At 40.7% G+C, this 57671-nt stretch carries 52 protein-coding genes, 1 rRNA gene and 4 pseudogenes; 30 read left to right on the top strand and 27 right to left on the bottom strand.

Annotated elements, in window-relative coordinates:
• Window positions 1-616 precede the first annotated feature (616 nt).
• The 5 genes from FTU36_RS08490 to FTU36_RS08470 all read left to right on the top strand — a co-directional run bounded on the left by FTU36_RS08490 (window position 617) and on the right by FTU36_RS08470 (window position 5940).
• Window positions 617-3328, top strand: coding sequence for a TonB-dependent receptor (locus tag FTU36_RS08490; RefSeq protein WP_180117453.1), 2712 nt, complete (start codon window positions 617-619; stop codon window positions 3326-3328).
• A 149-nt stretch (window positions 3329-3477) separates the two neighbouring features.
• Window positions 3478-4176: an energy transducer TonB gene (locus tag FTU36_RS08485; RefSeq protein WP_180055273.1), complete on the top strand. Its 699-nt coding sequence runs from the start codon at window positions 3478-3480 to the stop codon at window positions 4174-4176.
• 28 nt (window positions 4177-4204) lie between these two features.
• Entirely contained in the window at window positions 4205-5068 is an 864-nt protein-coding gene (locus tag FTU36_RS08480; protein WP_180117450.1) for a MotA/TolQ/ExbB proton channel family protein, read from the top strand.
• A 14-nt stretch (window positions 5069-5082) separates the two neighbouring features.
• The gene (locus tag FTU36_RS08475; RefSeq protein ID WP_078190074.1) at window positions 5083-5508 is read left to right on the top strand and encodes a biopolymer transporter ExbD; all 426 of its coding nucleotides are present in this window, start codon (window positions 5083-5085) and stop codon (window positions 5506-5508) included.
• Window positions 5509-5526: 18 nt separating this feature from the next.
• Window positions 5527-5940, top strand: coding sequence for a biopolymer transporter ExbD (locus FTU36_RS08470; protein WP_078190075.1), 414 nt, complete (start codon window positions 5527-5529; stop codon window positions 5938-5940).
• A 104-nt stretch (window positions 5941-6044) separates the two neighbouring features.
• On the opposite strand, the pseudogene FTU36_RS08465 reads toward FTU36_RS08470, so the two are convergent.
• The 6 genes and pseudogenes from FTU36_RS08465 to FTU36_RS08440 all read right to left on the bottom strand — a co-directional run bounded on the left by FTU36_RS08465 (window position 6045) and on the right by FTU36_RS08440 (window position 11243).
• Window positions 6045-6502: pseudogene (locus tag FTU36_RS08465) on the bottom strand (nucleoside deaminase).
• A 39-nt stretch (window positions 6503-6541) separates the two neighbouring features.
• Window positions 6542-7186: a dethiobiotin synthase gene (gene bioD, locus FTU36_RS08460; RefSeq protein ID WP_180117448.1), complete on the bottom strand. Its 645-nt coding sequence runs from the start codon at window positions 7184-7186 to the stop codon at window positions 6542-6544.
• Window positions 7183-7971 carry a malonyl-ACP O-methyltransferase BioC gene (bioC, locus tag FTU36_RS08455; RefSeq protein WP_180117446.1) on the bottom strand — a complete coding sequence of 263 codons (789 nt, stop codon included), beginning with the start codon at window positions 7969-7971 and terminating at the stop codon, window positions 7183-7185. The genes bioD and bioC overlap by 4 nt, the downstream gene beginning before the upstream one ends.
• Before the next feature lie 7 nt (window positions 7972-7978).
• Window positions 7979-9136 (bottom strand): 8-amino-7-oxononanoate synthase, encoded by a 1158-nt coding sequence (locus tag FTU36_RS08450; RefSeq protein WP_180117444.1) that lies wholly within the window; start codon window positions 9134-9136, stop codon window positions 7979-7981.
• Window positions 9133-10425 carry an adenosylmethionine--8-amino-7-oxononanoate transaminase gene (gene bioA / locus FTU36_RS08445; protein ID WP_180117442.1) on the bottom strand — a complete coding sequence of 431 codons (1293 nt, stop codon included), beginning with the start codon at window positions 10423-10425 and terminating at the stop codon, window positions 9133-9135. Before bioA ends, FTU36_RS08450 begins: the two co-directional genes overlap by 4 nt.
• Window positions 10426-10511: 86 nt before the next feature.
• Complete coding sequence (locus tag FTU36_RS08440; protein WP_180117439.1) at window positions 10512-11243, bottom strand: hydrolase; 732 nt, start codon at window positions 11241-11243, stop codon at window positions 10512-10514.
• 222 nt (window positions 11244-11465) lie between these two features.
• On the opposite strand from FTU36_RS08440, the gene FTU36_RS08435 reads away from it, so the two are divergent.
• A complete protein-coding gene (locus FTU36_RS08435) occupies window positions 11466-11999 on the top strand; it encodes a peroxiredoxin (RefSeq protein ID WP_257224813.1) in 534 nt (177 codons plus the stop codon).
• A gap of 57 nt (window positions 12000-12056) precedes the next feature.
• Here the strand turns inward: FTU36_RS08435 and bfr are convergent, their stop codons facing one another.
• From bfr to FTU36_RS08420, 3 genes are all read right to left on the bottom strand, one after another.
• Complete coding sequence (bfr, locus tag FTU36_RS08430) at window positions 12057-12521, bottom strand: bacterioferritin (RefSeq protein ID WP_067762676.1); 465 nt, start codon at window positions 12519-12521, stop codon at window positions 12057-12059.
• Window positions 12522-12867: 346 nt separating this feature from the next.
• Window positions 12868-13842: a 23S rRNA (adenine(1618)-N(6))-methyltransferase RlmF gene (gene rlmF / locus FTU36_RS08425; RefSeq protein WP_180073180.1), complete on the bottom strand. Its 975-nt coding sequence runs from the start codon at window positions 13840-13842 to the stop codon at window positions 12868-12870.
• 353 nt (window positions 13843-14195) lie between these two features.
• The gene (locus tag FTU36_RS08420; protein ID WP_180011991.1) at window positions 14196-14984 is read right to left on the bottom strand and encodes a hypothetical protein; all 789 of its coding nucleotides are present in this window, start codon (window positions 14982-14984) and stop codon (window positions 14196-14198) included.
• Window positions 14985-15174: 190 nt separating this feature from the next.
• Here FTU36_RS08420 and FTU36_RS08415 point away from each other — a divergent pair, with 190 nt between their 5' ends.
• Together FTU36_RS08415 and FTU36_RS08410 are read left to right on the top strand one after the other, a co-directional pair.
• On the top strand, window positions 15175-16497 hold the full coding sequence (locus tag FTU36_RS08415) for an ISNCY family transposase (RefSeq protein ID WP_180117435.1): 1323 nt from the start codon (window positions 15175-15177) through the stop codon (window positions 16495-16497).
• Between the two features lie 357 nt (window positions 16498-16854).
• The gene (locus tag FTU36_RS08410) at window positions 16855-17916 is read left to right on the top strand and encodes an SDR family oxidoreductase (RefSeq protein WP_373683069.1); all 1062 of its coding nucleotides are present in this window, start codon (window positions 16855-16857) and stop codon (window positions 17914-17916) included.
• A 93-nt stretch (window positions 17917-18009) separates the two neighbouring features.
• Here FTU36_RS08410 and FTU36_RS08405 read toward each other — a convergent pair whose 3' ends face one another.
• The gene (locus FTU36_RS08405) at window positions 18010-20187 is read right to left on the bottom strand and encodes a TonB-dependent siderophore receptor (RefSeq protein WP_180117469.1); all 2178 of its coding nucleotides are present in this window, start codon (window positions 20185-20187) and stop codon (window positions 18010-18012) included.
• A gap of 431 nt (window positions 20188-20618) precedes the next feature.
• Entirely contained in the window at window positions 20619-21668 is a 1050-nt protein-coding gene (gene omp38, locus FTU36_RS08400) for an outer membrane protein Omp38 (RefSeq protein WP_180009167.1), read from the bottom strand.
• A 377-nt stretch (window positions 21669-22045) separates the two neighbouring features.
• Between omp38 and FTU36_RS08395 the strand changes: the two genes are divergently transcribed.
• The 3 genes from FTU36_RS08395 (at window position 22046) to FTU36_RS08385 (ending at window position 24513) form a co-directional block, all read left to right on the top strand.
• Window positions 22046-22567 (top strand): GspH/FimT family pseudopilin, encoded by a 522-nt coding sequence (locus tag FTU36_RS08395; protein WP_180009169.1) that lies wholly within the window; start codon window positions 22046-22048, stop codon window positions 22565-22567.
• A gap of 113 nt (window positions 22568-22680) precedes the next feature.
• Entirely contained in the window at window positions 22681-23856 is a 1176-nt protein-coding gene (locus FTU36_RS08390) for a thiolase family protein (protein ID WP_180114308.1), read from the top strand.
• Window positions 23857-24063: 207 nt separating this feature from the next.
• On the top strand, window positions 24064-24513 hold the full coding sequence (locus FTU36_RS08385; protein WP_180117433.1) for a VOC family protein: 450 nt from the start codon (window positions 24064-24066) through the stop codon (window positions 24511-24513).
• Between the two features lie 69 nt (window positions 24514-24582).
• On the opposite strand, the gene FTU36_RS08380 is transcribed toward FTU36_RS08385, so the two are convergent.
• The 5 genes from FTU36_RS08380 to FTU36_RS08360 all read right to left on the bottom strand — a co-directional run bounded on the left by FTU36_RS08380 (window position 24583) and on the right by FTU36_RS08360 (window position 32122).
• Complete coding sequence (locus FTU36_RS08380) at window positions 24583-25068, bottom strand: DUF934 domain-containing protein (RefSeq protein WP_168379542.1); 486 nt, start codon at window positions 25066-25068, stop codon at window positions 24583-24585.
• Complete coding sequence (locus FTU36_RS08375) at window positions 25061-26704, bottom strand: nitrite/sulfite reductase (RefSeq protein ID WP_078194255.1); 1644 nt, start codon at window positions 26702-26704, stop codon at window positions 25061-25063. Before FTU36_RS08375 ends, FTU36_RS08380 begins: the two co-directional genes overlap by 8 nt.
• A 265-nt stretch (window positions 26705-26969) precedes the next feature.
• A complete protein-coding gene (locus FTU36_RS08370) occupies window positions 26970-29375 on the bottom strand; it encodes a glucose/quinate/shikimate family membrane-bound PQQ-dependent dehydrogenase (RefSeq protein WP_180005117.1) in 2406 nt (801 codons plus the stop codon).
• 170 nt (window positions 29376-29545) lie between these two features.
• Complete coding sequence (locus FTU36_RS08365; protein ID WP_257223104.1) at window positions 29546-30784, bottom strand: carbohydrate porin; 1239 nt, start codon at window positions 30782-30784, stop codon at window positions 29546-29548.
• Between the two features lie 216 nt (window positions 30785-31000).
• Entirely contained in the window at window positions 31001-32122 is a 1122-nt protein-coding gene (locus FTU36_RS08360) for a CaiB/BaiF CoA-transferase family protein (protein ID WP_180005119.1), read from the bottom strand.
• Between the two features lie 210 nt (window positions 32123-32332).
• Between FTU36_RS08360 and FTU36_RS08355 the strand changes: the two genes are divergently transcribed.
• A complete protein-coding gene (locus tag FTU36_RS08355; protein WP_180005120.1) occupies window positions 32333-33343 on the top strand; it encodes an AraC family transcriptional regulator in 1011 nt (336 codons plus the stop codon).
• A gap of 50 nt (window positions 33344-33393) precedes the next feature.
• On the opposite strand, the gene FTU36_RS08350 is transcribed toward FTU36_RS08355, so the two are convergent.
• Window positions 33394-33663, bottom strand: a complete 270-nt coding sequence (locus tag FTU36_RS08350; RefSeq protein ID WP_180005121.1) for a hypothetical protein — start codon at window positions 33661-33663, stop codon at window positions 33394-33396.
• A 204-nt stretch (window positions 33664-33867) separates the two neighbouring features.
• Here FTU36_RS08350 and FTU36_RS08345 point away from each other — a divergent pair, with 204 nt between their 5' ends.
• The 3 genes from FTU36_RS08345 (at window position 33868) to FTU36_RS08335 (ending at window position 37740) form a co-directional block, all read left to right on the top strand.
• Window positions 33868-35073, top strand: coding sequence for an acetyl-CoA C-acetyltransferase (locus FTU36_RS08345; RefSeq protein ID WP_180117431.1), 1206 nt, complete (start codon window positions 33868-33870; stop codon window positions 35071-35073).
• An 11-nt stretch (window positions 35074-35084) separates the two neighbouring features.
• The gene (locus FTU36_RS08340) at window positions 35085-37217 is read left to right on the top strand and encodes a 3-hydroxyacyl-CoA dehydrogenase NAD-binding domain-containing protein (RefSeq protein ID WP_180117428.1); all 2133 of its coding nucleotides are present in this window, start codon (window positions 35085-35087) and stop codon (window positions 37215-37217) included.
• A gap of 184 nt (window positions 37218-37401) precedes the next feature.
• Entirely contained in the window at window positions 37402-37740 is a 339-nt protein-coding gene (locus tag FTU36_RS08335; RefSeq protein WP_078190097.1) for a hypothetical protein, read from the top strand.
• 79 nt (window positions 37741-37819) lie between these two features.
• Here the strand turns inward: FTU36_RS08335 and FTU36_RS08330 are convergent, their stop codons facing one another.
• On the bottom strand, window positions 37820-38245 hold the full coding sequence (locus tag FTU36_RS08330; RefSeq protein ID WP_252725871.1) for a GNAT family N-acetyltransferase: 426 nt from the start codon (window positions 38243-38245) through the stop codon (window positions 37820-37822).
• A gap of 11 nt (window positions 38246-38256) precedes the next feature.
• Window positions 38257-39481 (bottom strand): annotated as a pseudogene (locus FTU36_RS08325) (SAM-dependent methyltransferase).
• 107 nt (window positions 39482-39588) lie between these two features.
• Between FTU36_RS08325 and FTU36_RS08320 the strand changes: the two are divergent.
• Both FTU36_RS08320 and FTU36_RS08315 read left to right on the top strand, forming a co-directional pair.
• Complete coding sequence (locus FTU36_RS08320) at window positions 39589-40221, top strand: hemolysin III family protein (protein WP_180117426.1); 633 nt, start codon at window positions 39589-39591, stop codon at window positions 40219-40221.
• Window positions 40222-40375: 154 nt separating this feature from the next.
• A complete protein-coding gene (locus FTU36_RS08315; RefSeq protein WP_111885003.1) occupies window positions 40376-41689 on the top strand; it encodes an MFS transporter in 1314 nt (437 codons plus the stop codon).
• A 293-nt stretch (window positions 41690-41982) separates the two neighbouring features.
• Here FTU36_RS08315 and FTU36_RS08310 read toward each other — a convergent pair whose 3' ends face one another.
• Window positions 41983-42993: a metallophosphoesterase gene (locus FTU36_RS08310; RefSeq protein ID WP_180022878.1), complete on the bottom strand. Its 1011-nt coding sequence runs from the start codon at window positions 42991-42993 to the stop codon at window positions 41983-41985.
• Between the two features lie 104 nt (window positions 42994-43097).
• Here FTU36_RS08310 and FTU36_RS08305 point away from each other — a divergent pair, with 104 nt between their 5' ends.
• The gene (locus FTU36_RS08305; protein WP_257224812.1) at window positions 43098-44717 is read left to right on the top strand and encodes a phospholipase D family protein; all 1620 of its coding nucleotides are present in this window, start codon (window positions 43098-43100) and stop codon (window positions 44715-44717) included.
• Between the two features lie 42 nt (window positions 44718-44759).
• Here FTU36_RS08305 and FTU36_RS08300 read toward each other — a convergent pair whose 3' ends face one another.
• Window positions 44760-45584, bottom strand: a complete 825-nt coding sequence (locus FTU36_RS08300; protein ID WP_180117467.1) for a 1-acyl-sn-glycerol-3-phosphate acyltransferase — start codon at window positions 45582-45584, stop codon at window positions 44760-44762.
• Between the two features lie 410 nt (window positions 45585-45994).
• Here FTU36_RS08300 and hflX point away from each other — a divergent pair, with 410 nt between their 5' ends.
• From hflX to FTU36_RS08270, 6 genes are all read left to right on the top strand, one after another.
• Window positions 45995-47329, top strand: a complete 1335-nt coding sequence (gene hflX, locus FTU36_RS08295) for a ribosome rescue GTPase HflX (protein ID WP_168379555.1) — start codon at window positions 45995-45997, stop codon at window positions 47327-47329.
• A 43-nt stretch (window positions 47330-47372) separates the two neighbouring features.
• Complete coding sequence (locus tag FTU36_RS08290; protein ID WP_168379556.1) at window positions 47373-47744, top strand: hypothetical protein; 372 nt, start codon at window positions 47373-47375, stop codon at window positions 47742-47744.
• 11 nt (window positions 47745-47755) lie between these two features.
• Window positions 47756-48430 carry an LrgB family protein gene (locus tag FTU36_RS08285; RefSeq protein WP_180111379.1) on the top strand — a complete coding sequence of 225 codons (675 nt, stop codon included), beginning with the start codon at window positions 47756-47758 and terminating at the stop codon, window positions 48428-48430.
• A gap of 248 nt (window positions 48431-48678) precedes the next feature.
• The gene (locus tag FTU36_RS08280; RefSeq protein ID WP_111884999.1) at window positions 48679-49131 is read left to right on the top strand and encodes a DUF2147 domain-containing protein; all 453 of its coding nucleotides are present in this window, start codon (window positions 48679-48681) and stop codon (window positions 49129-49131) included.
• 60 nt (window positions 49132-49191) lie between these two features.
• Window positions 49192-49641 carry a DUF2147 domain-containing protein gene (locus FTU36_RS08275; RefSeq protein WP_168379558.1) on the top strand — a complete coding sequence of 150 codons (450 nt, stop codon included), beginning with the start codon at window positions 49192-49194 and terminating at the stop codon, window positions 49639-49641.
• A 143-nt stretch (window positions 49642-49784) separates the two neighbouring features.
• On the top strand, window positions 49785-50231 hold the full coding sequence (locus FTU36_RS08270; protein WP_180117421.1) for a DUF2147 domain-containing protein: 447 nt from the start codon (window positions 49785-49787) through the stop codon (window positions 50229-50231).
• Between the two features lie 52 nt (window positions 50232-50283).
• On the opposite strand, the gene FTU36_RS08265 is transcribed toward FTU36_RS08270, so the two are convergent.
• Genes FTU36_RS08265 through pdxA form a run of 3 tightly spaced genes read right to left on the bottom strand, consistent with a single transcriptional unit; the run spans window position 50284 to window position 52947 of the window.
• A complete protein-coding gene (locus FTU36_RS08265) occupies window positions 50284-51129 on the bottom strand; it encodes a symmetrical bis(5'-nucleosyl)-tetraphosphatase (RefSeq protein ID WP_180065347.1) in 846 nt (281 codons plus the stop codon).
• Window positions 51130-51135: 6 nt separating this feature from the next.
• The gene (rsmA, locus tag FTU36_RS08260) at window positions 51136-51948 is read right to left on the bottom strand and encodes a 16S rRNA (adenine(1518)-N(6)/adenine(1519)-N(6))-dimethyltransferase RsmA (RefSeq protein ID WP_168379561.1); all 813 of its coding nucleotides are present in this window, start codon (window positions 51946-51948) and stop codon (window positions 51136-51138) included.
• Window positions 51949-51978: 30 nt separating this feature from the next.
• Window positions 51979-52947, bottom strand: coding sequence for a 4-hydroxythreonine-4-phosphate dehydrogenase PdxA (pdxA, locus tag FTU36_RS08255; protein WP_168379562.1), 969 nt, complete (start codon window positions 52945-52947; stop codon window positions 51979-51981).
• Between the two features lie 781 nt (window positions 52948-53728).
• Here pdxA and rplM point away from each other — a divergent pair.
• Together rplM and rpsI are read left to right on the top strand one after the other, a co-directional pair.
• The gene (gene rplM, locus FTU36_RS08250) at window positions 53729-54157 is read left to right on the top strand and encodes a 50S ribosomal protein L13 (RefSeq protein WP_004722943.1); all 429 of its coding nucleotides are present in this window, start codon (window positions 53729-53731) and stop codon (window positions 54155-54157) included.
• A gap of 12 nt (window positions 54158-54169) precedes the next feature.
• Window positions 54170-54556 carry a 30S ribosomal protein S9 gene (gene rpsI / locus FTU36_RS08245; RefSeq protein ID WP_078190115.1) on the top strand — a complete coding sequence of 129 codons (387 nt, stop codon included), beginning with the start codon at window positions 54170-54172 and terminating at the stop codon, window positions 54554-54556.
• 62 nt (window positions 54557-54618) lie between these two features.
• Here rpsI and FTU36_RS08240 read toward each other — a convergent pair whose 3' ends face one another.
• On the bottom strand, window positions 54619-54864 hold the full coding sequence (locus tag FTU36_RS08240; RefSeq protein WP_180005134.1) for a hypothetical protein: 246 nt from the start codon (window positions 54862-54864) through the stop codon (window positions 54619-54621).
• Between the two features lie 164 nt (window positions 54865-55028).
• Between FTU36_RS08240 and FTU36_RS08235 the strand changes: the two genes are divergently transcribed.
• From FTU36_RS08235 to FTU36_RS08225, 3 genes are read left to right on the top strand one after another with little or no spacing between them, the layout of a single operon-like run.
• A complete protein-coding gene (locus FTU36_RS08235) occupies window positions 55029-55682 on the top strand; it encodes a glutathione S-transferase N-terminal domain-containing protein (RefSeq protein ID WP_180005135.1) in 654 nt (217 codons plus the stop codon).
• A gap of 27 nt (window positions 55683-55709) precedes the next feature.
• Window positions 55710-56138, top strand: coding sequence for a ClpXP protease specificity-enhancing factor (locus FTU36_RS08230; RefSeq protein ID WP_180041717.1), 429 nt, complete (start codon window positions 55710-55712; stop codon window positions 56136-56138).
• Between the two features lie 18 nt (window positions 56139-56156).
• Complete coding sequence (locus FTU36_RS08225; RefSeq protein ID WP_180041715.1) at window positions 56157-56798, top strand: hypothetical protein; 642 nt, start codon at window positions 56157-56159, stop codon at window positions 56796-56798.
• Window positions 56799-56939: 141 nt separating this feature from the next.
• Here the strand turns inward: FTU36_RS08225 and FTU36_RS08220 are convergent.
• Window positions 56940-57280, bottom strand: a pseudogene (locus FTU36_RS08220) (IS3 family transposase); the annotation flags it as partial.
• A 32-nt stretch (window positions 57281-57312) separates the two neighbouring features.
• On the opposite strand from FTU36_RS08220, the pseudogene FTU36_RS16725 reads away from it, so the two are divergent.
• A pseudogene (locus tag FTU36_RS16725) lies at window positions 57313-57438 on the top strand (hypothetical protein); the annotation flags it as partial.
• Between the two features lie 123 nt (window positions 57439-57561).
• On the opposite strand, the gene rrf reads toward FTU36_RS16725, so the two are convergent.
• Window positions 57562-57671: ribosomal RNA gene (gene rrf, locus FTU36_RS08215) — 5S ribosomal RNA — on the bottom strand; the annotation flags it as partial.

Genomic DNA, 57671 nt, shown 5'->3' with positions numbered 1-57671 from the left:
AAACGTAGAACTTAATACAGCAATTAATATAAAGCGAAATTCATGCCACCACTCCTTGGTTGAAAGTTATCTGAATTAAATATCCTTTTAAATTCATTTTTTAAGATAAATTTATACTAATAGTGACTTTCCGAGTAAAGCTCGTTTTTATCAAAAATTCAACTCTCGGATGTGTACTCATCCATGCACATTCTGCACAAATATAATACATTCCTGATTCATAATGGATCACGATCAGATGAAATGACAGACAACAGACAACTAAACAACTGAATTTATGGTTTTTATTTTTTATTTATTTCTCTTATTAGCCTTATAAATCAAACACATAAATATGAATTAAATCACACTTTTTGTGGTTTAATTTGCATCCATTCATGTTTTTAAAATTTTTTTTGATCAAAAGTTAAATTCCCAATAAAACCCAATCAAAAGGATAACTTTAAAAAAATATACTTACCGTTCATCTTAAAGTTCTCCAATTTAAAACCAATAATGTAGATATTTATCAGTATTTTATATTTGAAAATAAAATTTAAATATAAATATGGCACTTGAATTGCTTAAAAAGAATCAAGCAATATCGCTAACTACAACAAAAAGGAATACTTTTACTATGAAAGAGAAAAAAAATGCTAAATCTGTGGGGGGCACACCATTTAGCAAAACAATACTTAAATTAAGTACTCTTAGTTTAAGTATGCTGTGTTTATCTTTAGCGCATGCAGCAGAAACAAATGAAGAAGAAACAGTTAAGCCAACGAAAGTAGCCAAAGTAACTGTGACTGGTTCATCCATTAAAGGGGTTTCTGCTCAAAGTTCTTCACCTATTACGGTGATTAAAGTTGAAGAATTAACTAAACAAGGGGTTACAACGACTGAAGAAGCCTTAATAAAAATTAGTGCGAACCAAGCGGGATACAGTACAGCGCAAAACGTTGGTGCAAGTAATACATCAGGCTCAACAGCGAACTTACGTGGCCTAGGATCAGATAAAACCCTTGTCCTACTTAATGGACGTCGTTTGGCTTATAGCCCATTTAGTACCTCTGAAACCAACTTAAATACCATTCCGCTTGCAATGGTCGAACGTATTGAGGTTTTACGTGATGGTGCCTCTGCAATTTATGGTGCAGATGCAATCGCAGGTGTAATTAACTTTATTACCAAAAAACAATACACAGGCTTAGGTATTAGCGGTGGTTTACTCAAACCAGAAGATAAAGGCGGCGAAGAATACGATGTTTCGATTTTTGGTGGCTATGGCGACTTAGATGAACAAGGTTTTAACGTTTATGGCGCAATTGACTACCGTAAAGCCAAAGAAATTATGGCAAAAGACCGTAAAGTCAGCCGTCGTGGTGGCCTTCTACCTGAGTTAGGTATCGATGCTGGTTCAGCAAATGGCTTCCCTGCTAACTTTCTTGATCCAAACGGCGGGCCTTTAGATGCTGACGGAAATCCTGAAGGTGTATTAGCGAACCCGTATGGTGGTGCAGCCAATTGTAATAATTTAACCAATGTCACTGAAGATGGCGGACTCTGCTTCCTCAATACGCAAGCTTTAATTGGTATTCAGCCAGAAACTGAGGACTTGTCTGCAATTGGTCGTGCAACCATCAAACTTAGCGATAACTTCAACGCTATTGGTGAATATGTCTATGCAAAAAGCAAAGTGACGACTTCTATTGCTCCAGACGTCTACAGCCGCTCTGTCACGATTCCTAAAAGCAGTCAATATTATCCAGGCGAGGGTATTACCCCTGGTGTTGATGGTCTAAGTGGTGATCCATTACAACTTTACTTACGCTCTCAAGCAGGCAACCGTGTTTCACAATCTATCAATGAATCACATCGTATTTTTGCTGGACTTGAAGGTGAAGCATATGGTTGGGATATCAACGGTGGCGTAACTTACGCAAAAGGCGAAGCATCGGATAGCTTTGTTAGTGGATACTTAAATCGTAACAAACTACAAGAAGGATTAAATGACGGCACAATCAACCCATTTGGTCCATCTGCAGATGCTAACGTTTGGAACTCTTTAAATGTGAGTGGTACAACAAACGAAGCAACACTTGATTCCACAACATTTGACTTTACCGTGAGCCGCCCGATTTACACCTTACCAGCTGGTGATGTTGGTTTTGCATTTGGTGGAAGTTTTACAACTCAAGATTGGGAAGCAAAAGTTAACTCTGAGTTAGTACGCCTTGTACCGGGTAGTGGTATTGACCCTGACAAACCTCTGAGTAAAGGTGACCGAGATATTAATGCCGCTTTTGCTGAGCTTCAAATTCCAATTACCAAAACGATTGAAGCTCAACTTGCAGCACGTTATGACGACTACAGCGATTTTGGCGACACTTTCAATCCAAAAGTCGGTATTCGTTGGGAACCAATGAAGCAACTTATGTTCCGTAGTACATACAGTACTGGTTTCCGTGCTCCAAGCCTTTGGGAAATTAATGCGCAACAAAGCAAAACCTACACTGGCGCAAAATATAACGACCCTGTCCTTTGTCCAGGCGGTAATCCAACTTCACCTCAATATCAAACCGAATGTAATACTCAGTTCTACCGTATGCAAGGTGGTAACCCAGATCTTCAGCCAGAAGAATCTAAAACATTTACCGCTGGTTTTGTTTACGAACCAATTAAAAACTTAGTTTTAGCTGTTGATTATTACAACATTGAAATTGACGAATTAGTTGGCCAAGTGGGTGAAACTTCAATTTTTGAAGATCCTGAGAAATATGCTTCATTATTCGTGCGTGGTGCCGATGGTCGTATTGAATACATCAATACCATTCTAATGAATACAGGGGGTATTAAAACTCAAGGTATCGACATTAGCTTAGATTATCTTTCACCATTAACCGCGACAGGTCGTTTCGGCTTTGGCATTAATGGTACCTATGTCATCAAAAATGACTATCAAGAAGAAAAAGATGGTGCTTGGGAAGGCTTAGTTGGCGTGTATGACGATCCAGCTGTTTTACGTTGGAAACACACAGCAAATCTAAACTGGAGTTATGAAAACTGGAAAATGATTTTTGAACAACAGTTCTTCCGTGGTTATGACGACCAAAACCAAACTGGGAAAGCACAGTTCGACAAACATCGTGTTCCTGACTACACACTGTATAACGTTGCAGGAACATACAGTGGTTTCAAAAACTTAGAAATCACTGGTGGTATCAAAAACCTATTTGCTGAAGAGCCTGCTGCATCGAACGTATTAGATAACTTCCAATATGGTTATGACCCTCGTTATAGCGATCCTACTGGTCGTACATTCTATGTCCGTGGTACTTACAAGTTCTAAAAGCTAAATTTGCCAGTACGATTCCAACTGGAATTGTACTGGCACTATTTATTTAATTAATTAGTCAAACATAAAAAAATGCAAAAAACACTTATATCTCAAGTGCCAATTTCACTATTGATTGTTTGTCTCACATTTCAGGAGTAGTAATGGGCAAAAGCTTTTCCGAATTAGAAAATAATTCCGGCAAACGCCTGATCGGAATTGGGGCAGTCATTCTTCTGCATCTCATTGTACTCTACGGATTAATTACTGGCCTGTCCAAAAAAGGTGAGAAAACTGTAGAAGAACCTGTTGAATTAATCATTATTCAAGATAAAAAACCTGAGCCAGAAAAACCGAAACCAATTGAAAAACCACCTGAACTACCAAAACTCGTTAAGGAAGTGCTCAAAACACCAGACCCTCAACCTGAACAAAAGGTCGTTGAAAAAGCTGCACCAACACAAACAGTTAAAGCCGTTTCAACACCTACGCCTACAGCCTCTCCATCTCCTAGCCCTGTTGCAGCACCTGCACCAGTCGCTGCGGCAGCACCCGCTCCTGCCCCTGCTCCAAAACCAGCTGGGGAAACACGTGGTGCATCTGAGGGTAGCGTTGGATGTAAAGAACCAGATTACCCTCGTGAAGCTGCAATGGCAGAAGAAGTAGGAACTGTCCGCATCTCTGTATTGGTTGGGCCTGACGGCAGTGCGAAACAAGTGAAGGTCAAAAAATCGAGTGGTACTAAATCTCTAGATAAGGCTGCTAGCAAAGCATTCAGCTTATGTACATTTAAGCCTGCACTCAAAAATGGTGAGCCAGTTGAAGATTGGTTTGATATTGAATACGAATTTAAACTTGATTAATAAATCTACAAAAATTTGGAGAATATAAATGAATAAAATGATGAAATCTGCGCGTATTTTTGCATCTGCTACAGTTTTAGTAACAAGTACATTACTCCCACTGCAAGCAGCATTTGCTGAAGAATCTGCAAATACTGCAACAACACAAGTAGAAACTACGAATACAACAAATACACCTGCACCGCCACCAATGCCTACAGCAACCCAAGAGGTCCACAACCCGTATGGCTTAGAAGCACTATGGCGTGAAGGTGACATCGTTGCTAAATCGACACTCTTTATCTTGGTCCTGATGTCGATTGGAACTTGGTACATCATGGTCACTAAATTTATTCAACAAGCTAAAATTAAGCGCCAAGGCAAAGAAGCTGAAGCTAAATTTTGGGATGCAGCTTCAATTGATAGCGCTGCAGAAACCTTAGACGAATCGAGTGCATACCGCTTTATTGCAGAAAAAGGCATTAATTCAACCAAAAAACACGGCGGTAATCTGCTGGAACGTATCGACTTCAACACATGGGTAACTATTTCAATCCAGCGTGCTATCGATAAAATTCAAAGCCATTTAAGTGGTGGATTAGCTTTCCTCGCTACTGTAGGTTCGACTGCACCATTTGTGGGTTTATTCGGTACAGTTTGGGGTATTTACCATGCTTTAACGGCAATTGGTATTTCAGGTCAAGCATCTATTGATAAAGTTGCAGGCCCAGTCGGTGAAGCCCTAATTATGACGGCAATTGGTTTGGCTGTAGCAGTACCTGCGGTTCTTGGCTATAACTGGTTAACACGTCGTAATAAAGCAGTTCTAGATAATGTTCGTACCTTTGGTTCAGATCTACACACCGTACTTTTAAGCGGTGAGATCAAAAACAATAATAACGACACAAAATAAGAGAGGCATCAGCCATGGGAATGATGGTCAATTCAGATGGTGACGAAGATGATGTAATTTCAGCCATTAACACAACACCTTTGGTTGATATTATGTTGGTGCTGCTCATTATTTTCTTAATTACAGTACCTGTTGCAATCCATACAGTTCCGGTGAAGTTGCCTGAGGAAAAGAATACGCCTTATGAAACCAAACCGATCAATATTCAGATTGCTGTCAATAAAAATGGCGATATCTTCTGGAATGAAAAATACATTGCAGATAAAGATACGCTGATCAGTCGACTACAAGCGGAAGCTAAAAAGCGTCCGCAACCTGAAGTTCATATCCGTGGCGATCAGGTGACGAAATATGAAGCGATTGATGAAGTCATTAGTGCAACACAAGCAGCAGGAATTGGCAAAATTGCTTTTGTCACCACCCCTGTTGCCGCACCATAATCGGATGAGGGACAAGGTATGGGAATGAATGTCGGTTCCGATAAAGACGATGATGTTATGTTGGACGTCAACATGACGCCATTGATCGATGTGATGTTGGTTTTGCTCATTATGTTTATTATCACAATTCCAATTCCAAATAACTCGATCAATATTGATTTGCCAAACGGTACGCCACCGCCAACCAATGAAAAGCCGCCTGAGCCGGTCACTTTACGGATTGATGCGCAAGGTAAATTATTTTGGAATGGTCAACCCGTTGCCAATAAGCAAGCTTTAGAAACACTTTTTGCTGGTGTTGCACAACAAGCAGATCAGGATACGATCAAAGTGCAACCTGACAAAATGACAGAATATAAAGATGTCGCTATGGTGATGGCAGCAGCACAACGTTTGAATGTCAAAAAAATTGGGGTCTCAGCAAATCAATAATTGCTCCCCAACAAAAAAAGCCAACTGATCACCTCAGTTGGCTTTTTTAATTCTTCACAGAAATCTATACAGTTAGTGACTCAGAAAGAAACTCTTAGTATTTATTAAGTATTTTTCTGCTTCCAAAATTCATATAGCTCATGATCAGAGTTTGGCTTTAACTGACTAAAACTCAACCCTTGCTGTTTGTGCGGTTCAAGTCTTAATTTTTCGGCAATTTCTGCTGTAGATAAGCCATAGGCTTCTGCATCAGCATTCGAATAGGCATATACAATTTTTTCAACACCAGCCATTCGCAGAGCTGCCAAACACATTGGACATGGTTGTCCGCTCGCATAAACGACACAATCCTTCAAAGACGTCGTATTTAAATCTTGGGCGGCTTGTCTTAATGCATTTAACTCAGCATGAGATGTCGGATCACCTGAGATTAATATTTGGTTCACCCCTGTACTCACCACAACGCCATGCTTAACGATCACAGCACCAAATGGCGACCACCTTGCTCAATATTTTCTTTCACGAGTTGAATCGCAAGCTCTATAAACGCATGATCCGTCATAAACACGCCCAATCATAGTCAATATAAAGAGTTAGCCCATTATGCCAATACAGGAACATCAATCCATAACGCTTGTGCAAAGTGTTTGGCTAAATATGCTTTTAAATATTCAGCAGTATTTTTAGAAATCAATGCATCTTGCGATTCATCATTTAAATTATAAGCCAGTGCATAAAGTGCTAAGCCCCGACTTTTTAGTGCTTCCAAACTTAAAATCGTATGGTTAATGCTGCCCAAACGCCCCGAAGTCACCAAAATAACGGGATATTGTTTCTCTACAACATAATCGATGGTTAAAAGATCCGTGGTTAATGGCACCATCAAACCACCCGCACCTTCGAGTAAAACGTTGTCATATTTTTCAGTTAAACGTTTTGTCGCATATTCAATTTTAGCAAAATCAATGTCACGTCCATCAAGTTTGGTGGCGAGATGTGGCGACGCAGGATAACTAAATATTTCAGGCATCGTGAGTTTAGTTTCATCTTCGACCAACAACCCCGTACCCATAATTTGACGATGTTGTTCTATATCTTCAGAAATATCGACATTGCCTGTTTGAATCAACTTTTGCGTGATCGTTCGCGCCCCTTGTTCATTCCATATTTTAGCCAAATAGCCCGTGGTATATGTTTTACCGATGCCTGTATCGATCCCACTAATGAAATAAACTTGCCCTGTCATGGCATTCTCCGTGCAATACAAAAAATCGGATGATAGGTCAGTGCATAACGCATCTGCCCAGTTTCATCGCGCAAAGAAAACTGTTGATATGCTGAATAAAAATCAAAGAGCGATTGTTTCGTCCAACGAAAATGTGAGGCTGTCGCAGTCACACCTGTCGCTTTTAAATGCTGCAAAACCTGCTTTGGATGATCAAAATATAATGCCGCTGTCTGCTCTGAAAGATGCAGAATTTCAAAACCATTTTGACTTAATATGGCTTGAAGCATTTCAACATCGAGGTAGTCCAAACCCTGCCCAGTCAAAGCTTTTATTTCCTGTAAATTTTGCTTTCCAAAGGTCGAAAAACAAAAATATGCCCCTGGATTTAAATTTTGAAAGGCTTTTTCAACAATGCCCGCAAAGTTCCCTACCCATTGCAAAGCCGAACTAGTTGCGATCAAGTCGATATGCTGTGGAAATTCAAGTTGTTCGATATCTCCAAGTCTGTACTGAATCTGCGGACTTGACGGAAAATGCTGTTGAATTTCTGCATATAGATCATTTAAAACCAAATGATTGATTTGCATATTTTCCAGCATTAAATGGCTTAAATTCCCCGAGCCACATCCAATTTCAAAAACCGTTTCTATAGGATGATTTTGCAACTTTAGACAATACTGCTGCATCAACTCAAATAAATGTTGAGCAATCTCTTTTTGTACAACGGCATGTTCAGCATAGCTCTGCCCTGCCTGAGCAAATCGCAAAGCCACTTGGGATTTATTAATCTCAATATTATTCACAAGTCACTCACAACAATTGAGTCAACTGATCAAGATCTGTTTGTGCAATCTGAGCAGTGAGTGAAATGCGTAAGCGCGAACTATGCTGCGGCACAGTGGGTGGACGTACAGGCATGATATAAAAACCTGCCGCTTGCAAAGCTTGAGCCTTGGCAACAGTTTTATTCGACTCGCCAATAATGACGGGCACAATATGTGATGTAGATGGACAATCAAAACCTTTGTCTTGCACAGCTCGCTGCAAACTTTGACTGATTTGCTGTAAATATTGACGCTCTGCTTTTAAATTTAAAACATTCTTGAAGATAAAATCTGTCCACGCCATACAGATCGGGGGCTGTGCGGTACTAAAAATCAACGGTCGCATCGAGTTAATCAAATAGTCACGAATAATCGCATGACAGATGAGATACCCCCCTATTGAAGCCAGTGCTTTACCAAATGTCCCGACTAAAAGATCAATATCATCCATCACCTGATATTGCTCAGCACAGCCTAAACCACGCTCACCGCGCACACCGATTGCATGCGCCTCATCGACATACAACATCACTTTGGGAAATTGTTTTTTAATCCGTACCAGTTCAGCCAAATCGGTTTCATCACCATCCATGCTGAAAATCGATTCCGTCACTACAATGATCCGCTCAAAAGCCTCATCTTCATGATATTTGCATAAAAGCTGAGATAAATGTGCCAAATCATTATGGCGATAACGTACATATTTCGCACTCGATAATCGGATGCCATCAATCATACTGGCATGAATTAACTTATCCGCCAATATCAAGGTTTTACTGTCTGCGAGCGAAGGTAAAATACCGATATTCATGTGGTAACCGCTATTAAAGAGCAGCGCTGCACGACCATGAAAGGCATCACTTAATGTTGATTCAAGTTGCTCATATTCTGGAAAATTGCCCGTCAGCAACCGCGAAGAGGATGAACTCATCCAACGCTGTGCGTTCGGGGTTTCATCAAAAAACTGTTCACGTAGATGTAGGTTTGAAGCCAAACCTAAATAGTCATTTGACGCTAAATTCAACATGTTGCGATCGTGAATACTAATGTAACGATCGTGCTGATGATTTGTAGCGAACTGACGTAAGTTGCCGTGCTGTTTTAGTTGATCAAGTTGATCTGAAAAATGGTTGAGCAGATTCATGCTGGCTGCACCATGTTTTTCACCACCTCAACCATGTGTTCTAACAAATTTTTTAATTCATGCTCTGAAATAATATATGGGGGCATCACATAAACCAGTTTTCCAAATGGACGAATCCAAATACCACGACGGACAAACTCCTGTTGTAGCGTTTTCATATCTACATTAAAGGTCAATTCCACCACACCAATTGCACCAAGTATTCGCACATCTTTGACATGTTCAAGCGATGAAAGTGCTGGTAAATGAAACTTCAATTGTGTTTCGATACGTCGAATATTCGCTTGCCAATCTCGAGACAGCAGCAGTTCGGTACTTTTTACAGCCACAGCGCAAGCCAAAGGATTTGCCATAAAGGTTGGGCCATGCATAAACACACCCGCTTCGCCTTGGCTAATCGTATTCGCGACTTTCTGCGTAGTCAGGGTTGCAGACAAGGTCATATAACCGCCTGTCAGTCCTTTACCAATACACATAATATCTGGCTCAACTGCGGCCCATTCCCATGCAAATAATTTTCCGGTACGGCCAAAGCCTGTAGCAATTTCATCAAAAATCAATAAGACCTGATATTTCTCGCAGAGTAATTTAGCGTGACGCAAATATTCAGGATGATAGAAACGCATACCTCCGGCACCTTGCACGATCGGCTCTAAAATCAGGCCTGCAATCTGCGCATGCTGTTCGGCGAGTGTCTTTTCCAGTTCAGCAATATCCGCTGGATTCCATTCTTCATAAAAGCCAACTTGCGGCTCGGGAACAAAAAATCGATTGGGCAAACTGGAACCAAATATCTGATGCATTCCTGTCACGGGATCACACACAGACATCGCATTCCAAGTGTCGCCATGATAGCCAGAACGTGGAGTGACAAAATTGGTTTTATTCGGTTGATGCAAAGACGCCCAATACTGCACCGCCATTTTTAAGGCCACTTCGACAGCAACCGAACCTGAGTCAGCAAAGAAAATTTTATCTAAACTGGGCGGGGTGATTTTTAACAGTAATTTAGCCAGTTGAATCGCGGGATCATGCGTCAATCCACCGAACATGATATGTGACATCTGTTGCAGTTGATCGGTCACTGCCTGATTTAGCTCGGGATGGTTATAACCATGAATCGCACACCACCATGAAGACATACCATCAATCAATTGATGACCATCTTCAAGCTCAATCATCACCCCTTGTGCACGTTTCACTTTAAACGTTGGAAGGGGCTGAGTCATCGATGTATAGGGATGCCAAATATGCTGCTGATCAAATTGTAGATCGGTTAAATTGGCCATCCCTCACTCCATGTATCAGGCTAAAACATCAATGTGGCAAGATGTTAAACCCACGGCAATGAAAAATAAATTGCCATAAAGCCCAGCTAGTCAGAGATTTGTTCTATTTTCTTTAAATATTGGCAGATTTTGCAACTTATGACTTCAGATTGAAACAATGGAAAGCCATGTGAGCCAGAAACCAATTCAGTCTCCAAAAACTTTACAGCTAAATTACGCAGTAAGCGTTCAACTTTGTAACTAACTAAAAAATCTTGCTTAGCAAACAAATGGTATTGATGACCAGTGTAATTTTTCAAGATACTGACATTATTAAGCTTCTCCAAACAGTTCAATCCTGCTCGAAGCACATCTAAATTTTGCGCTTGAATCAAACTTTGCAAGGTGATGAAATCTTGCTTGCTGCTATCAGTGCCCTGACAAACCATATAACCAAACTTTTTTAGGGTCGAAATTGCATCCTGCTCGAAAGATTGTTTGAAGCTTTGAAAACTGACTTGATCCATCGCAGCAGGCCACTGTTCATCAGCCACAAAACTTGGATTTGAACCTAATGTGATCAGCGCTTTCTGTTGTTGATATTTTTTTTGAATTTCATCTACCAAAATCGTCGCCAATTGACCACCAAGAGACCAGCCAATAATCACATCAAATTTCTGCGCCAATTCAACTTTCTGTTCGATCACTTCTAGATTTAAGGCATCAAAAATATTCCATAATTCGACCTGATAACCTTGTGTGATCAATGCCTGCTGTAAAGGAGCAAGTAATTTACGACCGCCGCCCCAGCCAGTAATAAGTAAAATATGTTGATTCAATGCAAACTCTAAAATTAACCGATTCCAAATAGTATAAAAGTTCAAAGTAAGTTTGATAGTGGCATTTCAGCACATCAACCGATTTGCAAAATACATTTGGAATCAATTTCAATAGATATAAAATCTGACTGCCTACATCGCTTTAAAATTTGCTAAGATCAGATAAAGAACAATATAAACTGATGCTCTATGAAAGTTTCTTCATTCCTTAAAATCTGTTTCATGACATATGCTTTAATAGCAACTACCCAAATCACAGTTGCCGAAACATCAATACTCAGCACCAGTCAAAACAAACAAAAACAATGGGTAGGCACACCCGCACCCAACTTTAAATTGCAAGATCAAAATGGAAAATGGCACGAACTGAAGCAATATCAAGGGAAATGGCTTGTTCTGTACTTTTACCCCAAAGACAACTCACCCGGTTGTACAGAAGAAGCCAATCAATTTAAAACCCTGTATCCACAATTTTTTAAAACTAATGCGGTTGTTTTGGGCGCAAGCTTAGATGATGTTGCTTCACATCAAAAGTTCTCTGAAGCACTGGGACTTCCCTTTCCAATTCTTGCCGACCAGCAACATAAGCTGGCTACACAGTTAGGTATTGTACGAAACTTAGGGATTTTAAAAGTTGCCAAACGTGAAACTTTTCTCATTGATCCGAAAGGTATTATTGTTTATCACTACAGTAGTGTGAATACACAGACACATGCGGCGCAAGTTTTGGCAGATATCAAAAAACTACAACAATAGTTTTCATGACTTAATAAAAAACCCAGCTTGTGCTGGGTCTTTAGATTCTTTCGCAATTTACATTTGAGACTGAATATAGTTTGGTAAGCCAATCAGTTCGATCAAACGCATTTGCTTTTCAAGCCAGTAAGTATGATCTTCTTCAGTATCTGACATTTGCTGACGTAGCATGTCACGGGTCACATAGTCACCTTTTTCTTCACACAATTTTACGCCTTGTGCTAGTTTCTCACGAACATGATATTCAAGCGCCAAATCCGCTTTTAAACAGGTCACAACGTCTGTACCGACTTCAATATCATCACGATTCATATTCGGCGTTCCTTCAAGGAACAATACGCGACGAATCAATGCATCTGCATGTGAGCCTTCTTCTTGGCTTTCATGATCGATACGTTCAAAGATTTTGCTCAGGCCCCAATCTTCATACATACGGGAATGAATTAAGTATTGATCACGAGCAGCCAGTTCGCCACCGATCAGCATATTTAAGTAGTCTACGACTTCTGGATTGCCACGCATTTTCTTCACTCCATACCCTTTTCAAATATTATGGACAAGTTTCAAAATGAATGCAAAATATAATTTTTGTAAGTTTATGATTTATATAAAATTTAAATGATAAACATACGCATTTGCAGTTCAATTCCGCGCATTTTTCACATATAAAAGAAGCCCTTGCAGAAAATTTAAGGCATTTAGAACACGAAATAATCAAAAATCGCTAGATGCTGTTTTTTGTAACAATTAACAATGCGTCTTGTTTAGCAAAAATTCGCCGGATTGATCCAAGACGCCATACTTGCAATGCCTCGCCTCTATTCATGGAATAGTGCACTGATGACCCAAATTTCCAAAGAAGACAGACTTAAGCTGAAGTCCAACGTGCATTGTTCCATGCTTGCTGCTGCTTTGAATCTAAAAAAGTCCAAGCGACAAAACGGCTTTCTTTTTGTCCCTGAGTCATTTTAATAGTTTTCACATCCACTGCGCCGCTCTTCGCTAAGGCCTTTAAAAGCACTGGCAATGTTGTTTTCTTGGAAACTAGTGTACTAAACCAAAGGCATTGCTCTGCAAACTGAATGCTCTCTTGCACCATTTGGCAGACAAATCGTTCTTCGCCGCCATCACACCAGAGTTCGTTTTTTTGACCTCCAAAGTTTAACACCACCTTGGTACGATCAACCGGCTTGCCCAGTTTTCTTAATTTTTGCGTTGCTGTCGCGTTGGCTTCATCTTGCGAGGCATGAAATGGCGGATTACACATGGTCAAATCAAAACGATCTGAAGGTTTGATCACACCATTGAAAATATTGCTCGCTTTTTTCTGCAATCGAATCTGAATACCTTTACGCAGATTCGGATTTGCCTCCACAATAAATTGGGCACTTTTAACCGATGCAGCATGAATGTCTGAGCCGACAAATTTCCAGCCATAGCTTCGATGACCAATGATCGGATAAATACAGTTCGCGCCAACGCCAATATCTAAGACTTGAACGGTGTTTCCAGCTGGAATCAGACCTTTATTGTTAGCACTCAACAAGTCAGCCAAATAGTGGATATAGTCCGCTCGCCCCGGAATAGGCGGACAAAGATAATCTTGAGGAATATCCCAATATTGAATGCCATAAAAATGCTTGAGCAATGCTTTATTCAACATTTTCACAGCGTGCGGATCAGAAAAATCTACCGATAAATCGTTATATTTATTTGGGCTGACAAAAGGTGCAAGTTCCTTACAGCTCTTGATTAACTGAGGAAAATCGTAACGACTACGGTGCAGATTTCGTGCATGTAATTCCGACTTTTGCTGCGGAAAAGATTTCTTTGCTTGCGCCATATGTATGCCAATATTCAACGGGAGAACAGAATCATCTGATAAGGCAGGATATCTACCTGCAAATTAGTTGATATTGTACGTGAATTTACCCCCCAATTGCTCCCCCAACCTGTTATTTGTCTTTCTGCAAATCAATAACCACGTGGACATCTATTCTTATTTAATCTGTACATTTTTGGTTGCTATAGCATTAGATTTCATTAAAAAAACCGTGGAAGATGAAGAATCAACAAAAAAGCCCAATCTGTGATGATAGGGCTTTTCATATCAGCATAAAATAATGATTTATATGAAATAAAAGTTAGTATTCGTATAGCGTGTATTATGTTAATTTTAGGGGAACTTAATATTCATTATCCATCTAAATCAAATATATCTAGAGAATCAACATACGGTAAGATCATATAATTATGATCTGATAAATGTCGTTTCAACCTACTACTAGTTTCTTGATTATAAGAATAAATGTTATCTAATTCTTCGAAGAGAGAATCCAGTTTCTCTAAGGTAAAGCTTGGCTTCTTGATAAAAAATAATAAACTCGCACCTAAGCCAACATATTCTAGATCAAAATTCTTATCCAAATATTGGATTAAACTGAAAGATTCAAAAGGAGATAGATCACAACTAAAATATCCATTGAGCTGTGCTGCAAATTTTTCATGATCATTTTCAGAATTAACTAATTTAATTTGAATAACTTCATCTAAAATTTTTTCAGGCTGCTCATTAATTTTTAATAAAACAGATAGGTCTTGATCACTATAATTAAATTTTCCATGTAGATCATGAATGTTCACCTTATTTTCAGATCTTAATAATTGATCAATATGATACTTAACCTGAAATGGCAGGGTGTTGTCATAGCTTATATCTTCATCTTCACCCTCTTCAATAATTTCCGATGTATCAAAATAAAGTCCATCTCCCATCGAAGCATGCATAGACGTATATTCACACTGTCCTATATCTTCTAAAAGCATTAACACTTTCTTAGGAGCATTTTTTGCTTTAATTTCTAAATACAAATTGAGAACATCTTTCCAAGATTTAGATTCACTAATTGTTGCAAAACACAACAATTCTTGAGCCTCATCACTTAAAAGGGGATTTGCTTTCTTTTCGATATTAAGTGTAGTCATAAGATTTTTAGAAAGTTAACTGAAGCCAAGAATTATGTCAGATCTCCTCCATTTAACATAATGGCTGTTATACGAAATGAAAATGTAAGCCCAAAGTAGAAATGTCCGGTTTCTCCAAAGTAAAAATGTCCGCTTTTAGAATATGCGCTTTTGCAATTTCCTTAGCGGACGGTTTGATATGTTGGTGTCTATGTCGGATAAAGAACTTAAACGATTGTCGGTCTTGCAAGAAATCTGTGATCAACGTATAACTCAATCCCAGGCTGCTCAGCTACTTCATATCTCAGAACGTCAGATCAGACGCTTACTGCAGAAATACAAAGCTCAAGGTCCCGCTGCATTAGCCCATGCCGGTCGTGGCCAAATCAGCAATTCTAAACTTCCTGAAGAACTCAGACTTAAGTGTCTCAATATTGTTTCAGATCAACTTTATGGTTTCGGACCCACTTTAGCGCATGAAAAGCTCACCACTGTTCATGGATTTGATATTTCAGTGGAAACACTACGTTCTTGGATGATTGCAGCCGATTTATGGATCCCTCGCTGCAAGCGCCTGAAACGACCATATCAGCCTCGTTATAACCGAGATTGTTATGGTGAATTGATCCAAATTGATGGCTCACACCATGATTGGTTTGAAGGCCGTTCTGCCAAGTGCTGCCTACTGGTATTTATCGATGATGCCACAGGAAAATTGCAGCATTTACGCTTCTGTGCGTCAGAGTCAGCCTTTGACTATATGATTTCGACACGTTTATATATCGAACAGCATGGTAAGCCATTGGCATTTTACAGTGACAAACATTCAGTTTTTAGGGTGAATCAAAGTAGCAAGAAAGACACCAAGATTACCCAGTTTGGACGTGTTCTGAGCACTCTCAATATCGATATCATTTTCGCTAACTCCCCTCAAGCCAAAGGTCGTGTGGAACGTGCCAACAGAACCCTTCAGGACCGTCTGATCAAAGAGATGCGCCTGGAAGGCATCGGTTCGATTGCAGAGGCCAATATATGGTTACCCTGCTTTATTGAGCAGTTCAATCAGAAGTTCGCCAAATGTGCGCGAAACTCAAAGAACCTGCATCGGCCATTAAGCGAATCTGATCTTGAACTGGATGATATTTTTACCTGGCAGGAACCGCGTAAGGTCACCAAGAATCTGACCCTGACCTATGACAAGTGTATTTATATGCTTGAACCGACAGAGCTGAATCATAAGCTTGTTGGGCAATACATTTCATTTCTGGAGTACCCGGATGGTACTGTGGCAATTATGCATGAAGGACGGAAGATCAACTATAGCGTCTTCAATAAACTGGCTGGACTACAGCAGAATGAAGTGGTTGAGAATAAAAGATTAGGTTCGGTCCTGGCCCATATCCAGCAGCAACATGAGGAATTGGAGAAACAGAATAAACGTTCCCGTCTCAAGAAAAGTATGCCGAGTCGTAAAGCTCAGAAAGTTGTTATTGAACAAAGAAATTTAAATCCTGTGCTTGACTCTTGTAGTTAAAAACAGGACATTTTAAATGGTTTATCGCATAGACATTTTAATTGGTGAATAACAGAAGAAGCCTAGACCTAAGATCTAGGCTTTAAATTAAAGCTCACAAGTTAGATATGACTCTTTGTCCATTTATTTATGAGATTTTGCGCCCATAATCATAAGAATATGCATCTATCCAACACTCATCCCATCTGAGCATTTTTAAGATCAATAAAAAATCACTTTTGTAGCGCTCTCATGAGATTTCTGCTGAATTTAGAGCACATTAAACTCAATAATAAAAATATATTTTTTCAAATTAATCAAAGACAAAACTAAATATTCTCAATATGATAAAAAATGCGTCAATTAAAGTTGAAGAACATGAATACCAAGACAACACCGATACTCGTTACAGGCGCCACAGGCTATATTGCCAGCTGGGTCATTAAAAATCTGCTTGAACAAGGACATACAGTTCACGCCACCGTACGCGATCTGAATAAGAAAAAAAGCTTTGCTCACTTAGAGAATATCGCAAACCAAAGTACTGGCACATTCAAACTGTTTGAAGCCAATTTACTTACACCGCATGCCTTTGATGAAGCCATGCAAGGCTGTGAAATTGTGATCCATATGGCATCCCCTTTTGTAGTGACCAACTATAAAGATGCAGTAAAAGATATTATTGAGCCTGCGGTAATAGGCACAGAAAATGTATTAAACAGCGTCAACCAAACAGAATCTGTAAAACGCGTGGTGGTGACATCCAGTATTGCTTCAACTTATGGCGATGCGATCGACATTAAGCAAACAGCAAATAACCAATTTGATGAGTCTCACTGGAACACCACCAGCTCTGAAACCCATCAGCCCTATCCATATTCAAAAGTCATGGCGGAGCGCAAAGCTTGGGATATGCAAAAAGCACAAAACCGCTGGGAACTGGTTTGTGTCAACCCAGCGCTGGTTCTTGGCCCTTCACTAACTGCGATGACCAAGTCTGGCAGCGTTGAAGTGCTTGAGCAGTTTGCTAACGGTATGACCCTCGCAGGTGTACCGCCGATGTGGAATGGCATTGTAGATGTCCGTGATGTTGCGGATGCACACTTGCAAGCAGCCTTTAACCCAAATGCAAAAGGCCGTTATATTATCAGCGGCGGCACGCTCAGCCTGCTGGAAATGGGCAAAATTCTGCGCCAGCACTTTGGTCCAAAATTCCCCTTCCCGCGCAACCAGTTGCCTAAAGCCGCATTTAAATTGTTTGGCCCGCTGGCAGGTTTTTCCAAGTCTTTTGTTGAGCTGAATATGGGTTTTCCAATCTACTTCAATGCCGACAAAAGTAAGTCCGAGCTAGGCATCAGCTACCGCAATATTGAAACCAGTCTTGTTGAGCATTTTCAGCAGCTGCTGGATGATGGTGTGGTGAAGCAATATATTCCCTAAATTAGACATTCATTAAGCTAATAACTTGCTCAATTAGTTTGAAAAAAAGCCACCTTAAATAGGTGGCTTTTTGAATTGACGTGTATTGGTTATTTAAAAGTCGAATGTTAAGCCAACTTTATAGGTACGTGGACCACCCACTAAGGCATAGCCTGAGTTAAATGTACCTTCCCAATATTTTTCATCAGTCACGTTATCAATATTCGCTAAGAACGTTGTGTTCACACCACCTAATTGAGTTTTATAGCGCGCACCAAGATCTAAAATTGTGTAGTCTGGCAGTTTAAGTGTATTGGTTTCATTTAAGTACTGTTCACTCACGTAGTTTGCACGTGCATTGACATTCAAACCATCCACATACGGCACTGCATAATCCAAGCTGAGTGTTGCGGTAAAGTCAGGAATACCATATACCGTATTACCTTGATTAGTTACGCCACTTTTCACCGCTGCTTTGGTATATTCAGCATCAATATACGCCAAACTACCCATCAGATTTAGTCCTGTATAAATCTCTCCAGAAAATACCCATTCGACGCCACGTGAACGTGTTTCTGCATCATCTGTTGTGATTTGATTAACACTACTGCCGGTAATTCCATCAGAATAATCAGAAGACATCGTCGATGGTTTTTCAATTTGATACAGTGCAAATGTATTTAACCAACTACCTGTTTGATATTTAGCACCCAATTCATATTGTTTGGTTTGGAATGGCGCAAAGGTGACATTATTGTTGGCATCTGCAACGTTATTCACCGTTACACCTTCAGAAAGACCTTCAACATAGTTTACATAAATAGAAATATTCTCACCAAATGGTTTAACCACAATACCTAAGCTTGGGGATATTTTATCGTCTTGATAGCCTGTTTTTTTCTGTAAATTCTTGGTGTCGATATCTTGATAACGTGCACCAACAATAAATTGTAACTTATCATCCAACATTGAAATCTGATCAGATACCGTATAGCTAGTATATTTATTATCTAAATTCGGTTTAACCACTGGGTACGCAGAAGGCATTCCTACAGTCTTATCAGGATCATACAAATTAGTTGAATTAATTTTCTCTTGTGTTGCCGCAACATGCTGATCTGTTTCTTTGGTCAAATAATCAGCTCGAACATTTACAGCATGTTTTACAGCACCTGTATTAAACTTATATTGGAAACCTGTATTGGCTGATGTAATCGACTCAGATGACCCTGTACGATAGTACTGTGAAGTAGCATGACCATCAGCTTGCCCTACGATAAGACGCGTACCAAAAATGTGTCCGCTATAGGCCTTTTCAATATACCCTACACCCGCATACACATTTAAATCAGGCGTGAATGCATATTCACCACTTAATCCTACAAACTCACTATCTGTATGACCTTCTAAATTACTAAAATAATTGGTATCGCCTTTAGGCGCATCAAGTACGCCATTATAGATATGACCATGTGCATCTTTCACGCCGAACGCGGCCATTGCAGGTGACCCACCATTACGATCATCACGTACCGCATAGGCATCAAAATTAAGTTTTAACTTATCCGTTGTATAGTCTGCAGCAATTGCACCTGATGCATGTTTATCTTCCATGCCTTCAATAATGTGCTCACCTTGACCATAAGCACCATTCACACGTAGACCAAATTCTTTTTCAGCACCAAAACGTCGCGAAACGTCAAAACCTGATTGGTAAAAACCACCTTCTTCCATTGAAGCTGAAACTTGAGTTTTTTCTTTATCTGCACGCTTAGTTTTGGCAATGACAACACCACCCACTCCACCTGCAGGCGACATACCTGCAACCAATGCATTCGGACCTTTTAAAACCGTTACCGAATCTAAAAATTCAGTTGGTACACGCCCATAAGGTGCCATACCATACATACCATTCAATGCAATATCATCATGATTAACATCAAAACCACGTAGGTTAAAGTTTTCATTCAAGTGGCCTTGATTGGTGGTAATGCGGATACTTGCATCATTTCTCAGCACTTCACCCACGGTGGTCGCTTGTTGTTCTTCAATTAACTTTTCACTATATGCAGCAACGCTAAATGGCGTATCAACAATTTTTTGATTTCCCAGTGCACCAAGGTCTGTTTGCGCTTTCAATTTTCCATTTGCAAGCTGCTTTTCGGCTGGCACCTCAACTTCAATCGTCTCAAGTACCGTTGTATCCGCTGCAAGCGCAGAAGTAGCCCCTCCAACACCGAGTAGCACTATAGTTATTGAACGTACTAAGTGTGTTTTTGCAAAATTATTCATCATTTCAAGATTAGTTTTATTTGAATAATAATCATTATTATATTTAGAATAATTCTCAACTTCATCATGAATCCCGATGATTATATTTTTTTAATGAGAAATATAAATATTAATTTTTTATAAATTGTAGATAAGACAAATGTAAATAATTGTTTATTATTGATTTTATAAAAAAATAAATACAATCTGTGTATGTTCAATTAAAGCTCTTAGGCAAACAAATGATTAATTAACATACAAATAATTTGAATTTTTACATGCTTTATTGCCTTTGAATAGATGTATCCATTTACATCCTACGATTATTCAAAAGTTAATAAGGCATTTTGGTTAGTGCCTTTTAGCCAAATTTAAGTCTCTTTTTTAATTTTTTGACATAAAAAAAAGCGACTCAAAAGAGCCGCTTTTTTCTAACCGAAGTTAAACTCAAATTATTGAGCTTGACCAGGTTGAGCCACTACAGTACGGCTACCAGAAATCGTAGCGAATACGCGACGGTTCATAGCACGACCTTCTTTAGTGTTGTTGTCAGCGATTGGTTGATCCCACGCGAAACCTTGAGTAGATAAACGAGCTGGGTCAACGTTGTATTCGTTAACAAGCGAAGATTTAACAGAGTTAGCACGAGCTAGTGATAAACGTTCGTTTAGAGCACGTGGACCAGTGTTATCTGTGTGACCTTCGATGTTAGCTGTAGCATTAGGGTATTCGCCTAATTTTTCAGCTACTTTAGCAATTTCAGGTTTGTATTGATCTTTGATGTTTGATTTGTTTGTATCAAAGAACACACGAAGTTCCATGTTAAGATCTTCAGTCAACTCTTGAGGAGCTGGAGCAACTGGAGCAACTGGAGTTACAGGAGCAACTTCAACTACAGGAGCAGCAGGTTTCAAGTGACCGCCAAGAACTACGTTAAGACCAGCTAAAGCTGTATAGTTCCAGAAATCTTCATCGATGTTGTAAGTAGCACGAGCTTCAGTACGTAGAGATAAAGCATCGTTTAAGCGCCAGAAAGCACCAAGACCTGCATTACCTAAAGTACCTTCTTCAGTAGTACCACGGTCAGTGCCAGCACCACGAGCATTTACGTCGTCAAATTTGTATTTGTAGTGACCAGCACCTAACAATACATATGGCTTAACTTTGCTGTCATAGTTTTTAGTGATCAAATCAGAAGTAGCATAGAAGTTACCGTTGATTTGAGTTTGTTTGTATTCGCCGAAATCAACGTCTACATCACCTTTCACTTGGTTATATTCAGCTTCGAAACCTAACCATGGAGTTAATTCAACACCAAGTGCTGCACCAACAAACAAGTCGTCTTGTAGCTCAGGACTTTCAGTTAAGTTGCCACGGCTGTTGTTGTGTTGAGAATCTTGGAAAGTGTAACCAAGCATTAATGGAGTAACAGTTACGCCTGCGTTTGCAGCTGCTAAAGGAGCAGCTACGAGCATTGCTAATGCAATACGACTCATTTTCATGGATTTATCCTCCAGAGATAACAATTGTTGTTCAAGCTCAAGCCGAAAAATTGGCTATCCTGAGATAGGCTTTCTTATACCCCAGTTTTTTTTTAAGCTATTTACGCTGAATCATACAAACACTTTATTCTTTTTCCAAGTGCTTGATTAATCTAATCAAGTAAATTATTGACAAAATTACTTACAATTTCCGTTGTAATTCGGTAAATTTTTACTCAATTTTGAGCAGTGAATCGCCTATTGTCACTTGCTATTTTCATTTTAACAGCTTTATCTAAAATTGAGTAATAAAATTCTATACTCAAAATTAATATCGCCATTAAAAACACATATAACATTAGACATATAAAAATAATATTAAATTTTGGATTAAATCAATGCTTTACAATAAAGAAACCGGCTTTACGTTATTTGAACTTTTGGTCTCAATTGCGATTATGGTCATTATCGTGACGATAGCTTTACCACATTTCAACAATTTAATGGCGCAGCGAGAAGCGAATAACATCAAATTGACTATTCAGAATCACAATGCATTCGCACGGGCTCAGGCCACTATTTATCATTCCAATATTGTGATTTGTCCTAGTCTTAACTTTAAACTTTGCCAACCTAACAACTGGAACAGTGGTCTGATCATATTTATTGACAGTAATAAAAACCGTCAAGTCGACGCAAATGAAAAAATATTGCTGCAAGATAAACTCAATTTAAAATATGGCGATCTGTCTTGGCGTGGGACTTTACACATTCCGAGCCTAACCTTTCAGGCTAGCTCCGGTTTACCCAATGGTTCAAATGGTAGTTTCTACTACTGTTCGAAATCAACGCTTCAACCGATCCGAGCAGTCTTAAGTCGAATGGGACATTTACGATTTGAAAACCCAACCAGTTGCTAATTTGAGAACCGGTGAGTCCAAAGCAGCCTTTTAAATTTGCTTTATTCCTGTTCAATTTTACTTATACTGCTGACGTATTCAAAAATTAATGTATAAGAAAATGGAGACATGTAATGACTGATATCGTCATCGTGAATGGTGCCCGTACAGCAATGGGTGGTTTTCAAGGGAGTTTAGCCGCTGTCACTGCACCAGAATTAGGCGCAGTTACGATTAAAGCAGCCATCGAACGCGCGGGTTTACAACCGACAGATGTTGAAGAAGTCATTATGGGCTGTGTGCTTCCGGCTGGTCTGAAACAAGGTCCTGCCCGTCAAGCGATGCGTAAAGCCGGTCTTCCAGATTCAACTGGTGCCGTAACCATCAACAAGCTGTGTGGTTCAGGTATGAAGGCCGTGATGCAAGCGGCAGATATGATTAAGGCAGGTTCGGCTCAAGTCGTGGTTGCAGGTGGTATGGAGTCAATGACCAATGCGCCGTATGTATTGACCAAAGCACGAGCTGGCTACCGTATGGGCCATGGTGATGTTAAAGATCATATGTTCTTAGATGGCCTAGAAGATGCAGAAACGGGCCGACTCATGGGTTCTTTTGCGCAGGATATGGCAAATACCAAAGGCTATACACGTGAACAAATGGATGACTTCGCCATTCGCTCGCTTAAACGTGCACAAACTGCAATTACTGAGGGTTATTTTGCTGACGAAATCGTGCCTGTCACTGTTTCGAGTCGTAAAGGCGATGTGATTATCGATAAAGACGAACAGCCTTTTAACGCCAATATCGAAAAAATTCCAACGCTGCGCCCTGCTTTTGCTAAAGATGGAACGATTACCGCTGCCAATGCAAGTTCTATTTCTGATGGTGCGTCTGCTTTAGTTTTAACTTCAGCAGATCAAGCTTCAGCAAAAGGTTTAAATCCGCTCGCAAAAATTGTGGCTTATGCATCAAATTCACAACATCCATCCGAGTTTACCATTGCACCTGTAGGCGCAATTCAAAAAGTTCTAGATAAATCGGGTTGGAATGTTGCTGACGTAGATTTATGGGAAATCAATGAAGCTTTTGCCATGGTCACGATGTGCCCTATTGATGAATTTAAATTAGATGCTGAAAAAGTAAATGTCAACGGTGGTGCTTGTGCGCTTGGACATCCAGTTGGTTCTACCGGTTCACGTATTATCCTAACGCTGATCCATGCATTAAAACGTACTGGTGGTAAACGTGGTATTGCAGCGCTATGTATTGGTGGTGGTGAAGCGACTGCTGTGGCTATTGAATTGCTTTAATCCTCTGCTGTCTCCCTTCACAAAGGGCGATTTAGAGGGAATATTCTTTAATCCTCCCCTAACCCCTCCTTTAATAAAGGAGGGGGACTGAAAACCCCTCTGTAAGAGGGATTTTTTATGCTTACATTTTAGACATAAATTATTCACATACAGGTCAGCAAAGGCTCTTAAAATAAATGTCGACATAATAAAAAATGGATGACCATTATGCAGCTCAATCACTACTTGAATTTTCAAGGCAATACCGAAGCAGCCTTTAATTTTTATCGCTCTGTATTTGGTGGAGAGTTCCTCAATGTGATGCGTTATGGTGAAATGCCTGCTGAGGAAGGCATTTCACTATCCGATGCAGAACTGCAAAAGATTATGCATATTTCCCTACCGATCAATGAATTTAACGTGCTGATGGCCTCAGATGTCAACGAACAATTCTGTGCGCAATCCAATCAACCCTTTACCTTAGGCAGCAATCACTATATTTCGATTAATTTAGAAAGCAGTGAACAAGCTGAAGCCAAACGATTGTTTGATGCATTGTCCAAAGGTGGCTCTATAGAAATGCCTCTCGAAAAGACCTTTTGGGGTGCACTCTATGGCGCATTTACCGATCAGTTCGGTATTAAATGGATGGTCAATTGCCAGCTTAAAAATGAATAATCACTCATTAAAAGTATTTCGATCAATAAAAAAGCCTCCGAATGGAGGCTTTTTTATTGATCGAGGTACTTAAGCACCAGTTTGATAATGCGCTTGCGGCACTGCAGTTGAAGCTTGATATGGATTGGTAAAATCACCTAAGCCAGCAGCAGCTTCAGCAATATCTTTACCTTCTTTCACTACAAAAGTATCGAAACCTGAACGCTTCATGTAGTTCAACACATCTTTGAATACATCACCTGTTGCACGTAGCTCGCCTTGAAAACCTTGGCGACGTAACAACGCAGCAAATGAATAGCCACGACCATCGTTAAAACCAGCAAACTCGATAAAGATTGCATCTAACTGATCAAGCGGGAATTCATTGGTTTCAGGTGAAGCATCCACCGTTACGAAAAGTGCTTTTTTACCAGACACATTCGCAAGTTGATCTAACTGCTCAACTGTTAAAACCACGTCACCTTGTGGCAACACACCATCTTCACCAATGACTTGGTAAGTATTGTCTGCAATCGAGCCATCTTTAGAGAGGACTTGTAGTGCTGTATTAAGCATATGCACGCTCCTTAAATGGTTGGATGCCAACACGGCGGTAAGTATCAATAAACTCTTCGCCTTCAGCACGAAGGTCTAGATAAGTATTTAAGATCTCTTCGATGATGTCAGGTACAACTTCAGCTGCAAATGATGGGCCTAAGATGTCACCAATCGATGCATCATGATCGGCATTACCACCTAAAGTGATTTGATAGAACTCAGCACCCTTTTTGTCTACACCTAAAATACCGATGTTACCAACATGATGGTGACCACACGCATTCATACAGCCAGAGATGTTTAGATCCAATTTACCTAAATTGTAAATGGTGTCTAAGTCATCAAAACGACGTGTAATGGCTTCAGAAATTGGAATCGATTTCGCGTTCGCCAATGAACAGAAATCACCACCAGGGCAGCAAATGATGTCGGTTAAGAAACCGATATGCGCACGTGCAAGATTGTGTTGATCAAGGATCTTCCATAGATCAAACAAATCTTTTTGCGGTACATCTACAAGCGCAATATTTTGCTCATGTGTGGTACGGAACTCACCAAAGGTATATTTATCAGCCAAGTCAGCAATTAGGTTCATTTCTTCAACGGTCATATCGCCCGGTGCAATACCCGCACGTTTCAAAGAAATCGTAACGATGCGATAACCTTTGACTTTATGTGCATTGGTGTTGATGTTGAACCATTGTTTAAATTTCGGCTCTGCGGCAAATTGCTCTGCGAAGTCTTCATCTGCATAATCTTGGTAATCAAATGGTGTGAAGTTCTCATCCATTTTCGCCAAGGTATCAGCATCAATTTTTAACGTTTTGATGGTATGTGCAAATTCAGCTTCCACTTTCTCTGCAAATACTTCTGGTGTTAATGCTTTCACCAAAATTTTGATACGCGCTTTATATTTGTTATCACGACGACCGTGTAAGTTGTATACACGAAGTACCGCTTCTAAATAAGCAATCAAATCTTCACGTGGCAAGAAGTCACGAATAAAGCTACCAATCACTGGTGTACGGCCTAAACCACCACCAACTTTGATTTTATAGCCAATCTCGCCTGCTTCATTTTTCACGATATACACACCGATATCATGGAAAGACGTTGCCGCACGATCAGTTTCTTCCAGTGCTGAAACTGCAATCTTGAACTTACGTGGCAAGAAAGCGAATTCTGGGTGGAAAGTTGACCATTGACGAATCAATTCACACGTTGGGCGTGGGTCAGCAATTTCACCCGCAACCACACCTGCATATTGGTCAGTAGTTGTGTTACGAATACAGTTACCCGAAGTTTGAATCGCATGCATTTGAACAGATGCGAGCTCTTGTAACATATCAGGCACATTTTCTAGTGCAGGCCAGTTAAACTGAATGTTTTGACGAGTAGATACGTGCGCATAACCACGGTCATAGTCCTGAGCCAATGACGCAATTTTACGTAATTGTTTAGAATTCATCAGGCCATAAGGTACTGCAATACGTAGCATCGGTGCATAACGTTGTACATAAAGGCCGTTTTGAAGACGCAGTGGACGGTATTCATCTTCCGTCAATTTACCTGCTAAATAACGTTCCGTTTGATCACGGAACTGTGCAACACGTTCATTAACCAGTTGCTGGTCAAAATCAGTATATAAATACATGGCGTACAGCTAGTAATTTCTATTATAACAATGCACAGCATAACGAGATTTTATCTATCAAGAAAATGCGTTTTTTACATATTTAATAGCGATTTTATTGATAAGACTGTCGCAATTTCACTGATATAGCGGAATTCGATCATTTATCTTTTATTTATTAATATATTGAATTATTTTTCCATTACTTAGCATAAATTTACATAAAGAATTCCAGCCAATAAAAAGCCCGATAAATCGGGCTTTTTACTTAGCGATGTAAAATCACTTATTTTTTATCTGGCAAAGCATACGCAACAAGGTAATCACCAAGTTTTGTACCAAATGAACCATGACCACCAGCCATGATCACAACATATTGTTTACCATTTGCTTCATAAGTCATTGGAGTCGCTTGACCACCTGCGGGTAGACGACCTTCCCACAAAGTATCACCATTCGTTACATTGATTGCACGGATATAGTTATCTTGTGTTGCGCCTACAAACATGACATTACCAGCAGTCGAGATTGATCCACCAAGACCCGGTACACCAATTTTCACAGCAGGTAATTGGAACAATTTCGGTAAACTGTCACGAATTGTACCTATACGTTTTTTCCAGACTACTTCATGTGTATTTAAATCTACACCTGCAGTAAAGCCCCATGAAGGTTGTTTACAAGGTAAGCCAAGTGGTGACAAGAAAGCTTTGATTTCCACACCATAAGGCACGCCATACATCGGTTGCACGCCTTGTTCAGTACCCGCACCTTTCGCAGTTTGCTCACGGTTTGGATCTGTAGGAATCAACTTAGTGACAAATGGCAAGCCAATTGGGTTCATCACAGCAACTTGACGGTCTTGGTTCACCGACATACCACCCCATTCGAATACCCCAAGGTTACCTGGGAATACCAATGTGCCATTTTCAGAAGGTGGTGTATAAATACCGTCGTAGTTTAATGATTTGAAATACACACGACACATCAACTGGTCAAACATAGTGGCACCCCACATTTGTTTATCAGTCAATTTATCTTTTGGTGCTAAATCAAAATCAGAGAACGGTTGAGTTGCAGAATAATGCTCACCTTTAGTTTGTGGACCACGTTTTACAGTTTGTGGAACCGCTTTTTCGGTGATTGGCACAATCGCTTTACCAGTACGACGGTCAAGGACGAATGCATTACCTGTTTTGGTTAAGACATAGATCGCAGGAACAGTATTACCTGATTTATCTTTGATATCTGCCAATGAAGGTTGTGATGGTACATCCATATCCCACAAATCATGATGTGTGGTTTGGAAGTTCCAAATCAATTTACCAGTCGATGCATTAATCGCAAGCATTGAGTTTGCATAACGTTCATCTAAAGGCGTACGGTGACCACCGAAGATATCCGGAGTACCCACACCTGTTGGAACATAGACGATATCTAATTTTTCATCATATGCTAAAGGTGCCCATGCGTTTGGAGAAGCAACAGAGAAGGTTTTTCCTTCGCCAGGCATAGCATTCGGGTCTTGTGCACCCGTATCAAAGATCCATAATAATTCACCAGTATTAACATCATAACCACGGATGACACCAGATGGCTCTTTAGTCGAGAAGTTATCAGTTGTTGAACCGCCAATCACAATGGTTGTGCCAGTAACCACTGGAGGTGAAGTTGGGATATAACCGCCCGGATACGGATAAGGCATATCTTTTTGTAGATCGACTTCGCCGTTATGACCAAAATCACTACATGCTTTACCTGTGTCAGCATTGACTGCAACCAAACGACCATCATTTACAGGCAAGATCACTTTGCGCGGACATTCAGTTGAAGTCGAGCGTTTGTTCTCTAAGCTTTTTGCAAACTGAGTGGTATTTGCAGCGTCAAAATAAGACACACCACGACATGTTAAATGTTGATAGGTATTGTCCGCTTTAAGTTTAGGATCGAATGCCCATTTTTGTTTACCTGTCGCAGGATCAAGTGCAATTAAACGTTGGTGAGTTGTACACATAAACATGTCATTGCCGACTTTAATCGGAGTGACTTGGTTTGTGGTTTCACCTGAGTCATTTTCTGTTGGTAACTCACCTGTACGGAAAGTCCATGCTACTTCTAAATCTTTAACGTTGTCGCTATTGATTTGGGTAAGTGGAGAATAACGTACACCACCTTGTGTACGACCATAGGCAGGCCAATCTTCAGGAGCAATACCCTCAATCGCTTTGGCAGTTTGAGGTTGTGCATTTTTAATTTCACCGTTAATTTCTTGCGGATCATTAAAAATTGAATAGATCATTACGATAATCGCAATCACCAGTGTGCCTGATAATGCAATTTTCGCCGTTTTGCCATTTTCCATGCCGCGTGTCACGGCAGGAATCAGTAACCAAAGGCCCAATAAGCCTAAAATATCAAAACGCGGTGCAAGTGCCCAAAAGTCAGAACCTGCTTCCCAAAGTCCCCAAATCACTGTACCCAGCATCAACGCTGCATAAATGTATAAAGAACTGTTTTGAATTTTTCTTAAGTATATTGCTGAAGCCAGCATTAACAGGCCGGCGATTATGTAGTACCAAGAACCGCCAAGGACTGCCAGCCAGATACCACCAATCAATAGAACTAAGGCGAAAATTGCCATCACAACGACGGTAAAAGTTCGCATCCCAGTTCCAGTAGATGGGTTGCTCATGTTGACCACCTCTATTGTCGAATGTTGTATTTGGTGCGTGAAACACATTCAACACACCACCGTTTTTATGTCGCAAAGAGAAGTTGTTACAAAAACAATTCAAGGGAAAATATCGTAATTTTTCTCAGAATTACCGAATTGCTTTTATAAGAACTCTAATTTGACATCAATTAAAATGCTGTTTGAAATTTGATACCGCCGACCCACGCATTCTCACCATTTTTGTAAGCACCGACGTGACGGATATATTGAATATTTGGACGAATAGTCAGCCAGTTTGCTGCATGAATACCGTAGTAAATTTCTGCGTCATACTCTTCACTTTGTAGACCGCGTGCATCAACGCTGTTATTGGCAATATTGGCATCATTCACATCATCATTGATACTGATACGACCCAAACCAATCGCAATTTCATCCTGAGGACGTGCATCGAATGCACCTTTGTAGACCAAGCCAATGTTTTGCATATCACTCACATTATTGGTGTCTGAGTCATGCACTGTGACATTTACAAAACCACTCAAACCACGTGAGGCATCGTCTTTGTGTACTGTCAGTTGTTGTTTCGCCACAATCCAACCACCTTGATGGTGATCTTTTTCATTTATTGGGCTATCAATGACATCGGCATCAGCGCTACTGTAGTAGTAACCTGCACGGTATTCACCCGGTAGCTTTTGTGTCCCCACTTTTGGAGTCCACACTACTTCAGCAGGAATAATCGCACCCTTAGAACCATCGGTACTCAAGTTCCAACCTTTACCACGTTTTAGATTTTCAGGGTTGTATTCATAAACCCCGACTTGTGCGTAGAGTTCAGGCTGAATGTTATATTTCACGCGAGCAGCCCATTGGCTGACTGGCCAGTTGTACCATTGGTCACCGACCCAGTTACCCACTTGTGAGCCACAAAGTGCTAAGTTTTGAAAGTCACAGTCAAAGCTGTTGAAATCTTCACCTTCACCGAAACGACCGACTTTAATATCTAATTTTTGGTCTAAGAATTTTTTCTTGATCCAAAAATCAGTCAAACGCCAAGTTTGACCACGACCCCACACTTCTTGTGTTGCACTTAAATGACCATTTAATGCATCTGAAGTTTGAGACAATGAACGACCATTACGTTCAGTGATATTGATTTGCGCTTCGGTATCTTTCCAACCCGCAATTTTTTCTAAATCGAGATGTGCCCCAATCGCGAATTGGTCCGCATATTCAGTGCCATGACTTGAAGCATGCTTTGCATCTAACAAAGTAGCTAATTCGCCACCATAACTAAAACTAAAATCGTAACCTTTCTGTTGAAGCGCTGTTCGTTGACCGTTCCAATCACCGAACATCCATGGGCTTTCAGAACTGAAAGCATCTGCAGCAGTTGCCGCTTGGGTTGCTGAACCCGCAAGCATTATTCCGAGGCTAAGATATAAAGATCCAAGTTTACTCACAGCTATTTTCATTTGGAGACCTATATACCAATTGTGTTAATAGTTCATATAATACTCTCACATTTGTATAATTTATTTATTTTTTTGTTAACAACTCTCAATATTTACATAGATGTTTATCTAATTAAGAGATTTTAAAGGTTTTATTGTTTAACTTATCACCTTTTTTTATACCATTCATAACCAATTATCCGCACCTAAAGTTTTACCCACATGGGTATAAATCAATGCTGATCTAGAAAATTTAATCGGACATGCCAGTTGAGTTTGTGTCATTGTGTCGCCTTCTTGTAGCGGAACTTCAACACACCAATGCCGCTCTTGGGCCAATTGTGAATTTAGAGCTTCGTCCAAACTTAAAACTGGTTCCACACAGACATCTTGAGAGGCAAAAATCTTTTTCCACTCAGCCCATGTTTTGGTTAGTATTTTTCGGGCAATTGCATGCTTAATTTCAGTCTGGTCTTGCGGATCAAATGACATGCCTTGCGTCGCTAAAGCGGGTAAATCTAGAATTTGCGCCAATCCATGTAAAAACTGCGGCTCTAGACCACCTATAGACAGATAACGACCATCTTGAGTTCGATAATAGTCATAGAAACTTCCGCCATTCAGATGTGCAGTTTCTGCCGCGGTTACCGCATTGGCAGCCAATACGCCAGCTGCAGCCATATTGTTCAATGCGACGGCACAATCGGTCATGGAAATATCAATATATTGCCCTAAACCGCTACGGTAACGCTCAATCACCGCAGCTAAGATGCCAGTAATTGCATGCATTGATCCGCCTGCGACATCGGCGATTTGAATCCCCATCGGTGGCGGGCCACTATCTTGGCGTCCGCTATGACCTGAAATGCCTGATAAAGCCAAGTAATTGATGTCATGCCCTGCGCGGTCTTTGTAGTGCCCAGTTTGACCATAACCCGTAATCGAGCAGTAAATAAGTCGCGGATTAATTTCGGCCAAATCTGCATAATCCAAACCCAGGCGTTGCATGACACCTGGACGAAATTGTTCTACGACGACATCAAAATCTGAAATTTTGGCTTTGATCAATTCAATACTTTTCGGATCTTTTAAATCTAATGCGATGGATTGTTTATTGCGATTTAAATAACTATGCGCTGTGGCTTGCCCATTGGCATAAGGTGGCATCAAACGAACTAGATCGGGACGCGTCGGTGACTCAATATGCACAACTTCCGCACCCATGTCAGCCAAATACAAGGTCGCAAATGGCCCTGGGAGTAATATCGAAAAGTCGAGTACTTTCAATCCTTTTAAAGCAGCTTCCATGGATATTTTTCTCTAATTGTGTAGATTTTTTATCCATGGTAGAAATATAAAATGATTAAAACAATGTCATGTTCAGCCATTTACCTTGATAGTTTCGGCAATTTACCATGTAAAAATGGCAAAACCGCTGTTGTAAATTGCCATGATTTCTTTTTTTAGCGTCATTTAGGTCAAACATTTGTGAACATTAAAGAGACTGAAGGATTAAACATGAGTCGTGATACGATCAGTATCCATTTCGTCAACGCAGCCTTAACTGGTGTGAGACGTCTCGGCATGGATGTCGAAACTTTATTGTCTCATGTTGGCATTGAGGCTGAACTTCTACGCCAACCCAAAGCCCGTATTTCACCTGAACAATACACACGTTTTATTAAAATGTTGTGGATGGTGACCCAAGACGAACATGTCGGTTTTGATATTCAACCGCGCCGCTTGGGTACTTTTGCCATTATGTGCCAATTGATTATTCATGCAAAAACCCTCGGTGATGCACTCGAATTGTCTTCGCAGTTCTACAAACTGTTTGGTGATGAATGGTCGGTGACACTAGAACGTGATAAGCACGAAGCACGTTTAGTTCCTCAAATTCCAAAATCTATGGACCCAGACCATTTCATTACAGAAAGTATGCTGATGATTTGGCATGGTCTCGCTTCTTGGTTGATTGAACGTCGTCTGCCTTTAGAGCGTGTTCACTTCGGTTATGAACGTCCTGAACATGCTGACGAATATGATGCCTTGTTTTTTGCACCTGTCATGCAGTTTGATACACCACGAACTGAAATTACATTTGCAGCGGATTATTTAGATTTACCCATTCGTCAAAACGAAGAAACGCTTGAAGAATTCTTAAAAGCGGCTCCTGCACAGTTATTGGTTAAATTTAAAAATACCAATTCATTAACATCTCGTATCCGTGATGTGCTGAAGAGTCAAATTGGCGAAGAAATGCCAACCTTGAACGATGTTGCGTCAATGCTGTATCTATCGCCACAAACACTTCGTCGTCGTTTAGCCGCTGAAGGTAAGAGCTACCAAGGTGTAAAAGATGCTTTACGTCGAGATGCTGCAATTCACTTATTGCTTAATCCAGACTTAACGCTTGAAGATGTTGCACAGCAAGTCGGCTTTAGTGAAACCAGTACTTTCCACCGTGCATTTAAAAAGTGGACCGGTGTAACACCAGGCCTATATCGCCAATTACATGGTTATCATTAAGCAATATTCAAAAATAGCATTCTCTAAAACCTGATCTCGATCAGGTTTTTTTATTTCGGAAAATCTGCACGTTGTTTTTGACAAAGCAATGGATCGACGGGCGTGATCACGCGTTTGCCATCCTGTATCCGATACATTTCTGCCTTGGTCACATGATCATTTCGATCATACTCACAGGCTAAACCGCCCGTCCCCTCATCTGCGGGATGAATGCCATAGATCATATAAATATAAAAACCGATCAAGCATACAAAACCTAAGCAGCCTGCAAAAACAAGCCAAGCCAGACCTTTCAATACTCGCTTCACATTTTTATGCATGCAGATCTTCAATATGTACTGAATCGATAGCAACTGATCTTAACCGATCCTCGGTATCAATATGCAGGTTGATTTTTATCTTATTCAGCAGCAAGCGTTGACCAAAAATATCAAACGACTCACCCGTTCTCATCATTGCACTGGCTTGATTAATCCGTACACTCAAAAAACCAATAAAAATTTATAGATCATAAGGACAGGATTATGAGCGAGGCTTACATCATTGATGCCATTCGCACACCGCGCGGCAAAGGAAAAAAAGACGGTTCACTACATGCCGTTAAACCGATTAGCCTACTGACCGGTTTATTGAACGAATTACAAAACCGACATCAATTTGACACCGCTGCAGTAGACGACATTGTACTGGGCTGCGTGACCCCCATTGGTGACCAAGGTGCGGACATTGCCAAAACCGCAGCGATTGCGGCCGGATGGGACAATGATGTGGCAGGCGTACAAATCAACCGTTTTTGCGCCTCAGGTTTGGAAGCCGTAAATATGGCTGCACAAAAGGTGCGTTCTGGCTGGGAAGATCTGGTGGTTGCAGGCGGTGTAGAGTCGATGTCTCGTGTGCCGATGGGCAGTGACGGCGGCCCTTGGGCGCTCGATCCTGAAACCAATATGGCTTGTGATTTTATACCACAAGGCATTGGGGCAGATTTAATTGCTACCATTGACGGTTATAGCCGAGCAGATGTGGATGCCTTTGCAGCCAACTCTCAGCAAAAAGCCGCCGCAGCGCAAGCCAATGGTTACTTTGACCAATCTGTCGTTCCAGTTAAAGACAAAGCAGGCGTCACTGTTTTAGCCAAAGATGAATTTATTAAACCAACGACCACAGCAGAAGGCTTAGGCAAACTCAACCCAAGTTTTGCCATGATGGGTCAAATGGGCTTTGATGCCATCGCCTTACAAAAATATCCTGAAGTCGGCGCAGTCAACCATGTACACCATGCAGGGAACTCATCGGGCATCGTTGATGGTGCTGCCGTAGTATTGCTTGCCTCTGAAAAAGCGATCAAGGAACAAGGCCTAAAACCGCGTGCCAAAGTGCTTGCCACTGCATTGGTGGGTGCAGACCCAACCATTATGCTGACTGGCCCTGCACCTGCTGCACGTAAAGCCTTAGCCAAAGCTGGCTTAACCATTGATGATATTGACCTATTTGAAGTGAACGAAGCTTTTGCAGCAGTCGTGATGCGTTTTATTACCGAACTCAAGGTTGACCCTGCCAAAGTCAATGTGAATGGCGGTGCAATTGCATTAGGACATCCGCTGGGTGCAACAGGCGCCATGATTTTAGGCGCCCTGATGGATGAACTAGAACGCCAAGGTAAAAAACGCGGCTTAGCAACACTTTGCGTGGGTGGCGGTATGGGCATCGCAACGATTATTGAGTTGGTATAAGGAGAATAAAAATGAGCGCAATTCAATTTGAAAAAAATGCCGACAATATCGTCATTTTAACTTTAGATTCTCCAAACCAATCTGCCAACACCATGAATGCAGACTTCCGCACGGCACTGGCTGAAACGGTAGACAAACTGCAAGCAGATGAAAATATTGCAGGGATTATTTTTCGTTCCGCAAAAAAAACCTTCTTTGCCGGCGGCGACTTAGACGAACTGATTCAAGCTACACCTGAGCATGCGACAGAATTCTTCAATATGATTGAAGAGATGAAAGCTAAACTGCGTTATATCGAAACCCGTGGCATTCCAGTTGTGGCAGCTTTAAATGGCACAGCGCTTGGCGGTGGCTGGGAGTTAGCACTCGGCTGTCATTATCGTATTGCGCTTAATGATGCTAAGGCTAAATTTGGCTTGCCTGAAGTGACCTTAGGCTTACTGCCGGGCGGTGGCGGTATCGTCCGTATGGTACGTTTATTGGGTCTGCAAAATGCATTTCCACTCTTAATGGAAGGCAAACAAATTGGTGTCGAAAAAGCCAAATCATTAGGGCTGATTCAAGACACTGCAGATAGCCTTGAAGAATTGATGGACAAAGCCATTGCGTGGGTCAAAGCCAATCCAAAATCACAGCAGCCCTTTGATGTAAAAGGCTATAAAATTCCGGGCGGTACGCCATCGACTCCTGCTGTGGCGCAAATGCTCGCCATTGCCCCCGCTATGCTGCGTGACAAAACCAAGGGCTGTTACCCTGCGCCTGAAGCCATTATGTCGGCTGCTGTTGAAGGCGCTCAGGTCGATGTTGATACGGCGCTCACGATTGAATCACGTTACTTTACTTACCTTGCAACCGGTCAAATTTCTAAAAATATGATCGGCACCTTCTGGCATGGTCTCAACGCTATTAAGTCTGGTGCAAGCCGTCCAAAAGACGTCGCGAAATGGCAAGCCACCAAAGTTGGTATTTTAGGTGCAGGCATGATGGGTGCAGGCATCGCTTATGCCACGGCATCAAAAGGCATTGCAGTTGTACTCAAAGATGTTTCTGTTGAAGCAGCTGAAAAAGGTAAAGCCTATAGCCAAAAACTGCTAGATAAAAAAGTATCTCAAGGTCGTTTAAGTGCAGAAAAACGTGATCAAGTTTTAGGACTGATTCATGCCACTGCAGATGCTGCCGACCTACAAGGCTGTGACTTGATCATTGAAGCTGTGTTTGAAAATGTCGAACTGAAAGCCAAAGTGACGCAAGAAACAGAAACCTATCTGGCAGATAGCGGCATTTTTGCATCCAATACCTCTACTTTGCCTATTTCAGGTTTAGCCAATGCATCTCAAGATCAAGCTAAATTTATCGGTCTGCATTTCTTTAGTCCTGTCGACAAAATGCAATTGGTCGAAATTATTAAAGGTAAAAACACGTCAGCTGAAACCTTAGCCAAAGCCTATGACTATGTACAGCAAATTGGCAAAACACCAATTGTGGTGAATGACAGTCGCGGCTTCTTTACCAGCCGTGTCTTTGGCACCTTTGTGCAAGAAGGTTTACGTCTACTGTCTGAAGGCGTACACCCTGCCCGCATTGAAATGGCTGCACTAAAAGCTGGCATGCCTGTAGGCCCATTGGCGATTCAAGATGAAGTGTCTTTAACACTCTCTGAACATGTCGCGGCCGAGACACGTAAAGCCTTGCAAGCTGAAGGCAAAGACCTGCCTCGCTCAGGAGTGGATGACGTGATTCAAACGATGATTCATGAGTTTGGCCGTAAAGGTAAAGCTGCCGCCGCAGGTTTTTATGAATATCCTGAAGGCGGTAAAAAGCACCTCTGGGAAGGCTTGAGTAAATGGCAGAAAGATAATGCTATTTCTGAACAGGAAATGATTGACCGCTTCCTATTTGTACAGTCGCTCGATACGCTACGCTGCCTAGAAGAAGGTGTTTTGGAATCGACTGTCGATGGCAATGTCGGTTCAATCTTCGGGATTGGTTTTGCCCCTTGGACAGGTGGTGCACTTCAATTTTTAAATCAATATGGTTTGGAAAAAGCGCTATTGCGTGCCAATACACTAGAAGCAAAATATGGCGAACGCTTCAAAGCACCGCAATTGCTGAAAGACAAAGTGGCGAAAGCTGAGAAGATTTAATTATTCATTTTGAGCATGCAAATTTTGCTGTTCAATCACATCAAAAGGAGCTTCGGCTCCTTTTAATTTTCCTTCGCATTCGCGTGTTTGCAAACAAGTCTAGATTTTACGCGAACTCTCATCTGTTTTATGTTATAAAGTAACAAGTTTTTTGATTTCTTTTTATCCGATTGAGTAGCTTGTTATGACTGATCATACTTCTCCTGAAAAATCACCGTGGGGCTGGAAAGCACTGATTATCTTCTGTATTTTAGGTGCGCTATTCATGGGTATTTTCTGGCTTGCTGTGACCAATGAACCAGACTATATGCCGAGCCAACAGAAAAAAGACAATACTCAACAGCATGCATTTAAAAATGCCCCTGTGATGTCAGAAGAAGCGTTGAAAAAGGCGCAAGCTGATCAAGCAGCTCGTGAAGCTTCTGCGCCGACTGCAGCAGATATGCATATGACTGAAGAACAACATGCACATATGGATGACATGAGCCCTGAACCTACTGCATCGAATGATCATGGCCACTAAGCTTTGACCCAATCTATGCAATAAAAAAACGCTTAAAATATTAAGCGTTTTTTATTTATAGCTGTCCAATTTTAAGTATTTAAGCCAAAGCCATATACATATCTTGATGCGGAATACCACAATCTAAATATTCATCACCTTCAACAACAAAACCCAACGCTGCATAAAAAGGGATAGCATGCACTTGTGAAGATAGTTTTAAATATTCACGTTGCTCTAATGTCGCTTGTTGAATGATGGCTTGCATCAAGATTTTACCAATCCCCTGACCGCGATGAGCCTTTAAAACAGCAACACGACCTATACTGTTATTTTTCAACAAACGTGCAGTTGCAATAGCTTTCATCCCATCATGAACAATAAAATGCAGTGAAATCTCATCTTCTGCATCCCATTCATCTTCGGGCGATATCTGCTGTTCTAAAATAAAGACCTGTTCACGTATCGATCGAGCTGCAGATGCCAGTTGCTCCCACGGACCGAATTGAATATTTAACTGCTGCATCCCTTCATCCTTTAGCATTTACAGCCAATATCTTGCTGGTCCCATTGATCATTTAACAATAATTCCAAGGAATGCTTTTGAATGCCATACATGTCTTTTAAAGCTTGGATCTGCGCCAATACCGCTTGATCAGGCTCGACATAGTCTGCACGTTTGGTTGCCAAGATCATTTTATTTTTTACTGGTATGCTCAAGTGCCACAAATTCAAAGACTTTGGTTTCATAACCATATGCTTTCAATAAAAGTGCACGAATCGTGTCAGTAAGCATCTCTGCTTGCTGGCCCGCATGAATGCCAAATTGCAACATCGGTGCAAGTACTTGCGGCGCTTTCAATTGCGGACGCAATTCTTTATGACAACACGGCGCACACATGATCATTTGCGCATTTAATCGAATGCCGGTATGAATCGCAAAGTCCGTTGCTACATCACAAGCGTGCAGTGCAATCATGACATCTAAGCGCTCAGGCGCATATGTACGAACATCGCCTTGGAAAAAATCCAGTTGGCTGAAATTCGACTGCTGCGCAACGCTTTGGCAAAATTCCACCATTTTCGGATTTAGCTCAACCCCTGTCACTTTAGGCACTTGCTGGTGTTTTGCTAAATAATCATATAATGCAAAAGTCAGATAGCCTTTACCTGAACCAAAATCCACGACATGTAGAGATTGATCGGTTTCTTTGATCTGGCTTAAAGCGCCTGAAAAAATTTCTACAAATTTATTAATTTGTTTCCATTTACGTGCCATGCTCGGAATAATTTGTGCTTTTGCATCCGTAATACCGAGTGGCTGTAGGAAGTAGCTGTCTTGATCGACATAGCGGTGTTTCGCTCGATCATGTCCTTGCTGCTCCGTAGGATTTTTCCCTAAGGCTGGCTGCTTTTTGCTGATGCTTAGCATGGCTTTCTTTTTATTTTTCTTAAGCTGAATTTCTTCATCCAAGGTCATCAGGTTGGCTTGCTTACAACAACTCAATAAACTTTCGACTTGTTGATATGCAGATGCGATTGGATAATTTTTGGTAATATCTTGGGTTTTGTAACGATATAAACAGCTGAGAAATGACTCACCTTGCAGCGAAATGACTCGTAAGGTCATTTTTTCTAATTGGTCTAATTCACCTTTATACTGACTCAAGATCATGCGATCAAAACGCTGTGTTTCAATGGCTTGCTGAAAGGCTGCTAAAAATTGCTGCTCTTGCGTAGAGGGAGAAGCCAAAGATGACATAATATAAACCTAGATAAATTTGCAAAACAATTTTAAATCTTCTTACACCAAAAGCAAAATTGAATTACTATACATGTGTATATTTAAATTATTATAAAAGATACGTTATGAATGCTCCCCATCTTTTAGCTTATGACCCAGCTGAAGAAAGACTGAATTTCTATACCCATGCTTTCGGTGCAGCGTTGTCTGCTATTGCAGGTATCTTACTGATTTTAAAAGGCTCATGCCTTCCAACTGGACAATGGCTTGCACTTTGGGTGTATGCATTCAGTATGCTGTTATTGTTTTCAGCGTCGAGTCTATATCACTTCGCAGAGTCTCCTGAGCGCCGTGGTTGGTACAAAAAGCTCGACCATACCGCAATCTATTATTTGATTGCAGGTACTTACACCCCGTTTCTGGCAATCGCACTGCCTACTGCAAAAGCGCATTATTTACTCATTGCACTGTGGGTTATTGCCGCAATTGGGACACTATTCAAATTAATTTTCATTCATCGTTTTCAAAAGATTTCGTTGATTGCTTATTTGGTGATGGGATGGCTTGCGGTACTGGTAATGGATGATATGCAACGCTTTTTATCTGATCAAGCTTTAACCTACCTGATCATTGGCGGGCTATCTTATACAATCGGTGCATTGTTTTATGCCTTAAAAAAGGTAAGATATACACACGCTATCTGGCATATTTTTGTATTGATAGGTGCAGGATCACATTTCCTGTCGATTTATCTCTAAGTGATATAACCCACTGACACTGCATTCTTTAGTGACCCTAATTCCGCAGTTCGTAAGTTGGTATTTCGTATTTTTTTAAGAAATTACGCCTTTTTTAAAAAGATTACGCTTTTAAAACTAAGTTCAATTATTTTTAGTAAGTGTAAGGTCCACCATGGCGTCTTCAAGTGCTGCTGCCACTGAACAGCAACCAACAAATTCAAAATTCCGCGTACTTACAGCAAGTCTTGTAGGTACCACAATCGAGTTCTTCGATTTCTACATCTATGCAACTGCGGCTGTAATTATCTTCCCGCATCTGTTCTTCCCTGCAAGTACAGATCCAACAACCGCAACGATCCAATCTCTAGCAACGTTTGCAATTGCCTTTATTGCTCGCCCGATTGGCGCAGCATTCTTTGGCCATTTAGGTGACCGTATCGGTCGTAAAGCCACATTGGTTGCCGCACTCCTCACCATGGGGATTTCGACGGTATGTATCGGCTTGCTTCCAACCTATGCTCAAATTGGTATCGCTGCTCCGCTCATGCTTGCGCTTTGTCGTTTAGGTCAAGGTCTTGGTTTAGGTGGTGAATGGTCAGGTGCCGTTCTGCTTGCAACTGAAAATGCGCCAGAAGGCAAACGTGCTTGGTATGGTATGTTCCCACAATTGGGCGCGCCAATCGGCTTTATTCTTGCAACAGGCTCATTCTTGACCTTAGGTCACTTCATGTCTGAAGCTGAGTTTATGCAATGGGGCTGGCGTATTCCATTCATTGCAAGTGCTCTATTGGTTATTGTCGGTCTGTGGATTCGTTTAAAATTACATGAAACACCAGCGTTCCAAAAAGTATTGGATAAGCAAAAAGAAGTAAATATTCCGTTCAAAGAAGTGATCACTAAGCACTGGGGGATGTTAATTCTCGGTACGATTGCCGCGATTTGTACATTCGTTGTGTTCTACTTAACTACAGTATTCGCTTTACAATGGGGTACAACGCAGCTGGGTTACACACGTGAAGAGTTTTTAAAACTTCAACTGGTTGCCACACTTTGTTTTGCTGCTTTCATTCCACTTTCTGCTGTATTTGCTGAAAAATTTGGTCGTAAAACAACTTCGATTGCGGTGTGTGTTGTATCTGCATTGTTTGGCTTAGTCTTCTCAAGCATGCTTGAGTCTGGCAGTACTGCGATGGTGTTCTTATTCCTATGTATCGGTCTTGCGATCATGGGTTTAACCTATGGTCCAATTGGTACGGTATTGTCTGAAATCTTCCCAACGTCTGTACGTTACACAGGTTCAGCTTTAACCTTTAACATGGCAGGTATTTTTGGTGCATCTTTCGCGCCATTGATCGCAACTAAACTTGCAACTGGCTATGGTTTATATGCAGTAGGTTACTACCTGACTGCAGCATCAATCCTTTCATTGATCGCGTTTTTAATGATTCGCGAAACCAAAAATGATGATGTGAATAATCAGGTTTAATCTGCACATAATAAAAAAGCCAGCACATATTGCTGGCTTTTTTATGTCTCAAATTGAGTCAATGAACTGATGAATACTCTGTAGTTGACAGCATTTTGATGTAATTCATGAATGCAGCTTAGATCCAACTGAGCAATACACATCATCTGTTCCAAGACACTGTCATTCACTCAACTTCAAACAGCAAATGTTTAATGGCACGGTTCAATTTTATTAACAAAGCAAGGTCTGTAGCTCTTCATCAAGAGGAACAGTCACCAAACCGTTTAGCGATAATGAACGGTAGTTTTTGATTAAACCAACTCGATAATATCAATGGTCGGTGGCACAAGAAAACGAAAAGGCACCCCAACCATGCCCGTACCAACAGTGACAAAGACATCTGCATTGTCATGCTGATATAGCCCTTTTTTATGACCTAAAATCGACACTTTTTTCATTACATAATCAGTCAACCACGGCAGTTCTACTTGTCCACCATGCGTATGACCCGATAACATCAATGGTCGTCCTGGCAGTTTAGGTACCATATCGACGGTATCTGGATTATGCGACAAAATGATCCAAGGCTTATCCTGTGGCAATTCTGGCAAATAGCGCATATCGGCTTTACCAGCCCATAAGTCCCCAACGCCTAATAAACGAAACTCATTAAACTCAACCACCTGCCCTTCGATATCCACCACATGATTACTTTCTAATGCATTTTTTAACAGCGCTTGAATAGGCGGACCGGGATATTGCTCATCATGATTACCATTCACCGAATAAATTGGAGCAATAATTTTTTTCAGTACAGCCAGTTCTTCAGCCAACTTATTTTCAGGTTCATAAGTCCAATCCCCTGCAACCACGACCAAATCAGGATTTTGTGCATTGATTTTATCGACGATCATTTTTAACTGACGTTCATGGCCCGAAAATAAACCAATGTGTAAATCACCAATTAAAGCAATGCGTACAGGCTTTAATAATTGTCGTGTTTCATGCAATTGATATTGGCATTTTTTTACCTGAATCATGTGCGGCTCGATAAATCGGGCATAGCATAAAAGGCCCGTAACAGCACCGACAAAAATCGCTTCATGCAGTGAATAATAACCACTCCAGCCTGCATAAAAGCTAAAGAAGAACAAAGGAATAAGTAAATACGAGAGATAAAATGCCAACAAATGTACGAAGGCTTTAAACGGATGAATCGTTTCCGTACGCGACTGACTTAACCAAGCTTGGGAAATTGCCCAAACGCCCAGCACAGCCAACCCGATATAAAAATACATCACTACGGAATCTAATTCCCACATACATTTGCTCTACAATTTGCCTAACGAGAAAACTCGGTCACTATATTTATCTTTCCACAGCTGACACTTATACTCAAATCAAATTTTTTAGTATGTCTAACAGTATGAACTCAGCTACACCGAAACAGCAAAATTTGCCCTTCATACACAACCACACTAAGGCGGTTTTGCTGAGTTGTAGCCTTGTTTTGACTTTATCTGCATGTAGTACCTTGCCTAAACAGCACACTCAACCTGTGGAATATGCCTTTAATACTCCTACAGACGATACTAGCCTTGCCAAAATTGTGTTGCCGCTACGGGAACAAAATCCTAACTTAACCGGTTACCACGTTCTTTATGACCCATTAGAAGCCTTAGCGGCTCGAATCGAGCTAATCAATAAAGCCGAAAAAAGTTTAGATCTACAATACTATATTTGGGATAACGACAAAATTGGTGCTTTGGCCCTACATGCCATGATCAAAGCTGCAGATCGTGGGGTGAAAATTCGTTTATTGGTCGATGACAACAATGCCAAAAAAATGGAAGGCATTTATATGGCACTCGACCAACATGCCAATATTGATGTCAAACTGTATAATCCCTACCGCTTCCGACATTTCCGCCCTGTCGATATGGTGCTGGATCTAAAACGCATCAACCGCCGTATGCACAACAAAAGCTTTATTGCAGACAATCAAATTGCTCTGATTGGTGGTCGCAATATGAGTAACCAATACTATAACGTCAGTGATAATTATCAATTTTCCGATGTCGACGTCATGTTGGTCGGTGCGGCATCCGATGAAATCATTCATTCTTTTGATGAATATTGGAATGATGATTATGCCTTTCCAGTACGCCAATTGGTCAATCCACGCCACTATAGCTTGCGCTTTGACAGTCTCAAACAACAACTCGATGACTATAACCAAGAAGCCACTGTGGTCAATTATTTGGACTTAGCCAACCGTTCACATGCCTTTGATGACTGGCTCAACAATAAAATCCAATTTGACTGGGTCAAAGCCGAAGTGGTCAAAGACTCCCCGAGCAAAATCAAATCTAAGGCCAAAAAAGAAGAGCATCTCAACTTTCAGCTGCTCAACCGTTTAGATAAACCGGAGCAAAGTGTCGATATCGTTTCAGCCTACTTTGTTCCAGAAAAACAAGGTGCGGAACGCCTAAAAAACCTCAGTGCCGATGGCGTGAAAGTCAGAGTCTTGACTAACTCATTCCAAGCCAATGACGTGCCTTTGGTTCATGCTTTTTATAGTAAATATCGTCAGGATCTATTGGAACACGACGTTCAACTCTATGAGTTTCTCTCTAGACCTGATGCAGAAAATCTCAACACCAATACCAAAGAGCTCGCTGAAAAATCCAAAGTTAGTCTGAAAGGTTTAAGCCGTTCGAGCTTGCATGCCAAACTGATGGCAATTGATGAAAAACAAGTTTTTATTGGTTCATTTAACTTTGACCCTCGCTCAGCATATTTAAATACTGAAATTGGGGTATTACTGAATAGCCCACGCTTAGCCAAAGCCGTCCACTACACCATGGATGAAAATTTGAGTAAATATGCCTATAAGTTAGTGCTCAATGCAGACCAACAGATCAATTGGAAAATTAAGCTGTCAAATGGTCAAACGCGTATTTATCCACGTGAACCGAAAATCAAGTGGTGGCAAAAAGCGGGGGTTAAATTTGTCTCTTGGTTGCCGCTCGAAGGCTTTATGTAAGGATCGTGCTGCAAAGGCATCCCCTTGCAGCGTATCATTAAATTATTTAACTTCAACTGGAACTGGCACTTTAAGGACTTTAGCTTGAAGCTCAGCTAATCCCTGATTCATTTTTTGCTGTACTTCTTGCGTCAGGCTTTCAACAGTATGACCTGCCGAATCAATTGCCGGCAATGTCATCAGATGCGCGGTGACATTCGGCATTTCCAAGACATTTTTGACATGTCGATCAAAGCTAATGTCTCCGACATAGGGCGCAATATTGTCCAGTTCACCGTCCTGATTCACATAGCAAATTAAGCAAATTTGGACTGGACGTTTGGCTTCAATCGCTGCACCTAAAATACGACCATGAATTTTTTTAATTTTGCTGCCATCCGAAGTCGTGGCTTCTGGGAAAAAGAGTACCGGCGTATCTTGTTTTAAGAAGCCCGTAATTTGTTCTTTAATTTTAATCGAGTCGCCAGAGCCACGCTTAATAAATAACGTGCCACCGCCTTTCGCCAAATTACCGAATACTGGCCATTTTTCAATTTCAGCTTTAGCCAAAAAGAAAACACGTGCACCTGAACCCAAAACTGCAACGTCTAACCATGAAATATGATTACTTACCCAAAGGGCGGGTTGACGTGGAATTTCACCATGCACTTTGACTTCAAGATTAAATACTTTGCATAACTTGCGACAAAAATACTGCACATAGCGGGTATTTTGCGGGTTATTCGGGTCTTTATACAATTGATGACGATAAACCAAATAAAAACCCTGCGTCACGGCAACAGCTGCTGCACCGACTTTTTTACAATACAAATAAAATTTTGAAAACACATTAATTTGCGGTGTATTGACGATTTGAGGTTGATTCATAAACGGTTCACTGAAAGGACACGGTGCCACAATTTGGCGTAAATTTTCATCATCATATACCGAAGACAGTTTTTTTGCATTGATCATAAAAACCGAAGTCGAAGATAATATTTCCCCATTTTAATCGTTTTTAAAAATCAAATATTATTTTTATATCGGTTTTAAAGGTTAAAATTATGAATCATTCATATTCAGACAATCCCCCTATTTCTTCATGGCAAGCGTTAAAAGCCATTGCTGGTTTTTCATTGATATATGTGAGTGTGCTTTTCTTATTGGCGCTGAGCTTTCGAAGCTTTCTCTAATTGAATAGCACGACATACAGAACTTAGCCATTAATCCCTCACTTAGATTAACCCTCGCACTGCATTTTCGCCTAAAATGAATCTTTAAACAGGAGTGTGTGCTGAGTGGAAAATTTAAATCAACATCAAGCGAGCGGTGAACGTGTAATTTTAGTCAGCGTGGCAGTACAAATGCTCGCAGACCTTGATGCCGAAGAATTCCACTTATTAGCTCAATCTGCAGGTGCCAATATTCTGCAACATGTGCATGCTCAGCGTATTAAACCTGATGCCAAATTATTTATTGGCTCAGGGAAGGCGGAAGAAATTGCAGAAGTGGTTGCAGAGCATGAAGTAGAATTGGTTATCTTTGACCATGCCCTCACCCCTGCCCAAGCACGTAATCTTGAACGCATCATGCGATGTCGTGTGGTCGATCGCACGGAATTAATCTTAGATATTTTTGCTCAACGCGCACGCACCTATGAAGGTAAATTGCAAGTTGAGTTGGCCCAATTACAACATATGGCTTCACGACTGATTCGTAGTCGCGGCGATCTCGATAGCCAAAAAGGCGGGATTGGCTTACGTGGACCGGGTGAAACCCTGCTTGAAACCGACCGTCGTCTACTCAAGCTCCGCATGGGACAACTCAAAGCAAAACTTGAGAAAGTCCGCCAAACACGTATGCAAGGTCGTGTGGCACGTCAAAAAGCCGCAGTTCCGACCGTGTCATTGGTCGGTTATACCAATGCGGGTAAATCGACCTTATTTAATAATTTAGCAAAAAGCGATGTCTATGCAGCAGACCAACTGTTTGCGACGCTTGATCCAACCTTACGCCGTCTACATTGGGATGGCATCGGCAACTTAGTGCTCGCTGATACCGTAGGTTTTGTGCGTAATTTGTCGCACTCATTGGTCGAGTCCTTTAAAGCCACCTTAGAAGAAACCTTGGAGGCGACCTTATTGTTACATGTCATTGACTCCAGCAGTCCAGACATGATGGAACAAATCGAGGCTGTCGAAAAAGTACTGAAAGAAATTGGTGTCGATGTTCCGATTCTGCGCGTTTATAACAAAATTGATGTCAGTGGTGAAGATCCTAAAATCATCTATGGCAAGCCTCATCAGCCGGAACGTGTTTATGTCTCAGCGCATAGTGGTAAAGGTCTACCCTTATTACGCCAAGCGGTTCAAGAATGCTTAATGGGTCAAATTCAAAGCTTTGAAGTCCATCTAAAACCGGCTTATGGTAAATTAAGAACACAACTGTATGCGCTCAATGTGATCCAAAATGAAAGTTATGATGAACAAGGCAACTTAATTTTGCATGTCATCATTGCCCCACATAAGTTAGAACAACTGATTAAACAGGCGCATTTACCCATTGATGAAATTTTGGGAACACGTGCGCAACAATTCCAACATCCTCTTGAAGAATTTGAAATTAAAGATTAAATCGGTTAAAACTTGATTTGTATAATTTTAACGAAAGACAAAAATGGACTGGATCAAGCGCATCGACTGGAAAGCCTGGATAGGCACTCTTGCATTAATTATTCTTTTCCGTGAAGGTGCGGTCTGGGTCATGAAGCAATTCAGTCACCCCGAATTAGGCAATCTCGTCGGACTGATTAGCTTGCTGATCGTGCTTTCATTTTGGAGAAAATTCAACAAAATTCCAGCCAGTTTGGTCGATACCAATAATAAAATCATGAAAGAAAGTGCCTTTGCCTTCTTACCCATTAGTGCAGGCTCATTGCTGATGATGATGCATTTAGGTGATGAAATTCCAATGTTTTTGATTGTTCTCTTTGTCAGCACCCTCATACCGCTGTGGGTCTACGCAAAAATGTCTAAGAAATGGCTATAAGGAGAATCAACATGCTTTCAATCATCTCTGGATTCATCATTACCCTGATCGCCTATCTTGTCGCAAAACCCATTAATAAAAAATTACCGCAAATCCCCGTGATTGTGATTGGGATGTTTTTCGTCATTGGTATGCTCTATCTGTTTGGCATTTCCTATGAAAGTTATATGACACAGGTGAATCCACTATTCAATAACTTACTCGGCTATGTCACGGTGGCTCTAGCCATTCCTTTAGCAGCGATGCGTTACGATGACTTACCATTAAAAGCCGTAGGCGGGATTTTAGTCTTTGCCAGTATCAGTGCCGTTGCCCTCCCTATGGGGCTGGCTTATTTACTGCATCTGTCTGATCCAACCATTATGGCTTTCGCTACACGAGCTGTGACGACCCCTATTGCCATCAACATTGCTACGCTACTGCATTCCCCGATTCCTTTGGTGATTTTGATTGTGATTTTATCAGGGGTGATTGGTGCAGCATTTTCACCCATCATACTCAAAAATATTCATGATGAACGTGCATCAGGACTCGCCTTAGGACTTGCTGCACATGCAATTGGCACAGCTCAAGCTTGGCAGCGCGGCAGCATTGCTGGGCGCTATGCGGCATTTGGCATGGCGGTAAATGCAGTATTCACAGCAATCTGGTTGCCAACTTTCATACTCTATCTACAAAATATGTGACTGAGCAATCACTTTTAAATGATTGTTTTGTATAAAAAATAAACTTAATATAAATTCTAGGGTACACCACAATACATTGAACGATGTGCTGTGGATGTTACATTTTTGGTAAAGGCACTTTTGTGCAACATGTCAACTTTCCCGAATAAAATGTAAATATTTAGGCTTAGAGTAGTTGCTCTAAGTTCAAATATTACCTAGTATGATCAATAAACCCTCACAAAGTGTATTGATAAAGGATTATTAATATGATCGAAAAAAGTTTGAAATGGGCTGCATTATTTGGTGCTGTAGTCACAAGCTCTGCACTCTATGCTCAAGATCTTACAGGGACTTGGCAACAAATTGACGATAAAACCGGTTCGCCTAAAGCACTGATCGAAATTCGAAAAGATGCCAAAGACACCTATACCGGCAAAATTGTGAAAGTGACGCCACGTCCGGGTTATACACCAAAGGAAAAATGTGTGAATTGCCCTGCACCTTATACCAACCAGCCTATTTTAGGGATGGATGTATTTAAGGGGCTAAAACTTGAAAGTGAAAATACCTACTCTCAAGGAAAAATTATTGATCCTTTAGCAGGCAAAATTTACAGCTTAAAAGGCAAAATTTCTGCCAATGGTAAGCGCTTACATTTACGTGGATATCTGGGGATTTCCGCAATTGGTCGTACACAGACATGGATTCGCGCTGAATAAATTTTAAATTTATTCAGTAAATTGATTTGATATAGGTGAACCACCTACAGGGAATATCTGATGAAAAAATTAAAAGTGAGCCTCTTATTCTTAGCTGCTGTAATGAGTGGTTCAGCTTTTGCTCAAGACCTTTCAGGAACTTGGCAACAAATTGATGATAAAACAGGTTCACAGAAAGCCATTATTGAAATCCGTAAAGAAAGTAATGGCACATTCGTGGGTAAAATCATCAAAGTGACGCCGCGTCCGGGCTATACACCACGCGACACCTGCGTAAACTGCCCTGCACCCTACAAAAACAAGCCAATCTTAGGCCTTGATATCTTAACAGGTTTAAAACATATTGAAGGCACTAATAACTACGACAAAGGCCGTATTATTGACCCTCTTTCAGGCAAAGTTTACGACACAAAAATCCGTTTAAATGCCAGTGGGAAACGCCTAACTTTACGGGGTTATATGGGTGTTTCTGCACTTGGTCGTAGCCAAACTTGGATTCGCCAAGAGTAACCTCAAACAAGTAAAAAAACCGCCGACATGGCGGTTTTTCTTATTCCGAATATCTTCAAATTATTTTTAAATTAAAGTTGACTATTCTCGTAAACTTTCTAACATACATGTTCATAAATCACGCTTCTCGGGGACAAGCGATTATGTTTAAAAAAATATTATTCAGCCTATGTACATTGGGTCTGATGAATGTCGCATTTGCAAATGACATTGCTGGCACGTGGCAACAAATTGACGATAAAACAGGAGCTGCCAAAGCGATTATTTCGATTCACAAAGAATCAAATAATACATATACCGGTAAAATTATTAAAATTACGCCACGTCCGGGCTATACACCACAAAAAAACTGCAATAAGTGCCCTGCACCTTATACCAACCAACCGATTCTCGGCATGGAGATTATTAAAGGCTTAAAACAAATAAATAGCACCAATAATTATGAAAAAGGTCGCGTTATCGATCCATTGGCGGGTAAAATTTATGATGCAAAAATTCGTTTAAATAGCACTGGTAAACGTCTCACTTTACGTGCAAGTATTGGTGTTTCAGTACTTGGTCGTAACCAAACTTGGATTCGTCTAGACTAATCCTCACACCAATAAAAAAGCCGCTTCAATGCGGCTTTTTTATTTTAAATACTTACATTACAGGATTATCGACCGCAAACATGCGCTGATCTTCTAAACGATAGGCCATCAACTGATTGCCCCAAACACATCCACCATCCACATTTTGGATTTTTGCTGAAATGCTTTTTCCTTGCAAAGCCGCCCAATGGCCAAACAGGATTTGATGGGTCTGTGCTGCTTGTGACTCAAACTCAAACCATGGCTGAAAACCCTTTGGCATAGGGTCATCGAGTGAATCTTTAAAACTAAACTCTAAACGGCCTTCTGCATCGGTTAAGCGCATGCGGGTCAAATAGTTGGTAATACAGCGTAAGCGTGCATGACCAGACAAATCATCCGACCATAGGTTCGGCTCTTTACCATACATCACTTGAAGAAACGCATCGACCACATCAAAGTCGTCATGACCAATCACCGCTTCTACTTCTTTTGCCAAGTCTGCGGTTTGTTGCGCAGTCCAATTCAAAGGAATACCCGCATGAGTCAAAATGGTTTGCTCATTCGGAAATAGACACAGCGGCTGCTTGCGTAGCCAATCGATTAGATCATCACTTTCTAAAGCGTGAATCACATCATCGATATTGTCTTTAGGATTAATATCCTTAATACCGCGAGCGCATGCCAGTAAAGTCAGATCATGATTGCCCAGTACCGTCGCTGCAACTTCACTATCCACTAATTTTTTGATGAAACGCAAAGCACCTACCGAGTTTTCACCCCGTGCAACAAGATCACCTGCCAACCATATAAAATCTTGGTCTGCATCAAACTTGATCTCTTTCAGTAAAGCTTTTAATGCTTCAAAACAACCTTGAACATCACCAATGACATAGTTATAGCGAATAGAGCGAGTCATAATTATTTAAGCCACCATTTGATCTGCTAATGCGACAAATTCTGCAAGTGTTAGAGTTTCCGGACGCGCCATTGGATCAACCCCTGCATTTTCAAAACCATCTTCAACCAGCATGCCTTTTAAGCTGTTACGCAAGGTCTTACGGCGCTGAGTAAAGACATGTGAAACCAAACGCGCAAGCGCTTTTTCATCTTTCGCCACAATCGGTTTAATAGCATAAGGCTCTAAACGGAATACCGCAGAGGTTACTTTTGGCGGCGGATTAAATGAACCCGGCGGCACTTCAAATAAAAACGTCGGTTTACAGAAGTATTGGATCATCACCGATAAACGGCCATATTCTTTAGTATTCGGTGAAGCGGTAATACGGTCCACAACTTCTTTTTGCAGCATGAAGTGCATGTCTTTGACTTTGTCGCCAAACTCCAAGAGATGGAACAGCAGCGGTGTCGAGATGTTATACGGTAAGTTACCAACCACACGCAGTGGACGGCCTTCTTGGAATAATTCAGTAAAGTCGTATTTTAACGCGTCAGTTTCAACAATGGTTAAACGTTCAGGATGTGGCACACGGCCCGGCAAACCTGCGGCTAAGTCACGGTCCAGCTCAACCACCGTTAAAGCATCGCACTCACCAATTAAAGGCGATGTGAGGGCAGCAAGACCCGGACCAATTTCGACAATATTGTCACCAGTACGCGGATTTACCGAACGTACAATTTTGGCAATGACACGTTGGTCATGTAAGAAGTTTTGACCAAAACGCTTACGCGTGTGATGCCCTTCATCTTTTGGGTTTAAGGCATTAATTTGATACATAGACATTTCCAACGTGTAAATAAGACAAAATCATGGATGCGCTAAATCAAGCGCCAAGTCCACAGCTACATGTAAACTTGAGCTTTTCGCAAGACCAGTACCTGCGAGGGAGAGTGCTGTACCATGATCGACAGAAGTACGAATAAACGGTAAGCCCAAAGTAATATTGATGGCTTCACCAAATCCCTGCGATTTTAACACAGGTAAACCCTGATCGTGATACATCGCCAAAACCGCATCTGCATCTTTTAAATTTTCAGGTGTAAATAAGGTATCAGCAGGTAGACTCAGGCTCATATTCCCCCCTTGAGCGCGATAACTCTCAAGCACCGGATTAATCACTTCAATCTCCTCCATGCCCAAATAGCCATCTTCACCCGCATGTGGGTTTAGACCGCACACCAAAATATGCGGATGATCTTTTTTAAATTTGGTTTTTAAATCATGAATTAAAATATCAATGACTTGATGCAAACGTTCTTGAGTAATGGCATCTGCAACATCACGAAGCGGTAAATGTGTTGTTGCTAATGCGACACGGAGCGTTTTTGTAGCAAGCATCATCACGACACGCTCAACGCCTGCAAATTCTTGATAAAACTCCGTATGTCCGCTGAAATGGATACCAGCATCATTGATAATCGACTTTTGCACAGGCGCTGTGGCAACACCAACACTTTTGCCTGACATCGCATAATCTGCAGAACGTCGTAATTGCTCCAACACATAAGCTGCATTATTCACATCTAACTGACCTGCAATAACTGGTTTAGTCACAGGTACATGTTCCACATAAAGCTGACCTAGAGCTGCCGACTCATCCTGCCCAACATAGTCGATCAGTTCAACTTCGAGCTTTAATTGTTGAGCGCGCTTGAGCAGCAAATCTTTATCAATAAGAACCACAATTGGCCTTTCATCTATTCGATTGGCTAAGCTCAAACAAATATCAGGTCCGATACCTGCGGGTTCACCGCTCGTGATATATAAAGGCAGCATGGGTTTATCCTGTGTGTGCAATAACATTATTATACTGTGTGATGCACATGACAGACCTAATTTTATTGACTAAAAATACCTGACAAAACTCAAAAATAAGCGCGTTGTACGACATTGTATGGAATGAAATCGAAAGCAAAACCTAAAATGTCAATGATCCAAATCAATGCAAATAAGAATCATAATGCCGCGCTGAACGACTGACACATGCTGCGGGTACTTCGTTATCAACCAAAAAGACATAACGCTCACAAGCAATAATCCAATCAACAGATAAACAGATAAACAGATAAACAGATAAACAGATAAACAGATAAACAGATAAACAGATAAACAGATAAACAGATAAACAGATAAACAGATAAACAGATAAACAGATAAACAGATAAACAGATAAACCAATAAATAACTAAGGAAAAATAAAGTGAGCATCATCAACAAAACGATGATCGCACCATCCGCCCCATGCAAATATACCAAATACAAAAAAGTTGGGCTTAAAATCAAGGTGCTACATAAGCCCATTAAATACCACCAATGTCGCAAAATAAGGGTTCAGATGTGTTTTTTAACAGATTAGAATTCGACATGATTTACTTTCATCCGCTTTTTTTATAATTTCTGGATTATCTACTGTTTATTGCTGAAGAAATATACTACAATACAGCGCTTGAAATTTTATATTTTCATTTGTGATTCTTCACGTATTCGTATAGAATCGCGTCTCCTTTTGTTTGGACAGCTTCCATAGTCCAAACCAACTATAATAGGTAGTGGTTTAATGAAAACTCTCAGCGCTAAGCCAGCTGAAGTTCAACACGACTGGTACGTTGTTGATGCTTCTGGCAAAACTTTAGGTCGCCTTGCGACTGAAATCGCTCGTCGTTTACGCGGTAAGCACAAAACTTCTTATACTCCTCACGTTGACACTGGTGACTACATCGTTGTTATCAATGCTGAGCAAGTTCAAGTGACTGGTAAAAAATCACTTGATAAGAAATATTATCGCCACACTGGTTTCCCTGGTGGTATTCGTGAAACTAATTTCGAAAAATTAGTTGCTCACAAACCAGAAGAAATCTTCGAACGTGCTGTAAAAGGCATGTTGCCAAAAGGTCCTCTTGGTTATGCAATGATCAAGAAAATGAAAGTGTACGCTGGTACTGAGCATCCACATACTGCTCAACAGCCACAAGTTTTGGACATCTAAGGGATACAGCACATGGCTACTAACTATGGTACAGGTCGCCGTAAGACCGCAACTGCACGTGTTTTCCTATCAGCTGGTACTGGTAAACTCGTAATCAATAACCGTTCTTTAGAACAATATTTCGGTCGTGAAACTGCTCGTATGGTTGTTAACCAACCACTTGAGCTTTTAGAAGCTACTGAGAAATATGACCTTTACATCACTGTTGCTGGTGGTGGTATCGGTGGTCAAGCAGGCGCTATCCGTCACGGTATTACTCGTGCATTGATTGCTTCTGACGAAACTCTTAAACCTGCTCTTCGTCAAGCTGGTTTCGTTACTCGTGATGCTCGTGAAGTTGAACGTAAGAAACTTGGTTTACGTAAAGCTCGTAAACGTCCTCAATTCTCTAAACGTTAATTCGTTTACCGAATCGGACAAAAAACCTTGGCTTATGCCAAGGTTTTTTTATGTCTTAATTTTTATGAAGATGATGCAAATAGAATAACGATCCGATAAACAAAAAGACTCAAACTCGCAATTAAGCATATAACCGACAGTGTTAGTGTAATTGTACAGATGGTCATTTTGCTTTTTTGTTCTAGGCTATCATCCTCTGCTCCATAATCAGAGGCATAACCTCCAGCGAGTGCCGTATAAAAGCCAATGCCCATAAAAATAACAGCAGCTAAAAATAATAATTTTTGTACAAGTGCAATGGTCATCATGCGGTGACGATCAGGTAAATGAATGACATGAAAAGCTATCAGATAAAATCAAATAAAACAAAACTGTAATTTTCACTGTAGCTGCATTGATATTGCTAAAGTCCCCGTGATTTTACTGTCTAATTTTAGTATCCTATCTTATTCATTTCTCATCGTCTCGGATTATGTCAGTCGAAAATGCACCTCTTCAAGGGATTACGCTTTACAGTCATGCGGATGACTTTCGCTCACACTGGATACGCTATGTACTTGCAGAGAAGCAAATCAAACATAATTTAATTATTGCTGATGATGAAGACGAAGATCTTGCAAGTTTAAATCCCTACAATCAACTTCCGATGATGATTGAAAATGGCCTAAAACTCTATAAAAGCAGTATTATTGCCGAATATCTGGATGACCGATATCGTCAAAATAAACTGTATGCAGATGCACCCATGCCTCGTGCAGAGCAACGTCAATATGTATGGCGCTTCGAACAAGATTGGTTAAGACTTGCCGATATTATGCTTCGCCATCCCGATACCCTCGATGAAAAAGCCAAACAAAAAGCACAAAAACAATTACGTGATACACTCATTTCACTAACCCCCTTGTTTCAGCATTATCCTTATTTTATGTCTGAACAATTTAGCATGTTAGACTGTATGCTCGCACCTGTATTTCTGCGCCTAAAAGCCATGGGGATTGAGCTTCCCAAACAGCAATGCCGCCCTATATTTCTCTATTGCCAACGCATCTTTAGCCGTCCTGCATTTATCAAATCGATGACATTGCAGGAAAAAAATCGCTATAGCGAGCTTTTAGCAAAAAATTAATTTCCCATAAATATTCGAGTAAGCATTATGTCTGAACAGGAACTACAACTCACTCCAACACGTCCATACTTAACACGGGCACTTTATGAATGGATTTGTGAAAACCAACTTACCCCCTACCTACTTGTCGATGCGACACAGAATGGTACGATGGTGCCAGTTCAATATATTCAAGATGGCCAAATTGTCCTGAATATCGCACCTCATGCAACGCATGCGCTACACATGAGTAATGAGACGATTACTTTCTCTGCACGCTTTGGTGGCGTTTCGCAAAACCTCTATATCCCCTTTTCTGCTGTTCTAGGCATCTATGCACGTGAAAATGGTCAAGGCATGTTCTTCGATCCTCAAGAATATGAAGGTATTCAGAATGATCAAAATGCTTTAAAATCAAACGACCAAGAACAACAAGAGCAACCGAAGAAAAAACCGGGTTTAAGGTTGCTCGATTAAAGAATAAGGAAGCGAATAATGGCTTTTGATTTAGTACAATATTTTGTCGAACAAATAGAATCTCAAAAGCCTACGCTTTTAAGTCATTTAAATCGTGAAGAAAAACGACAACATTTACGTGAAATTAATGCTTTAACCTTAGGTGAATTGATTCATCAGCTACGCATTAATGGTGAAAAGGTTTATCAAGAAATTACTCAGCCTGATGAACTCTATATTCAGGAAGTTTCACGTCATCTCACCACCAACCCTTCAAATGCATCAACATTAGAACGCTCTGAACTCGAAAACCTAACTACAGAAGTTTTTCATTTACAATTAAATGAATTAAAACAACTTCATGATACAGGCTCACATTCACCGCAAAGTATTCGAGAATTACTCAACGGACAAATTGAACATCTTTCTGGTCAAGCGGATGATTGGGTTTGGTCAACAAACAACCTAACAGAGCTCCTTGGTTCTAAACCAAATCTTCAAGAAGAGATATCATTAGAGGCATCAATGAAGGAGTTCAATCAAATGGTTAATCAACAACATACACAAGAAGACGTAACAACTGAAGTACAAGTACCGACTTGGTCAAAAATTGTAGAGCCAGTAGTTGCAGTGGTGATTCTATGGATTTTGGCATCTGCAGCATGTAATATTTTTGCTTAATTGACTTCATTTCTCTAAATCTATGACCTGCTTTTTAAGCAGGTTTTTTTTAATCGAATATTTAGGATATTGATATTTTAAATATAAAATTTACCCGATAAAGGTAGCCAAATAATGATCCCAGGCAGTATCGTGGACAACCTATCCCTCTAAATTCTTAAAATATTTCTGCTCAAAGGCTTCTGGGCTTAACCAACCATTTGCAGAGTGCCTTCTCACTCGATTGTAGTAAATCTCAATATAGTCAAACAAGACAACATTGGCTTCTTTTCGGGTCAAAAATACACTGCCATGTACCACATGACCTTTAAATGTGTGAAAGAAGCTTTCTGTTACTGCATTATCCCATGAGCAATATACTGCGCAAGGCCTCGTCTAGACATGCTTTGGATGCAGTTATTCATCAATAATAGCGCTCTAAAATCACGACTACAGTGCTGTGAGCCTTGGTCAGAATGGACCATGATATTCGTTGGATACCCGCCCACAATTCAAATTATGCAGTCATTGGCTTATGTTAGCCTGGATGATTTCAGAAGAACGAACCATTCATGAAATTTTAAATAAACCCTTTTATCATCCAACTTTAGAAGAAGGGTTAAGAACTGCATTAAAGCATGCACGACGTCAGTTAAGATAATTTTATCGTTTTAGGTCGATTTATAGCGTTGGATTTCCAACGCTTTATTATCGCCCCCTTTTATCTTTTTTCCACACATAAAAAAACACCCCCTGCACTAGTCAGAGGGTGTTTCGAATAATGAGCTGGCGATGACTTACTCTCACATGGGTAACCCCACACTACCATCAGCGCTAAGAGGTTTCACTTCTGAGTTCGGGAAGGGATCAGGTGGTTCACTCTTGCTATTGTCG

Origin of the sequence: Acinetobacter sp. YH12096, from assembly GCF_013419215.1 — a bacterium.
Classification (GTDB): Bacteria; Pseudomonadota; Gammaproteobacteria; order Pseudomonadales; family Moraxellaceae; genus Acinetobacter; species Acinetobacter amyesii.
Note: the sequence above shows the minus strand (reverse complement) of the source record. Positions and strands in the feature narration are given on the sequence as shown.

What these genes read in the sequence shown, in the direction of transcription:
- bioA (WP_180117442.1), bottom strand. Translation starts at nt 10,425, where the DNA reads ATGGCCAATTTAACCGATCTACAATTTGATCAGCAGCATATTTGGCAT.
- FTU36_RS08320 (WP_180117426.1), top strand. Translation starts at nt 39,589, where the DNA reads ATGAATGCTCCCCATCTTTTAGCTTATGACCCAGCTGAAGAAAGACTG.
- rplM (WP_004722943.1), top strand. Translation starts at nt 53,729, where the DNA reads ATGAAAACTCTCAGCGCTAAGCCAGCTGAAGTTCAACACGACTGGTAC.
- FTU36_RS08475 (WP_078190074.1), top strand. Translation starts at nt 5,083, where the DNA reads ATGGGAATGATGGTCAATTCAGATGGTGACGAAGATGATGTAATTTCA.
- rpsI (WP_078190115.1), top strand. Translation starts at nt 54,170, where the DNA reads ATGGCTACTAACTATGGTACAGGTCGCCGTAAGACCGCAACTGCACGT.
- FTU36_RS08305 (WP_257224812.1), top strand. Translation starts at nt 43,098, where the DNA reads ATGAACTCAGCTACACCGAAACAGCAAAATTTGCCCTTCATACACAAC.
- FTU36_RS08330 (WP_252725871.1), bottom strand. Translation starts at nt 38,245, where the DNA reads ATGCAGCAGTTAAATATTCAATTCGGTCCGTGGGAGCAACTGGCATCT.
- FTU36_RS08480 (WP_180117450.1), top strand. Translation starts at nt 4,205, where the DNA reads ATGAATAAAATGATGAAATCTGCGCGTATTTTTGCATCTGCTACAGTT.
- FTU36_RS08405 (WP_180117469.1), bottom strand. Translation starts at nt 20,187, where the DNA reads ATGAATAATTTTGCAAAAACACACTTAGTACGTTCAATAACTATAGTG.
- FTU36_RS08230 (WP_180041717.1), top strand. Translation starts at nt 55,710, where the DNA reads ATGTCTGAACAGGAACTACAACTCACTCCAACACGTCCATACTTAACA.
- FTU36_RS08340 (WP_180117428.1), top strand. Translation starts at nt 35,085, where the DNA reads ATGAGCGCAATTCAATTTGAAAAAAATGCCGACAATATCGTCATTTTA.
- FTU36_RS08375 (WP_078194255.1), bottom strand. Translation starts at nt 26,704, where the DNA reads ATGTATTTATATACTGATTTTGACCAGCAACTGGTTAATGAACGTGTT.
- FTU36_RS08420 (WP_180011991.1), bottom strand. Translation starts at nt 14,984, where the DNA reads ATGACTACACTTAATATCGAAAAGAAAGCAAATCCCCTTTTAAGTGAT.
- FTU36_RS08315 (WP_111885003.1), top strand. Translation starts at nt 40,376, where the DNA reads ATGGCGTCTTCAAGTGCTGCTGCCACTGAACAGCAACCAACAAATTCA.
- FTU36_RS08485 (WP_180055273.1), top strand. Translation starts at nt 3,478, where the DNA reads ATGGGCAAAAGCTTTTCCGAATTAGAAAATAATTCCGGCAAACGCCTG.
- FTU36_RS08355 (WP_180005120.1), top strand. Translation starts at nt 32,333, where the DNA reads ATGAGTCGTGATACGATCAGTATCCATTTCGTCAACGCAGCCTTAACT.
- FTU36_RS08435 (WP_257224813.1), top strand. Translation starts at nt 11,466, where the DNA reads ATGACATATGCTTTAATAGCAACTACCCAAATCACAGTTGCCGAAACA.
- rlmF (WP_180073180.1), bottom strand. Translation starts at nt 13,842, where the DNA reads ATGGCGCAAGCAAAGAAATCTTTTCCGCAGCAAAAGTCGGAATTACAT.
- FTU36_RS08300 (WP_180117467.1), bottom strand. Translation starts at nt 45,584, where the DNA reads ATGAATCAACCTCAAATCGTCAATACACCGCAAATTAATGTGTTTTCA.
- pdxA (WP_168379562.1), bottom strand. Translation starts at nt 52,947, where the DNA reads ATGCTGCCTTTATATATCACGAGCGGTGAACCCGCAGGTATCGGACCT.
- bioD (WP_180117448.1), bottom strand. Translation starts at nt 7,186, where the DNA reads ATGACAGGGCAAGTTTATTTCATTAGTGGGATCGATACAGGCATCGGT.
- FTU36_RS08370 (WP_180005117.1), bottom strand. Translation starts at nt 29,375, where the DNA reads ATGAGCAACCCATCTACTGGAACTGGGATGCGAACTTTTACCGTCGTT.
- FTU36_RS08310 (WP_180022878.1), bottom strand. Translation starts at nt 42,993, where the DNA reads ATGTGGGAATTAGATTCCGTAGTGATGTATTTTTATATCGGGTTGGCT.
- FTU36_RS08360 (WP_180005119.1), bottom strand. Translation starts at nt 32,122, where the DNA reads ATGGAAGCTGCTTTAAAAGGATTGAAAGTACTCGACTTTTCGATATTA.
- FTU36_RS08350 (WP_180005121.1), bottom strand. Translation starts at nt 33,663, where the DNA reads ATGCATAAAAATGTGAAGCGAGTATTGAAAGGTCTGGCTTGGCTTGTT.
- FTU36_RS08380 (WP_168379542.1), bottom strand. Translation starts at nt 25,068, where the DNA reads ATGCTTAATACAGCACTACAAGTCCTCTCTAAAGATGGCTCGATTGCA.
- FTU36_RS08470 (WP_078190075.1), top strand. Translation starts at nt 5,527, where the DNA reads ATGGGAATGAATGTCGGTTCCGATAAAGACGATGATGTTATGTTGGAC.
- FTU36_RS08395 (WP_180009169.1), top strand. Translation starts at nt 22,046, where the DNA reads ATGCTTTACAATAAAGAAACCGGCTTTACGTTATTTGAACTTTTGGTC.
- FTU36_RS08235 (WP_180005135.1), top strand. Translation starts at nt 55,029, where the DNA reads ATGTCAGTCGAAAATGCACCTCTTCAAGGGATTACGCTTTACAGTCAT.
- FTU36_RS08280 (WP_111884999.1), top strand. Translation starts at nt 48,679, where the DNA reads ATGATCGAAAAAAGTTTGAAATGGGCTGCATTATTTGGTGCTGTAGTC.
- bfr (WP_067762676.1), bottom strand. Translation starts at nt 12,521, where the DNA reads ATGCGTGGCAATCCAGAAGTCGTAGACTACTTAAATATGCTGATCGGT.
- FTU36_RS08290 (WP_168379556.1), top strand. Translation starts at nt 47,373, where the DNA reads ATGGACTGGATCAAGCGCATCGACTGGAAAGCCTGGATAGGCACTCTT.
- FTU36_RS08390 (WP_180114308.1), top strand. Translation starts at nt 22,681, where the DNA reads ATGACTGATATCGTCATCGTGAATGGTGCCCGTACAGCAATGGGTGGT.
- FTU36_RS08345 (WP_180117431.1), top strand. Translation starts at nt 33,868, where the DNA reads ATGAGCGAGGCTTACATCATTGATGCCATTCGCACACCGCGCGGCAAA.
- FTU36_RS08490 (WP_180117453.1), top strand. Translation starts at nt 617, where the DNA reads ATGAAAGAGAAAAAAAATGCTAAATCTGTGGGGGGCACACCATTTAGC.
- omp38 (WP_180009167.1), bottom strand. Translation starts at nt 21,668, where the DNA reads ATGAAAATGAGTCGTATTGCATTAGCAATGCTCGTAGCTGCTCCTTTA.
- rsmA (WP_168379561.1), bottom strand. Translation starts at nt 51,948, where the DNA reads ATGTATCAAATTAATGCCTTAAACCCAAAAGATGAAGGGCATCACACG.
- FTU36_RS08410 (WP_373683069.1), top strand. Translation starts at nt 16,855, where the DNA reads ATGAATACCAAGACAACACCGATACTCGTTACAGGCGCCACAGGCTAT.
- FTU36_RS08225 (WP_180041715.1), top strand. Translation starts at nt 56,157, where the DNA reads ATGGCTTTTGATTTAGTACAATATTTTGTCGAACAAATAGAATCTCAA.
- FTU36_RS08385 (WP_180117433.1), top strand. Translation starts at nt 24,064, where the DNA reads ATGCAGCTCAATCACTACTTGAATTTTCAAGGCAATACCGAAGCAGCC.
- FTU36_RS08265 (WP_180065347.1), bottom strand. Translation starts at nt 51,129, where the DNA reads ATGACTCGCTCTATTCGCTATAACTATGTCATTGGTGATGTTCAAGGT.
- FTU36_RS08415 (WP_180117435.1), top strand. Translation starts at nt 15,175, where the DNA reads ATGTCGGATAAAGAACTTAAACGATTGTCGGTCTTGCAAGAAATCTGT.
- FTU36_RS08240 (WP_180005134.1), bottom strand. Translation starts at nt 54,864, where the DNA reads ATGATGACCATTGCACTTGTACAAAAATTATTATTTTTAGCTGCTGTT.
- FTU36_RS08270 (WP_180117421.1), top strand. Translation starts at nt 49,785, where the DNA reads ATGTTTAAAAAAATATTATTCAGCCTATGTACATTGGGTCTGATGAAT.
- FTU36_RS08275 (WP_168379558.1), top strand. Translation starts at nt 49,192, where the DNA reads ATGAAAAAATTAAAAGTGAGCCTCTTATTCTTAGCTGCTGTAATGAGT.
- FTU36_RS08285 (WP_180111379.1), top strand. Translation starts at nt 47,756, where the DNA reads ATGCTTTCAATCATCTCTGGATTCATCATTACCCTGATCGCCTATCTT.
- FTU36_RS08365 (WP_257223104.1), bottom strand. Translation starts at nt 30,784, where the DNA reads ATGCTTGCGGGTTCAGCAACCCAAGCGGCAACTGCTGCAGATGCTTTC.
- FTU36_RS08335 (WP_078190097.1), top strand. Translation starts at nt 37,402, where the DNA reads ATGACTGATCATACTTCTCCTGAAAAATCACCGTGGGGCTGGAAAGCA.
- FTU36_RS08450 (WP_180117444.1), bottom strand. Translation starts at nt 9,136, where the DNA reads ATGAATCTGCTCAACCATTTTTCAGATCAACTTGATCAACTAAAACAG.